Genomic DNA, 57,671 nt, shown 5'->3' with positions numbered 1-57,671 from the left:
CGGGTCGCCGAGGGACGCGATGCGGTCGATGTCCGCCTGCGTGAGGGGAAGGGGAGTGCGGTCGGCGAGGCGGTCCCATTCCTCGCGGGTGTAGTTCGCGTAGGGGCCGGTTGCGTGATCCGGGCGCGTGGTCATAGTCGGATTGTGCCGCATGCGGGCGCTCCTTCGCAGCGCAGGAATACGCGAAGAGGGAAGATCCAGTCCGGCGGGTTCGCCCGAGGGCGTTCGGTGTGCTGGAATGAACGGCATGTGCGGAATCGTTGGACACATCGGATGCCGGGCCTCGCAGCGTTCGCGCGAGGTCGTCATGGGCGGCCTCGCCCGTCTCGAGTACCGCGGGTACGACTCGGCGGGCGTGGCGCTCGTCGGCGACGAGGGCGTGGCGGTCGTCAAGGCCGTCGGCAAACTCGTCAATCTCGGGGACGCCCTCGACGAGGCGAAGCCGGAGGACGCCTTCGCGGGCATCGGGCACACCCGTTGGGCGACGCACGGCCGTCCGACGACGCAGAACGCCCACCCGCATACGAGCGAGGACGGCCGTTTCGCCCTCGTCCACAACGGGATCATCGAGAACGCCGACGCCCTGCGCGCCGAACTGCGCGCGGCCGACGTGGCTTTCGCCTCCGACACCGACACCGAAGTCGTCGTCCACCTGGTCCAGCGCGCCTACGACTCGGCCGACCTCCTCGAATGGGAGGGCGAGGCCCCCGGTCTCGAGGGCGGGGCCGCCCGTGCGGCACGGCGCCTCGTCGCCGCACTGCGCTCGGTGACCGCGCGCCTCCAGGGCACCTACACGCTCCTCGTCGTCAGCTCCGAGGCTCCGGGCGCGATCGTCGCCGCCCGCCGCTCCTCCCCGCTGGTCGTGGGCCTGGGCGAGGAGGAGAACTTCCTCGGCTCGGACGTCCTCGCCTTCGTCGAGCACACCTCGCGCGCGGTCGAGATCGACCAGGACCAGGCGGTCCTGGTCACCGGCAGGGGCGTCGTCGTCATCGGGCACGACGGCGCGCCCGTCCCGCTCAAGGAGTACGAGGTCGACTTCGCCTCCGATCGGGCGACGAAGGACGGCTGGCCGACCTTCATGGAGAAGGAGATCCACGAGCAGCCGCGCGGCGTCGCCGACACCCTCGCCGACCGCACGGACGCGCTCGGACGGCTCGCCCTCGACGAGGTCCGCATCCCCGAGTCCCTTCTGCGCAGCATCGACAAGATCATCATCGTCGGCTGCGGAACGGCCTCCTACGCGGGCCAGGTTGCGCGCTACGCGATCGAGCACTGGTGCCGCATTCCCGTCGAGGTCGAGCTCTCCAGCGAATTCCGCTACCGCGACCCGGTCGTCACCGAGAAGACCCTCGTCGTCGCGATCTCCCAGTCGGGTGAGACGATGGACACGATCCAGGCGATCCGCCACGCCCGGGAGCAGGGGGCGAAGGTCGTCGCCGTCGTCAACACTCCCGGTTCGACGATCTCGCGCGAGTCCGACGCGGTCCTGCTCACCCATGCCGGCCCCGAGATCGCGGTCGCGTCCACGAAGGCCTTCACCTCCCAGGTCACGGCCTGCTTCATCCTCGGCCTTTACCTCGCGCAGGTCCGCGGAAACAAGTACTCCGACGAGATCGCCGACTACATGGACAAGCTCGCCGAAGCGCCGGCGAAGATCCAGCAGGTCCTCGACCAGGGCGAGACGGTCCGCCAGTTCGCCCGGACGATGGTGGATGCGAGCTCGGTGATCTACCTCGGACGGCACGTCGGATTCCCGGTCGCCCTCGAGGGCGCGCTCAAGCTCAAGGAGATCTGCTACATCCACGCAGAGGGCTTCGCGGCCGGCGAACTCAAGCACGGGCCGATCGCCCTCGTCGACGAGGGCCAGCCGGTGATCATCATCGTGCCGACCCCGCGCCGCCCCGAGCTGCACAACAAGGTCCTCGCGAACATCCAGGAGGTCCGCGCCCGCGGTGCGCGCACGATCGTGGTCGCCGAGGACGGGGATCATTCGGTCGACGAGTTCGCGGAGGTCGTCTTCCGCGTCCCGCCGATCCCGACCCTGTACGCGCCGCTCCTCGCGGTCATCCCCTTGCAGATCTTCGCCTGCGAGCTGGCGAGCGCGAAGGGCCTGGACGTGGACCAGCCGCGCAACCTCGCCAAGTCCGTGACGGTCGAGTAGCGGTCCCGGACCTCCGCCCGGCGCTTCCCCGCGCCTGTCCTCCCCGCGCCGAGGGCATCGCTCGCGCTGCGCCGAGGGCGGTGCGCTCCCGGCGGGGCGACGGGCGGATGCCCGCCCGGGGCGGGGAACGGACTACCCTTGCGCCGTGGCCGACTTCCTCCTCGCACTCAGCCCCTCGTTGATCCTCGGGACGATGAGCGTCCTCCTCATCGTCCTCGGGGGCGATGACAGGCAGCGCATCCTCGGCCTCATGACGGGCGGCTTCCTCACCTCGCTCATCGCGACCCCCTTCCTCGGCGCCTCGTGGACGCCCCAGTCCTTCGTGATCGCATACGCCTCCGGCCTCCTGCTCGGCTGGGGCCTGGTCGACCAGACCGTGTGCCTGAGGGTCCTCGGGGTCTCGCGGACCATGCCCACCTCGACGGGCCTTCAGCTCGTCGCCATGTCCCTGGGCGGCGTGATCCTCTTCGGCGAATGGCGCCACGGCGCCTCCTCGCTGTTCGGAGCGGGCGCGATCTTGGCCCTCGCACTCGGGGTGTGGCTCGCCTCTCGGCATGAGAAGTCGGAGTCGACCGATGGGCTCGATTGGCCGCGCGGCATCCGCCTCCTGGCGACCTCGACGATCGGCCTGGTCGCTTACCTGCTGCTCGTCCAGTGGTTCGGGATCGACGGGCGCACGGCGCTCCTGCCGCAGGCGCTCGGCTACATGACAGTCGCGCTCATCCTCACCTCGCCGCGCTTCACCCCGTGGGTCGGCCCGGCGGATACCCGGTGGTCCACGCGCACGCTGCGTCAGATGATCACGGGCATGATGTGGGGAGGCGCGGTCTTGATCCTCATGATCAGCGCGGACCGCGTCGGGGTCGCCACCGGCTTCACGCTGTCCCAGCTCGGCATCCTCATCTCCACCCCGGCCGGCATCCTCGTGCTCGGGGAGTCCCGTACGCGCAAGGAGATGCGGTGGACGGTCATGGGGGTGTCGCTCGTCATCTGCGGCGCGGTGCTCGCCGGCTTCGCCAAGAGCCTCGACCTGCCCTGAGATCGCGCGGCCCGGCCGAAGGCGGAGGCCGTGCCCCGACGGGCTCGCGATGACGCCCGCCGACGGGCTCGCGCTGCCGCCCCGGCGGGAGGGCCGGGAGGAAGAAACCCCGAGAAGGTGGAATGATCGCAGCATGATCCCCGCATTCACCCGCGCTGAGGTCCGCCGGGCAGAGGCCCGTCAGGTCCGCGCCGCCCACGCCGAAGGCGACCCGGATCGCCTCATGCGCTCGGCCGCCCGGGCGGTGGCCGAAGAGGTGAAGGACGTGCTCGCCGATCACCGCCCGGCATTCCCGGACGGGAAGACGGAGCCGAGGGTGTGCGCGCTCGTCGGCGGAGGGGACAACGGCGGAGACGCCCTGTACGCGGCGTCCTTCCTCGCTCAGCAGGGCGTGTCATGCACGGCCGTCTGCTTGAGCCCCCGCGTTCACGAGCGCGCCCGCACGGCCGCCGAGGAACAGGGCGTCGCGTGCCTGCCCGCTCATGCGCTCGCCGAGGGCGAGCCGCTTCGCTCCTCCCCGGGCCTCGTCGAGGCGCTCAGCTGCCCGATCTGGATCGACGGGATCTGCGGGACGGGCCTCGTGGGCGGCATTCGCGAGCCCCTCGCCTCACGACTGCGCGAGTTGGAGGGCATCCGCTCCGAGCGCGGCGCGCGCGTCGTGGCGATCGACGCGCCCTCGGCATCCTCGGGCGACGACGGCGGGATCGAAGGGCCCCTTCTGAAAGCCGAACGCACCGTCACGATGGGGGCGATGAAATCCCTTCTCGCACTGCCGCCCGCTTCCCGCGCCGCCGGTCGGGTGCGCGTGCACGAGCTCGGACTCGACATGGGGCCCAGCACGGTGGCCCTCCTCGAGGAGTCGGACGCGGCGGCGCTCATCCGCGTGCCCGGCCCCGAGGATCACAAGTACACGCGCGGAGTCGCAGGCCTCGTCGCCGGCTCGCAGACCTACCCGGGGGCTGGCCTCCTGGCGACCCTGGGCGCCCAGGGCGCGGGGCCGGGCATGATCCGCCTGGATGCGCCGACCCGGGTTGCTGACCTGGTGCTCGCGGCCGCCCCGGGCGTCGTCACGCGGGGCGGGCGGATCCAAGCGGGCCTCGTCGGGCCCGGAATGGATGACGAGACCCGGCAGGCTGCCCGTGAACTCGCCGGATTCGCCGCGTCCTCGGGGCTGCCGCTCATCATCGACGCGGGCGGCCTGGACCTCGTGCCGGAACTGCGCGACAAGGGGATCGGCGAGTTCACAGTCCTCACCCCGCATGCCGGCGAAGCCGCCGCCCTGCTCGGAGCGCTCGGCCGGACGACGCCCCGATGGTGGGTCGAGGACCATCCCGCCGAAGCCGCCCGCATCCTCGCACGGGAGGCCGGTGCCCGCGTCCTCCTCAAAGGGGCTGAGTCATTGCTCGCCACCCCGGATTCCCGGATCCTCGTCACGCCCCGGGGGTCGGCCTGGACCGGGGTCGCCGGAGCCGGGGACGTCCTCGCCGGATTCCTCGCGGGGCTCGCAGCGGGCTGGAAGGCCGATCAGGAGCGCGGCCTGCCCACCCGGGACTTCAACGCCCTCATCGCAGCGGGAGTCATGATCCATGCGCTCGCCGGGGCCGCAGCCGCAGGCAGCCGCGGCCCCCTCGGCGGCCCGATCGGCGCCCTCGACATCGCGCGCGCCCTGCCCCCGGTGCTCGGCCGACTGCTGGCCGTACCAGCGGGCGGAGCTGACCCGGTGGGATACTGAGACCCGTGATGCTCGAAACCACGCCGGACTCGCCCTACCCGGGCCGGGCGATCGTCGACCTCGGCGCGATCGGAGAGAACCTGGAGGTCCTGCGCGGCTTCGCCCCCGGCGCCGCGCAGATGGCGGTCGTCAAGGCCGACGCTTACGGGCACGGCATCCTCCCCGTCGCAACGGCCGCGCTGCGGGCGGGCGCCGCCTGGCTGGGCGTCGCTCAGCTCGCCGAGGCGCGCGCACTGCGCGAGGGCCTGGACGCCGCGGGCATCGACCGGAGCGCCGCCCCGATCCTCGCCTGGATCGCACCGAGCGGCGCCGACTGGGCGGGCGCACTCGAAGCCTGCATCGACCTGTCGGTCTCGTGGACCTGGGTCCTCGCCGAGATCTGCGCCGCGGCCCGCGACACCGGGATCCGCGCCCGGATCCACGTCAAGATCGACACGGGGATGTCGCGCGCGGGCTCCACCCGGGCCGACCTCCCCGCCCTCGCCGCCGCGGTCCGCATGGCCGAAGAGGAAGGACTGGTCGAGGTCGTCGGGGCGTGGAGCCACCTGTCGCGCGGGGACGACCTGAGCGAGGAGGGGCGCGCCTCCACCGCCGCGCACGTGGAGATCTTCGAGCGCGGGCTCAAGACCCTGGCCGATGCGGGCGTCGAACCGCGGATCCGCCACCTGTCGGCGACCTCCGGCATCCTGTGGCACCCGGAGGCCCACTACGACATGGTGCGCGCCGGCATCGGCATGTACGGACTGAGCCCGGATCCGCTCACCGCCAGCGGCGCTTCGCTCGGCCTGCGCCCCGCGATGACGCTCCAAGCGCCCCTCACCTCGGTCAAGGTCGTCGAAGGCGGGGCCCCCGCCTCCTACGGGGGCACCTGGCGGGCCCCGGGCAGGCGCTGGCTCGGCCTGGTCCCCCTGGGCTACGCCGATGGGATCCTGCGCGCCGGGTCGAACGGGGCGCCGGTCCTCGTCGAAGGGCCCGAGGCGATCACCACCCGGGTCGTCGGCCGGATCTGCATGGACCAGTTCATCGTCGACCTCGGTCCCGCCGAGGACGCGCCGGGAGCGCCGAGCGCACGATCGGGGCCTGCCCCCGCGAAGGTCGGCGACACCGCGATCCTCTTCGGCGACCCGGCGAAGGGCGCGCCGAGCGCCGACGACTGGGCGCAGGCCGCCGGAACGATCAATTACGAAATCGTGACGCGCCTGGGGGACAGGGTCCCCCGCGTTCATCTGAGCGACAGGCGCGTCGCCGAACGCGCTGAAGCCGTTGAGGATTCGGCCGCGTGCGAGAACAGCGAGTGCGCCGCCCCGGCTGAAGGGGCCCGATCGCGCGCACCGGAGAAGGAGGCCCGATGAACGCCGTGCTTTCGGCGACTACCCGCTCACCCGAGCAGACGCGAGCCCTGGGCAGGGCCCTCGGGGAGGTCCTGCGGGCCGGGGACCTCATCATGCTCTCGGGGGGACTGGGAGCGGGGAAGACGACCCTCACCCAGGGGATCGGCGAGGGGATGGGGGTGCGGGGGCGCGTCGCATCCCCGACCTTCATCGTCGCCCGCGTGCACCCGAGCCTGGTCGGCGGCCCCGACCTCATCCACGCCGACGCCTACAGGATCTCCGACCTGGAGGATCTGGAGACCCTCGACCTGGATTCCAGCCTCGCCGATTCGGTCACGGTCGTCGAGTGGGGCGAGGGGAAGACAGAGGTGATGTCGTCCGAGCGCCTCGAGATCGCGGTCGTGCGCGGAACCGGCGGGACGGCCGGGCGCGCCGAGGGCGCCATCGACCTCGAAACGATGGACGACGGTGAGCGCCGCGTCGAATTGCGCCCGCACGGGACCCGCTGGGACGGGGTCCTCGATCGGGTTCTCGTGCGCGCCCGGGGGATCATCGCCGAGGGCGAGGCGCAGGCGCTCGACGAAGGCGCGGAGGCGGACGGGACCGGGGCCGAATCAGCCGCCCCCGTCGACGACGAGTAGGATCTTCGCCGTGACTGACCTGTGCATCGACACCTCCGCCTCCACGCGCGTCGCCCTCGTTGACGACGGCGAGGTCATCGCCCGTGCGCATGACGACTCGACACGTCATCACGCCGAGTCCCTCACCCCTCTGGTCCGCGAGGTCCTGCGCAGCGCCGGGCGGCCCGAGGAGGCCGCCCGTGCGGGGCTCGCCCGCGTCCTGGTCGGCACGGGGCCGGCCCCCTTCACTGGTCTACGCGCGGGCCTGGTCACCGCTCGTGTGATCGCGCGCGCCGCGGGGGTCCCCGTGTACGGAGTCCCCAGCCTGGAGATCGTCGCGCGCGCCGCCCTCGACCTGCTCGCCCCGGACGCCTGCGTCGTGGCGATCTCGGATGCGAGGCGCAAGGAGCTGTACTGGGGCCGATTCCTCGCCGAGGGCCCCGACGACGTGCGCTGCGAAGGGCGCCTCGAAGTGGGGGCCGCTCATTCGCTGCTCAATGCGCTGCGCGGCGCCTCGGATCTCGTGGTCGCCGCCGGGGCCGTGCCCGCGCATTCGGCTGAAGCGCTCGCGGGCGCCGAGTCCGGTCCCCTCGTCGAACTCGCCCCGGCGGTGCTCTCCCGGATCGTGAGCGCGCGGCTTCAGCGCGGCCAGGGCGATTCGCTCGGCACCGAGCCGCTCTACCTGCGCCGGCCCGAGATCCACGGACAACCGATGGAGCGCATGTGACGCTCGCGCCGCGCGTCTCGTGGCGGCGCGCGGGAGCCGGTGATGAGGCGCTTCTCGGAGCCCTCGAGAATGAGATCTTCCCGGAGGACCCGTGGACGCCGGCGATGATCGCCGAGGAGCTCGCCTCCCCTTTCTCGACCTACCTCCTCGCCCTCGGCGACGAGGGCGAATGCCTCGCTTACGGGGGAGTCAAGGTCGTCGGGGACGCGGCGGACATCATGACGATCGGGGTCGCCGAGGCCGCCAGGGGAAGGGGGCTCGGGCGCTTCCTTCTGGACGAGCTCATCGGCGCGGCGCGCGGGGGCGGGGCGGAGGCGGTGTTCCTCGAGGTCCGGCGCTCGAACCTCGCCGCACGCGCCCTTTACGCCTCCGCGGGCTTCACTAAGATCGGCGTGATCCGCCGCTACTTCCGCAACCCCGTTGAAGATGCGGTCGACATGCGGCTCGACCTTCGCGGGCCCGCCTGAGGAGCGTCGGCCCGCCCTCGATTCCGAAATCTGCAAGGTGCGGCTTGGCAAAACCGGGAATCGGGGAGGACCGCCCGCCGGGCGCCACCGGGCCGAACGCCGGGAAGTGACGCGGGTCTCAAAGGGCTGAAACCGCGAAATCGTGCGGAAAAAGCCGAATTCCCCCCGGTGCGCGGGAGTTCGTGGCCCTGAGTCCCAGAGGCGCCGATGCGCCGTCCCATATCCTCAGAACCATGGCCACAACTAATGTCGCATCGAAGAGGCGTCGTGCGTGGACCACCAGCGTGTTCGTGAAGCAGCTGATGGCCATCTCGGGCTTCGTCTTCGTCTTCTTCCTGCTGTTCCACTCCTACGGAAACCTCAAGATGTTCCTCGGTCAGGAGGCGTACGACCACTACGCCGAATGGCTCAAGAACGAGGCGTTCGTCCCGATCTTCCCCCACGGCGGCTTCATCTGGGTCTTCCGCGCCGCGATGATCCTCATGCTCGTCATCCACCTGTTCGCAGCGTCCTACACCTGGACCCGCTCGCGCAGGGCCCGCACGAGCCGCTACGTCGTGAAGAAGTCGGTCACCGACTCCTACGCCGCGCGCACCATGCGCCTGTCCGGCGTCCTCATCTTCCTCATCTTCGTCTTCCACATCCTCCACTTCACGACCGGTACCGTGAAGACCGGATTCACCGCGGACGCGACCCCTTACGAGCGCATGGTGGCCTCCTTCCAGTCGCCGCTCCTCGTCGCCGTCTACGCCCTCTTCGTCGCGCTCGCCTGCATCCACGTCTCCCACGGCTTCTGGTCGATGTTCCAGACCCTCGGGTGGGTGCGCCCCGCGACGCGCAAGTTCATGCTCGTCCTGTCCGGAATCGTCGGCGCGATCATCTTCGTCATGTTCATGGCGCCCCCGATCGCCATCGCCGCCGGAATCATCTCCTGAGGAAGGTCGAATACATCATGACTGACACCCTCATCAAGGGCCTGTACCGCGAAGGCGAGAAGATCGCCGACACCAAGGCGCCCCTCGACGTCCCGATCTCCGAGTGCTGGGAGTCCCGCAAGTTCTCCGCGGCCCTCGTCAACCCCGCCAACCGCCGCAAGCTCCGCGTCATCATCGTGGGCACCGGCCTCGCGGGCGGCGCCGCCGCCGCTTCGCTCGGCGAGATGGGCTACAACGTCGACGTGTTCTTCTACCAGGACTCGGCCCGCCGAGCCCACTCGATCGCCGCCCAGGGCGGCATCAACGCGGCGAAGAACTACCGCAACGACAACGACTCCGTCTACCGCCTCTTCTACGACACGGTCAAGGGCGGCGATTACCGCGCCCGCGAGACGAACGTCTACCGCCTGGCCGAGGTCTCGGCCTCGATCATCGACCAGTGCGTCGCGCAGGGCGTCCCCTTCGCCCGCGAGTACGGCGGCCTCCTCGACAACCGCTCCTTCGGCGGCGTCCAGGTCTCGCGCACCTTCTACGCCCGCGGCCAGACCGGTCAGCAGCTCCTCATCGGCGCCTACCAGGCGCTCGAGCGTCAGGTCGCGGCCGGCACCGTCACCGAGCACTCGCGTCACGAGATGGTCGAGATCATCGTCTCCGAGGGGCGTGCGCGCGGCATCGTCGCCCGTGACATGTCCACCGGCGCCCTCGAGACCTACGTCGCCGACGCGGTCGTCCTCGCGACCGGCGGCTACGGCAACGTCTTCTTCCTCTCGACGAACGCCATGGGCTGCAACGCGACCGCCATTTGGCGCGCGTACCGCAAGGGCGCCTACTTCGGCAACCCCTGCTTCACGCAGATCCACCCGACCTGCATCCCGCAGCACGGCGACCAGCAGTCCAAGCTCACCCTCATGTCGGAGTCGCTCCGCAACGACGGCCGCATCTGGGTGCCGAAGAAGGCCGAGGACTGCGAGAAGGATCCCCGCCAGATCCCCGAAGAGGATCGCGACTACTACCTCGAGCGCATCTACCCGTCCTTCGGCAACCTCGTGCCCCGCGATATCGCGAGCCGCCAGGCGAAGAACATGTGCGACGAGGGCCGCGGCGTCGGCCCGAAGATCGACGGCGTCGCCCGCGGCGTCTACCTCGACTTCGCCGATGCGATCGAGCGCATGGGCGTGGCCGCGGTCTCCGCGAAGTACGGCAACCTCTTCGACATGTACGAGCGCATCACGGGCGACAACCCCTACGAGGTGCCGATGCGCATCTACCCGGCCGTCCACTACACCATGGGCGGGCTGTGGGTCGACTACGACCTCGAGTCGAACCTGCCGGGCCTGTACGTCGCGGGCGAGGCGAACTTCTCCGATCACGGTGCGAACCGCCTCGGCGCCTCGGCCCTCATGCAGGGCCTGTCCGACGGCTACTTCGTCCTGCCGAACACGATCAACGACTACCTGTCGAAGTGCTTCAACTTGCCCAAGCTCGACGCGTCCTCCCCGGATGTCGCCCAGGCGCTCGCCGACGCGCAGTCCCGCATCGACACCCTCATGTCGATCAACGGCTCCCGCTCGGTGGACTCCTTCCACAAGGAGCTCGGCCACATCATGTGGGAGTACTGCGGCATGGAGCGCACCGAGGAGGGCCTGAAGAAGGCGATCGGCCTCATCCGCGAGCTCCGCAAGGACTACTGGAAGAACGTCCGGGTCCCGGGCAAGTCGATCGGCGAGCTCAACCAGTCCCTCGAGAAGGCCGGACGAGTCGCCGACTTCATGGAGCTCGGCGAACTCATGTGCATCGACGCCCTCCACCGCGAGGAGTCCTGCGGCGGCCACTTCCGCGCCGAGTCGCAGACCCCCGAAGGCGAGGCCCTCCGCCACGACGATCAGTTCCTGTACGTCGCGGCCTGGGAGTGGGGCGGCGAGGATCAGCCGCCGATCCTGCACAAGGAAGACCTCATCTACAACAACATCGAGCTGAAGCAGCGGAGCTACAAGTGAACCTGACACTGAAGATCTGGCGCCAGAACGGTCCCGAGGACCGCGGCGCGATGCACGAGTACCAGGTGAAGGGGATCTCCGAGGAGTCCTCCTTCCTGGAGATGCTCGACGTTCTCAACGAGGAGCTGTTCGCCCGCGGCGAGGAGCCTATCGCCTTCGACTCCGACTGCCGTGAGGGCATCTGCGGTCAGTGCGGCATCGTCATCAACGGCATCGCCCACGGGCCCGAGGTCACCACGACCTGCCAGCTCCACATGCGCACCTTCCACGACGGCGACGTCATCACGATCGAGCCGTGGCGCGCGGACGCCTTCCCGGTCATCAAGGACCTCGTCGTCAACAGGGGCGCCCTCGATCGGATCATCCAGGCCGGCGGCTACATCTCGGTGAACACCGGTGCGGCCCCCGACGCCCACGCGACTCCGGTCCCGAAGCAGGATGCCGATCGCGCCTTCGAGGCGGCCGCCTGCATCGGCTGCGGCGCCTGCGTGGCGGCGTGCCCGAACGCTTCGGCGATGCTCTTCACCTCGGCGAAGGTCACGCATCTCCAGCTCCTGCCCCAGGGCAAGCCGGAGAACTACAAGCGCGTCGTCAACATGCTCAACCAGATGGACGAAGAGGGCTTCGGCTCCTGCACGAACATCGGCGAGTGCGCGGCGGTCTGCCCCAAGCAGATCCCGCTCGACGTCATCGCGACGCTCAACCGCCAGCTCGGCAAGGCCGCCCTCAAGGGCGTCTGATCCGGCATTCGGCCATCTCGGGGCCCGGTCGCGAAGGCGGCCGGGCCCCGGGCCGTCTTCGGTGTGTCCGAGAACCCCGAAAGGCACCCAAGAGGGGACGCGCTGAGCGCCGATCCCCTTCTTGGGCATTTCCGGGGTGCATGGACTTCGGCCGCGCATAGACGGCTGTAGGGGCTTTCTCCCGGGCGTGTGCGCCGAATGGCGCGGGGAGTGCAGGGGCGACCCGTAGAATCGAAGATGATCTCGCAAGGAGGCGGACGCATGACGGAATACGACATGAAGGGGCCGGATACCCGGACGCGGCGCTACTGGGTGTCGGCGACCGTGGGCATCGGAGCGATGCTCGTCTTCGCCCTCCTTTCGCTCTTCCTCCTCGGGGGCGTGATGTTCGGCTCCGGCTCCTTCAGGCAGGTCGCCGATCGGGCCTTCCCCTGGTCGCTCCTCGCCCTGTTCGTCGCGGGAGTCGCGATGCTCATCGCGAATCGGCGCGGGTCGGAGACGGATGAGGAGCGGGCTCTCGAAGGAGTGGCTGAAGAAGAGGCGGCTGCAGAGAGAGCGGCTGCAGAAGGGCCGGAGCGTTCCTGAAGGCCATCGGCGTCGATCCGCTCGGCGTCTTCCGCTGTGCTCGGCGCCTTTCGGCGGACCACTGCCGGGCTCGCTTCCCCCTTGTGAAGCGCCCCACTCGGCTTCCCCGAGCAGGCCTTGGGGGAGTGCCCTGAAAAGTCCCCAGGTTGTTTGAAATTCTCTCGTCTCGTCCCTTTCGGGTGAATAGCCTCAATGTTTGAAATACGGCGATCCCGTATCCCGGCGCGTCCTTCCTGCCGCGCTTCACCCGAACTAAAGAGGCAAGTACTCGTATGCGCACTACCTCCGCCCTCCTCGTGGGCTCGTGGTCCTCGAAGAAGATCCTTCTCCCGACTGCGACCATCGGCATCGCCGCTGCCGCCCTCGTCCTTCCGGGCGCTGCGGCTCTGGCGGCCCCCGTCGAAAATGAGACCGAGCCTCCGGTGAGCGAGACTCCGCTCGCCGTCGCCGAGGACGCCCTTCCGGGCGCCGAGGCGCTGACGGATGACCCGGTCGATGCTGATGTGAACGCGAATCCGTCTGCCGAGGTGTTGCCGGATGCCGCAGGTGCATCGACGGCCGAGGGCGAGAGCGATGCGCCTGCCGCTCCGGAGGCCCCTGGCCCTGCATCGGCCGGGCCCCTTCCCTCGGCACCGCAGACCGGGGTGCGCACCCTCGTCCGCGCAGACCTGGAGAAGGAGCGCCGTGCGCTGAACGAACAGATTGATCAGGTCAAAAAGCAACTTGAGGCTGCGGAGAGGGACCTCGAGATCTGGAAGCAGAAGCTGAAAGAGAACGATAAGGACGCCCTGGACGAGGGAAATCAGCAGACCCTCAGATTGGCCGTCGAAAGTGCGCGTGAGGATCAGCTCGAGCTGGTCGAGGAACTGCGCAGGATCAATCTGTGGATCGAGGACTTCGATGAAGGGATGGGGATCGAGGATCGCTCCGCGGTGCCGGTTGCGCCGGTCGCTCCCGAACCCGAAGCTCCGGCGATGCCCGAGTCCGAACATCCTTCGACTCCGCTGACCCCGTCCCTTCCGGCTCCGGCAGAACCTGAGACTCCCAAGGTGGAGGTTCCTGCGATGCCTTTGACGCCTTCCGTTCCGGTTCCGTCAGTGCCTGAGGCTCCCGAGGCAGAGGTTCCTGCGATTCCTCTGATTCCGAGCATTCCTGGATCCGGATCGCCCGCCAAGCCCGAGTCGCCGGTCGTGCCTGAGGGGCCGTCGAAGCCGGAGTCTCCTGTGAAGCCTGAGAAGCCGGTTGCGCCTGAGCCGCCTGTGAAGCCCGAGTCGCCTGCTGACCCCGGCTCGAAGGCTCCGGAAGCTGAGAAGCCCAAGGCGCCCGCCGACAAAGGCTCTGCCGATCAGGGTCCCTCCGATAAGGAGACTGATCAGCGGAAGCCGACTGGAGAGGATGGCGCGAAGTCGGCCGGAGAGGAGCGGGCCTTGCCTCCCATGAATCCTCAGACTCCCCTTTCGACGGACAAGGCGCAGCTCGCCCCCGCCGCCTCGAAGCCCTCCACCCTCGCCCAGTCCCCGCAGCGCGGCGGCCTCGCGGTGACGGGAACGAACGTCGATGCGCTGCTGATGCTGATCGGCGCTTCGGCCCTGGCCGGCGGGGGAGCACTGGTCGCTCGACGCACGGCGCGCCGCTGATTCCCGCTTCCCGCGTGGGCGTGGGCCCGCCCTCGGCTTGGATGATTCCGGGTTGAGGGCGGGCCCTTCGCACATGATGCGGGAGGGGGAGACGGGGCGCCTCTGCGAGCAGATGCTGGCCGCCAAGGTGGGCTCGCTCGCGTCCTCGCGGTCCCGGAGGGGGATGGGGGTTTGGCCTGATTCTTCCCCCATTTATTCAAAATTGAAAGCAAATCGTCTCTTCCGATCATTACCCTCGATCGTGCCAAGACGCGGGAGGAGTCGTTTTTCGAGCTCCCGCACGGAACCACTCACCGAAGGAATGACACCCCCGAATGCGAGCTCAGCACATCGCCCCCGAACAGCCCCGCAGCGGAAAGAGGCGCGCCGTTCCGGCGGCCGCCCTGACGCTCCTCGCGGCAACGGTCGCACTGCCTCAGGGGGCTGCGCTCGCTGCAGACGCTGACGCCGCGGCTCAGCGCGAGGCGCCGGCCGCCGTCGCCGCCAGCCCCGAGCAGCAGGCGAAGACCGAACTCGACTCGGCGACGACGGAGGCCTCCAAGGCCGAGGAAGAAGCGGCCCGTGCCCGGCAGGCCGCCGAAGCCCGTGAAGCCGAGTCCGATGCCGCCTCGACGAAGGCCCAGGAGGCGAACGCCCGCCTTGAAGAAGCGCGAACCCGTGCGAAGGAAGCCGCGACGGCGGTGGAGCAGGCCAACGATCAGCTCACCCGGATCGAGAAGACGGTGAAAGAGGCTGAGGCGCAGGGTGAAGCCCTTCGTGAGAAGGCTCAGAGCCTCAAGGACGAGTCGGCGAAGCTGGAGAAGACCATTGCGAGCGACTCGGCTGCTGTGAAGAAGCTCGAAGAAGCGGCGGCTCTCAAGGACGGTGCCGTCACCGCTGCGGAGGGCGAGGCTGCGAAGGCCGAGAAGGAGAGCGAAGAGGCCGCGGCGAAGGTCGGGGCGGCGAAAGAGCCCCAGTCGAAGCTCGAGGAGGCCCGTCGCAAGCTCGAGGGCGCGAAGGTGATCGCTACGGCCGCTTACAGCGCTGAACTCGAAAAGGCGAAGGCGGAGATCCCGGCGCTCAAGAAGACCAAGGAAACCGACGAAGCGGCTCTCAAGGCGCTGATGGAATCGAACGAAGACACCGAGTCGCTGGCGGCTTCACTGAGTGAAGAACTCTCGTCGATTGAGACCATCAAGAAACGGGTCGCTGACTTCAAGTCTCAGAAGGACGGCTCTCGAGCTGCGGAAGAAGCGAAGCAAGCAGCGCAGAAGGCTCTTGATGAGTGCGAGGTTGCCACTCCGGGACAATGCGATGCACGGACCAAAGAGCGCGATCTCGCGAAAGCGGTCGCCGATATTCTCGCGGAAGTCGGGGACGGTGACCCGTTCAAGAAGTTTGATGCGCAAGAAAAGCACCTCAAGAAGGCACTCGCCGATTACCAGGAGAAGCTGAATCAGCTCGAAGCGGCGAAGAAGAAATCCCGGGAATCCACCGAGAAGCTGACTGCGGCCATGGCGGTGCAGAAGCGGGCCCAGGAGGCACTGGCTGACCTCGACAAGGATCCGCGTGTCGCCGATGCTTTGCAGGCGCTTCAACAGGCGAAGGAGAAGAAGGCCGAGGCCGACAAGGTGATCCCGGAGCTCGAGAAGGCCGTGACCCGGGCGCAAGAAGCCGCTCGCGCTGCGGCGATTCGTGCTGAGGAGGCTCGCGCTGCGGCCGCTTCGGCGCGGAAGGCCCTTGAGTCCAAGCGTGCGGAGGTCGCCGAGGCGACCCGGAAGCTCGAGGCCGCCAAGCAGGCCCTCGCACGCATCGGCGATGGTGATCTGACGGGGCTGAAGGCTCGCGCACAGGAAGCGTCGAAGCGCCTCGATCAGGCGCTCGCGGCGAGCGCCGAGGCGCAGAAGACCTACACGGAGGCGGAGAAGGCCGCTGATGAGGCGAGAATCATGGCCGATACCGCCCGCAAGGCGGCCGATGAGGCGCAGGCGAAGTCCCGTGACGCCCAGCGGATGCTGAGTGCGGCCAATGACCGGGTGAAGGCGGCGCGTGAAGCGTGCGAGGCGTCGCGGTGCCTCGAGATCGCGCCGAAGGCGCCTCAGGCCCCGCGTGAGGGTGACCCGAGTGCGAAGCCCTCGGGGGCCGGCATGGGGGCGTCTTCGCGGTCCGGGGGTGCCGAGGGCAGGGCTGCGTCCTCGATCGCGTCGAAGGGGCAGACCCGCGGCGCGAACGCGTCTTCTCTCGCGGTGACCGGGGTGGACTTCTCGGGGCTTCTCGCTCTTCTCGGGGCGAGCGCGCTTGCCGGCGGTGCGACTCTCGTGGCTGCTCGCAGGCGTCGATGAGCGTCTGAAGACTGAAGTTCTCAACACGGCGGGTCCGCGCTGGGCGGGGTGGAGTCCTCTGCCCTCACAGTGCGGGCCCGCACTCGTTTTCCCGCCTCGCCGCGGAGGCGATCGTCGAGGTCGTCCGGCGCGAGGGCGTGCTCGGGGATGCGGGTCTTCCGGGTGAAATGCCCGTACTGCACGTTCGCCGGGCGCTCGAGTGGTCTGGGGCACGTCGGATCCCGGAGGGGGCATGGGGGTTTGGCCTGATTCGCCCCGGATTGATTCAAATTTGAAAGCAAGCGGTCTTCTTCGGCCGCTAACCTCGTGTGTGCCAAGGCGGGGGCACGCCTTACCGAGCTCCCGTAGAAACCACTTATCGAAGGAATGACACCCCCGAATGCGAGCTCAGCACATCGCCCCCGAAAAGTCCCGTAATGGAAAGAGCCGTGCTGTTCCGGCGGCCGCCCTGACAGTCCTTGCGGCAACGGTCGTTCTGCCTCAGGGGGCGGCCTTCGCTGCGGACGCTGACGCTGCGCCTTCGGGGGAGGCTTCTGCCGCCGTCGCTTTGAGCCCCGAGCAGCAGGCGAAGAACGAACTCGACGCCGCCCGACAGGAAGAGGAGGCGACGAGCGCTCGCGCGACCTCGGCCGAGGCGGAGGCGCAGGCGCGGGCTCAGGCCTCCGATGAGGCCGCACGCCAGGCCGCCGAGGCCGAGCAGGCCCTCCGTCAAGCTGAAGCCGCCGCTACGGAGGCCGCCGCGAGGACCAAGGCTGCGGAACAGGCCCTGACGGAGGCGGAGAAGCGGGCCGAGGCCACCGCTCCGCTCACCGAGGAGGAGCGCCAGAAGCTCACCAAGGAGATCTCGGACATCGAGTCGAATCTTAAGGAGGAGGAGAAGAAGCAGGCCCTCCTCACCTCCTACGACGGAGTCGCCCAGGAGAAGAAGAAGGAAGCCGACGCCGCTCTCGTGAAGGCCGATGAGGCCGCTGCCCTGGGGAAGAAGGCCGTCGAGGCCGCAGCGAAGGCGAAGGAGGGCGCCGATAAAGCGGTGACCTCGAAAGAAGACGAGGTGGCCTCAGCTGAGAAGGCAAGCCGGAGTGTCGAGGAACGCCATCTCGATGACCTGAAAAAGGCAGTGGCGGACCTGAAGGACAAGAAGGAGAAGACGGCTGCAGAGCTTGCGAAGCTCCGCCAGGACGTGACGAACTCTCGCGCGAACATCGAACTTCGAGCGCAAGAACTCGAGAGCAAAGGACGCGTTCTGGAAAGGATTCCTGAGACTTACAAAAGTCTTGAAGAACTTCGTTCTCAGTTGGAAGAGAGCCTGAAGCTTGCGACAGCTCAATTGGATAAGTGCCAGCAAAGCGGGAGAGAATGCCTCGACGATCGTGCGGAAGTTGGTATCGCAGGAAGCGCGTTGATCGCAGCGCGAGACGGTAAGGAGCTTGGCGCTGTTCGGCAAAAGCTCCTCGCGGAGATTGAAGCTTTGCGAGAAGAAGTGGATCGCGCCTCCCAGCAGCTCTCTGAGCAAGAGAAGAGCCTCCAGGTTCTCGAGGCGGAGGCGAAAGAGACGGAGGCTCAGCTCGTCGATGCTCTCAATAAGGAGAAAATGGGTGAGGAAAGGCTGAAGACGCTCGAAGATATCGTTGCCCGAGATCCTCGTGTTATCCAGGCCAAGGCGACCCTCGAGAAGGCCAAGGCCGCCGCTGAGCAGGCGAAGACCGAGGTCGAGCGCCTTGAAAAGGAGTCGGCGGAGAAGAACAAGACCGCGGCCGGCGCCCGGAACCGCGCTGCTGAGGCGGCGAAGAATGCGGAGCAGGCGCGCGCCGAACTCCTTCAGAAGACGGATGACATCCAGCGCCTCAGGGAGGGACTGAAGAATGCCCGCCTCGCTTTGAATGCCGACTCTCCCGAAGCCGTGGAAGCCGCAAAGGCTGCGAAGGAACGGGCTTCGAAGGCTCTCGATGAGGCCATTGCGGCCGGTGAGAAGGCCCGGGCCGACTATGACGCGGCCGCGAAGAAGGCTGAGCAGACGAGGGTCGCCTCGGAAGCCGCCAGGAAGGCCGCCGATGAGGCCGCAGAAGCGGCGAGCGATGCCCGCAAGGCCCGCGATGCCGCCAAGGAGCGCGTGACCAAGGCGAAGGCCGCCTGCGATGCCACCCAGTGCCTCCTTCCGAAGGTCCCCGAGGTGAAGCCCGCCGACCCCAAGGCTCCGGCTGATCCGAAGAAGCCGGAGGCCCCTTCGGCTCCGGCTGACCCCAAGGCCCCTGCTATGCCCGATGCGCCGGCTGATCCGAAGAAGCCGGAGGCCCCTTCGGCTCCGGCTGACCCCAAGGCCCCTGCTATGCCCGATGCGCCGGCTGATCCGAAGAAGCCGGAGGCCCCTTCGACTCCCGCCGAGCCCAAGGCCCCGCTTGCGCCCGAGGCCCCCGCCGCGCCCGCGGGCTCTGCGACCCCGGCGGCGACCCCGGCCCCCACGGCCGCCCAGAAGACCCCCGCGGCCTCGGCCAAGACGAACACCCCGGGCCTCGCAGTCACCGGCACCGACGCTCAGGCCCTCCTCGCCCTCGCCGGTGCGGCGATGCTCCTCGGAGGGAGCGCGGCCGCCATCGCCCGAACCAGGAAGCGCGCCTGAGCTCCCGGCGCGAAGACGAGGAATCCACTCACACAGCGCGCGGCGCCCCTTCGGACCGATCGAAGGGGCGCCGCGCGCCTGCGCTTACACTGGACGCTGTGACTGAACCACTTGTCCTCGGCATCGAATCGACATGCGATGAAACCGGAGTCGCCCTCGTGCGCGGCTGCGAGCTCCTCGTTGACCGAACCGCGACCTCGATGGACCAGTACGCGAGGTACGGGGGGATCATTCCCGAGATCGCCTCGCGCGCCCACCTGGAGACCTTCCTGCCGACCCTGGACTCCGCCCTCGACGAGGTCGGCGTCGGCTTCGACGAAATCGACGCGATCGCGGTCGCCGCGGGTCCCGGGCTCGTCGGCTCCCTGACCGTCGGGATCTGCGCGGCGAAGGCCCTGGCCTCCTCCCTCGGCAAGCCCCTCTACGGCGTCAATCACGTCATCGGGCACCTCGCGGTCGACAAGCTCGCCGACGGACCGCTCCCCGAGCGCTTCATCGGGCTGGTCGTCTCGGGCGGCCATTCGAACATCCTCCTCGTGGAGAACATCGCGACCGATGTGCGCGAACTCGGCGGCACGCTCGATGACGCCGCAGGTGAAGCCTTCGACAAGGTGGGGCGCCTGCTCGACCTGCCCTATCCCGGAGGCCCGCATGTCGACCGCCTCTCACAGGCGGGCGACCTCAGCGCGATCCGCTTCCCGCGCGGCCTGGCCGCGGGCAAGGACAAGGAGCGCCACAAGTACGACTTCTCCTTCTCCGGATTGAAGACCGCTGTGGCGCGCTATCTGGAGGGCGCGCGGGCCTCAGGCGAGAAGATCTCCCCCGAGGACGTCTGCGCCGGTTTCTCCGAAGCGGTCAACGATTCCCTCACCTCCAAGGCCGTGCGCGCCGCCCTCGACAACGGGTGCGGCACGATCGTCGTCGGCGGGGGCTTCTCCGCGAACTCGCGCCTGCGGGCCCTGCTCGCCGAACGCGCCGATGCGGCCGGGATCGAGGTCCGCTTGCCCCCCCTGCGATTCTGCACGGACAACGGGGCCCAGATCGCGGCGATGGGCACCGAACTCCTCGCCGCAGGCGTCGCCCCCTCCGACTGGGACTTCTCGCCGGACTCGGGCATGCCCCTCACGCAGACCTCGATGCTGCCGCGCTGAGGCCCATCCCCCCCCGGCGGCGCGCCCGCTCCGCAGGAGCGATCGGCGGGCCGCCCGAGGATCAGGCGGGCCTTCGCGCGATGATCGCCCGATGCCTGCCCGCGACCCGAGTCGCGATGACGACCGCCTCCCGATCGCCGTCGAGCCTCAGCGACGTGCGCAGCGCAGCGGGGTCGATGTCCGCGCCGCGCTTCTTCACTTCGACCCGTCCGACGCCCAGAGCCCTGAGGGCCGCGCTGATCGCCTTCGCCTTCAAGGGCACGAGGTCGACGACTTCGAACCAGGTGATGAAGGGCGAATCCGTCGGCGCCTCGGCGCTCAGGTACGCGATCGCCTCGGAGATGAGACGGGCTCCGCTGAGCTCGGCCAGGCGAGCGACGAGACCGGCCCGGATCACCGCGTCATCCGGTTCGCCCAGGTAGCGTCCCAGTGCTCCGATCGCTGCGGGGCGCACGGGCGCGCAGGCGGGACGGGCGCCCTCCTCGTCGAGGCGCTCCGCCCTCGACCCCGAGATGACGAGAGCCGAGCGCCCCGGCCCCTCGAGGGCCAGCGGGCCCGTCCAGATCGCCGCCTCGACGAGGGACCCGTTCACGGAGGTCCACTCGACGCGCGCGTCCTCGGGCAGGGCCGCGTGCGCGATGCCGGGGGCGACTTTGACTCCGAGGCTCGGGATCGTCGCGCGCCACGAGAGCACCTGGGACAGGGGAGGGGACCAGGACTCCGGATCGTGAATGCGGGCCCCTCCCCGCGCGGCCCCCGAGCGGCGCGCGGGGTCGGCGAAGAGGGCGTCGACCCCCTGGGCCGCGAGTTCAGTCATGCTGAGTGCAGTGACATCGCCCTGGCGGACCTGCGCCCGGGGGTAGGCCATGAGATTCTCGGCGGCGAGGGCGGCCGTTTCAGCATCGAGGTCGACGGCGAGGACGCCGAGGCCGGCTTCGGCGAGCGCCCTCGAATCCGAGCCGATGCCGCAGCCGAGGTCCGCGACGCGGCTGGCCCCCGCTTCACGGAATCGCCTCGCGTGCTCTCGTGCGACCTCCAGGCGGGTCGCCTGCTCGAGCCCGTCACGGGTGAAGAGCATGCGGGCGGCGACGTCGCCGAGTTTGGCGCGGGCGCGGGCGCGCAGGGCGATCTGAGCGGCGACCGCGGTTGCGAGTGCGGGGTCGACGCCTCGGGCGCGCAGCCTCTCGCCGAGGGCGAGGGGGCGTGCGGCCGCATCCTCCTCATATGCGGCCGAATCGCGCAGGAGACGGCGGCCTTCGGGCGAGCGCAGGAGTTCGGAGGCGGTGGGCACGTGCAGATTGTCGCATGCGCATCGAGCGTTCGGGCGGACGGGGAGGGGGAGGCGCACAGGCTTTGGCACTCGGCTTGCCCGAGTGCCAAAGCGCGCCTATGCTCGGTGGTGAAGCGCGGCCGATGCCGCGATCGGGTTCCTCACCCGACCCCCGCGACGGCGGGCGAGGAACGAGTTCGTTCTTCATCTAGGAAAGGGAGCGACAGTGTCGATCTCCATCAAGCCCCTCGAGGACCGCATCGTCATCCGCCAGCTCGAAGCTGAGCGTACCACCGCCTCGGGTCTCATCATCCCGGACAACGCCAAGGAGAAGCCGCAGGAGGGTGAAGTCGTCGCCGTGGGCCCCGGCCGCATCGACGACAACGGGAACCGCGTCCCGCTCGACATCAAGGTCGGCGACACGGTCATCTACTCGCGCTACGGCGGCACCGAGGTCAAGTACGCGGGCGAGGAGTACCAGATCTTCTCCGCTCGCGACGTCCTCGCGATCGTCGAGCGCTGATCGCTTCGGCGTCTTCGCCTGAGCAGTCCTAAGGGGCGGCGTCTTCGGACGCCGCCCCTTCTCGTTCTCGTCTTCGTCTTCCCGTTTTCAACGGCTCGGATTCACTCAGTGCCCGATTCCCGGCCCGTATCGGCGGCGCTGCCCGCATCGGCGGACGGGAGCGCATCAGTGGAGTGACCCGCATCGGCGGCGCGGCGCGGCCAGGCGAACCAGAGGGCTCCCGCCACTGCGGCGAGCGCGAAGAGGAGCGCCCACGCGGGGACGGACGAGGCGAGGCGCAGCACGGACTCCTCCCACGATGCGAGGCGCGACGCGGGGACCACACCGCCGAGCGGGTTGGACGCCCCGGACCAGCCGAGTGCGATGCCCAGGGCGATGAGTAGCAGACCGGAGACGAGGTTCGTCCACGTGGACTCCCGCCCGAATACGCGCAACGGCCTGGGGCGCAGCCACGCGCGCTCCGACAGGCGTCCCGCCCGCCAGACGAGTGCGAGGAGGCCGAGGGGGACCGCCATTCCGGTCGCATACAGGACCATGAGGAGGGCGCCCTGCCACGGCGAAGCCCCGAACCCCGCCGTGACGAGGATCGCGCCGAGGATGGGGCCCGCGCAGCCGATTCCCGCGAGGCCGTAACCGGCCCCGAGCAGGAGGATCGCCCCCGGGCTCGTGAAATCCCGGGAAGCGCGGCCCGGACGCGCTCCGGGTCGCGCCCGGCGCCGGGGTCGCGGCAGCTCGATCGCCGCCGCCTCGAGGACGCCGAGAAGGATGACGAGGAGCGCGGTCAGGCGCGCGAAGAGGCCGAGGCGCTCGGCGAGGAAAGCCCCGCTCGCTCCGAATGCCGCGCCCAGGGGGACGAGCGCGAGAAGGAGGCCCGCCCAGAAGAGGCCCGTTCGGGCCAGGAGCGCCCGTTTCGATTGGAAGGCGTAGGAGAAGAACGCGGGGAGCACCATCACCGAGCAGGGCGCGAGAATGGTGAGCATCCCGCCGACGAGGGCCGCCAGCGGACTGATCCCGCTCACTTCGCCGCTTCCGCCTGGGCGAGCACCGTTGCGCGGATGACCTCGAGCTCGCGGTATCCCGAGACGAAGGCGTCGCCGATGAACATGAAGGGGGTCCCCTGGACGCCGATCGAGTACGCCTTGGTCTTCGCCTCCTCGACGGCGGCCTTCGTCTCCTCGGCGTTCATCGTCGCCGTGAAGGCGTCGAGATCCGGGACGGCCGCGGCGCGAGCGAATTCGAGGAGGTTCTCCTGGGTGTATTCGGGGTGCTCGCCCTCGCCCGCCGCGGCGTAGACGGCGTCATGGAACTCCCAGAATCGGCCTTGAGCCGCTGCGGCGCGTCCCGCCTGAGCGGCAAGCGGCGAGGTCTGGGTGATCTGGGCGAGGTCGCGCCACTCGATGCGGAGGGTGCCGTCGTTGATGAGGTCGGCGAGCCCGGGTTCGACCTCCTTGGCGAAGAGCGTGCAGTAGGGGCACGCGAAGTCCGAGTAGAGCACCATGACGACGGGGGCGTCGGCCTTCCCGAAGGCCTGGGGGTCGTCCGGATCGCGCCTGGCCTGGGCGCGGATGATCTCGAGTTGGGTCGGATCGGTCGATGAGGGGATCGCGAGGCCGTCCGGGGCCGCGGGAGTGCGGCCCGCGGCGGCCGTCCCAGCGGTTCTGGCGCTTCCAGCGGCGGAGGCGCCGAGGGCGGACTGCGCCTCGTCGAGCCGGGCGTTCAACCTCTGGCGGTCGACGATGAGGACGCCGAGGGCGAGGACGAGCGCCGCGATCACGAGGAGGAGGATCGCGATGAGGGGGGAGCGTGAACGGCGCGCGGGGATCGGGGTTTCGGACACGGGGGTTTCTCCATGACAGGGGACTCTTCCCCGCCAGTCTGACATGGAAAGGGCGGGGGCGCTCCAGCAGCGCCCCCGCCCGGGGGAGTCGAGGGGGTTCAGGAGGCCCTGCGGGTCCTGGAGGCCGAGCGGATCTCTTCGCGGCGCTCCTCCTCGGTCATGCCGCCCCAGATCCCGTAGGGCTCCTGCGCCGCCAGGGCGTATTCGCGGCACTGGTCGATGACGGGGCACTCGGCGCAGATGGCCTTCGCGTTCGCAGCCCTGCGACGGCGGGTCGAACCGCGTTCGCCCTCGGGGTGGAAGAAGAGCTCGGTGTCGAGGTCGCGGCAGGCCCCGTCGTACTGCCAGTCCCAGGCCTCCATCATCGGGCCGGGGAGTCGGGAGACGTCGGTCATAGGGCACCTCGCATTCGGCAGACGCTGCCGGGGACTCTCCCCGTGCGACCTCGTTCAGCCTAGGTTATTGCGCGCAAGTTGTTCAAGAGTCGTTCACATATTCCAAGGAGATTCTCAGACTCAAGGCTCAACCTGGGAGAAGGCTGAAATTATGGGTGGAAATCCTGGGAATCGAACCTGAATAAGAGATGAACAAGAAGATTCACCGCCTCGAAGAGCCATGCCCGCGTTCAAGTGGCGAAGCCGCCTGCAAGGCGCAACAATCACACAGTGAAGGACACCGGGAGGGAGTCTCCCGGTTCCGCCGCGATATCACCGGAGCCGAGACCGACACGCACGAGGAGGGGAGCGATGCCGAGGACGCATCTTCAAGCGGCATCATCCGCCGTCGAAGCGCCCCTGACCGTCACCGCGGTGTCGATGCGATTGGGGATCTCCCCCTCGACCCTGCGCACCTGGGAGCGCCGCTACGGCCTGGGCCCGGGGGAGCGGCGCGCAGGATCCCACCGCCGCTATCTGCCCGCCGACATCGCCCGCCTGGCCAAGATGGTGGATCTCGTCCACGCGGGAGTCTCCCCATCGGACGCCGCGGCCACCGTCCTCTCCCTCGCCGACTCCCTTCCCCCCGAGGAGGAGCCCCCGGCGCCCCATTCCATCCAGGACCTCGTCGAGGTCTCCTGCCGCTGCCGCTCCGCCCAGCTGAGGAGGGTCCTCGAAGCCGCGGTATCGACCGAGGGCCTCGTTCACACCTGGAGCAGACTGGTCGCCCCCGCCCTCGATCGTCTTCGCGCCGTCCAGGACGGCGAACTGCCGGGCTGCGCGCCCTCGACCGTGCTGCGCACCGCCTTCCTCGACCTCCTCGCAGCGGTCGCGGACTCGACCCCGCCCCACGAGGGCCCCGAAGACTCCGTCGTGATCCTCACGGATCTCGCCCACGAGGTCGGCGCGCACGTCGTCGGAGTCGCCCTGCGCTGGTACGGGATCGATGCGCGCGTGCTCGCGAGCGAATCGATCGAGGGCGAGGCGGGCTCCGAGCGCTTCAAGCGCTTCCAGGACGCCCACCCCGTCACCCTCGCCATCGTCATGGGCACGGGCACCAGCTGCGAGCGCTTCATCTCCTTCCTCGCCCAGGACTGCGATCTCGACGTCCTCCTGGTCGGGGCCGATGCCCCCCTCGTCGTCGACGGTCGCGTCCTGCGGGTGAGGACCCCGGCCGCCTGCGTCGAAGAGACCCTGGCCGTCCTCGCGCCCGGTGCGGACATCGCATCCTTCGACGCCTGAGCCGTGGACGCATTCGAGCCGCCCACCCCGACTGCTCCCCGGTGCTACCGTAAAGTCAGCAGGAAGCCCTGAGCCTTCCGCCCCCATCGCACGCGACGACGCATTTCGGGAGCCGACATGAGGACACCCTGGAGGGAAGAGGCCCTACTCGACGCCTTCGCCGAGGACTTCGACGCCCTCGTCGGATTCGCCTCCGCCTCGCGCTGCCCCGGCGGATTCGGCACCCTCGACGCCGAGGGCGTGATCGAAGCCGAGGCCCCCATCGAACTGTGGATCACCTGCCGCATGACCTACGTCTTCACCCTCGCCTCGATGCGGGGGATCGAAGGAGCGGCCGAACTCGCGCGCCACGGCCTCGAAGCCCTCGCGGGGCCCTTCCACGACGACGAGCACGGCGGCTGGTACTCGGCCCTCGTCCCCTCGGGGGACGCGCCGGTCGAAGGCGCGCGCAAAGAGGCCTACGCCCACGCCTTCGTCATCCTCGCTGCGGCCGCAGCGACCTGCGCGGGATTCGAGGGCGCGCGGGCCCTCCTCGACGAAGCCCTCAAGGACCAGGACCTCCACTGGTGGGAGCCCTCCTTCGGCCGCGTGAGGAACTCCTGGAACCCGGACTTCAGCGAGTGCGAAGCCTACCGGGGCCTCAACGCGAACATGCATACGGTCGAGGCCTATCTCGCCGCATGGGATGCGACCGGTGAAAGGATCTGGCTCGACCGGGCCCGCGAGATGTGCCGCTTCGTCGCCGACCTCGGCGCGCGCTTCGGATGGCGCCTCCCCGAGCACTTCGGACCCGGATGGGTCGTGAAGCCGGAGATGTTCGCCGACAACCCGGCCGACCCCTTCCGCCCCTACGGGGCCACGCCGGGGCACGGCTTCGAATGGGCGCGCCTCATCCTGCACACCCGGGCCGCCCTCGTCGCCATCGGCGATGCGCCCGGCGCATGGATGATCGACGTCGCCCGCGAACTCGTCAATCGCGCCGACTCCGACGGCTGGACGGACGAGGGTGTCGGCGGCATCGTTTACACGACCGACTTCGACGGGCGGCCCGTCGTTGAGACCCGCATGCACTGGGTGGTCTGCGAAGCGGTGAACGCCGCCTGCGCCCTGGGCGTCGTGGATGAGGAACGGGGCGACGAGGAGCAGACCGGGATCCAATCCGAGCGCTTCGCCCGCTTCGTCGCCTGGGCGGATCAGTACCTCCACGAGGCCCCGGGCCGCTGGATTCACGAGCTCGGCGGCGACGGCGCGCCTTCGACGACGGTCTGGGCCGGAAAGGCCGATGCCTACCACCTCGCCCAGATGCTCCTCCTCCCCCGAATCGCCCTCGCCCCCGGCTTCGCGGCCGCCCTCGCGAACGCCTGAGGCCCGTGCGGGCCCGCGGCCCCCGCCCTCGGCCGCGAGACGTGGGACGGGCGGACGGGCGGACGGGCGGCTCCGACGTGACGCTCCCCACTCAAGGGCGCCCGAAGCCGCTCCCCGGTTTCCCGGTGCGGGCGGCGGGCGCCTAGACTCGGCTCATGGGCGACTTTTCTGCGAATGATCCCTTCGGCCTGACAGGCCTCACCTACGACGACGTCCTTCTTCTGCCCGAGCTCACCGATGTCGTGCCCTCCACGGTCGACACGACCTCGCGCCTGACGAAGAAGATCTCCCTCCGCGTCCCCCTCCTTTCGGCGGCGATGGACACGGTCACCGAATCCCGAATGGCGATCGCCATGGCCCGTCAGGGCGGCATCGGCATCCTCCACCGCAACCTCTCCATCGAGGACCAGGCCCAGCAGGTCCGCCTCGTGAAGCGCTCCGAATCGGGGATGGTCGAAGACCCGGTGACCGTCGGTCCCGGTGCGACGATCGAGCAGCTCGATGAGCTGTGCGGCCACTACCGCGTGTCCGGACTGCCCGTGGTCGGGGAGGACGGCGCTCTCCTCGGCATCATCACGAACCGCGACCTGCGCTTCGTCCCCCAGGCCGAATGGTCCGCCCTGACGGTCCGCGACTGCATGACCCCCCGCGAACGCCTCGTCACCGGGCACGTCGGCATCTCCCGCGAGGACGCCAAGGCCCTCCTCGCCGAGCACCGCATCGAGAAGCTCCCGATCGTCGACGACGACGACCGACTCACCGGCCTCATCACCGTCAAGGACTTCGTCAAGACGGAGCAGTACCCGAACGCCACGAAGGATGAGCGCGGACGCCTCGTCGTCGGCGCGGCGGTCGGCTACTGGGGCGATACCTGGGAGCGCGCGACCGCCCTGGCGGAAGCGGGCGTTGACGTCCTCGTGGTCGACACCGCGAATGGCGGGGCGAAGCTCGCCCTCGACATGATCCGGCGCATCAAGTCCGATCCGATCTTCGCCGGCGTCGAGGTCATCGGCGGGAACGTCGCGACGACCGAGGGCGCTCAGGCCCTCATCGATGCGGGCGCGGACGCGGTCAAGGTCGGCGTCGGACCGGGCTCGATCTGCACGACGCGCGTCGTCGCCGGCGTCGGCGTCCCCCAGATCACCGCGATCGCCCTGGCCGCGAAGGCGTGCGGGCCCGCGGGCGTCCCGCTCATCGCCGACGGCGGCCTCCAGTACTCCGGCGACATCGGCAAGGCCCTGGTCGCCGGCGCGGACACGGTCATGCTCGGCTCCCTGCTCGCGGGCTGCGAGGAGTCCCCGGGCGAGGTCGTCTTCACGAACGGCAAGCAGTTCAAGCGCTACCGCGGCATGGGCTCGCTCGGCGCGATGAGCTCGCGCGGCCGCAAGTCCTACTCGAAGGACCGCTACTTCCAGGCGGACGTGTCCTCGGACGACAAGATCGTCCCCGAGGGCATCGAGGGGCAGGTCCCGTACACGGGTTCGCTCGCCTCGGTCGTCTACCAGCTCGTCGGCGGTCTGCACCAGACGATGTTCTACCTGGGCGCCTCCTCGATCGCCGCGCTCAAGGCGAACGGGCGCTTCGTCCGGATCACCTCGGCGGGCCTTCGCGAGTCGCATCCGCACGATGTGCAGATGACGAGCGAAGCGCCGAACTACCACTCCTCGGGCGCGAAGGGCTGAGACCCTGAGCGCATGGCCCCGCCGCCCGCGGTTTCGACCACGGCAGCGGGGCTATTAGTATGGTCAGTGATGACGGTCACCCTCGCGTGAACATCGTCCCGTTCCACTGCCGACCACGGGAAGGCGAATCCCATGCTCATGCTCATCGACTACGCCAACGTTCAGGCGATTCAAGAGACGCTGACCTACCTTCCGGTGGATGGGGTGACGACGAACCCGACCATCCTGTACCGCGAGGGCAAGGAGCCGCTCGAACTGCTCCATCAGATCCAAGAGGTGCTTCCCGAGGGCGCCCAGCTCCATGTTCAGCTCGTATCGGAACGCGCGGCCGGCATGGTCGAAGAAGCGAAGGCCCTCCGTTCGGAGATCCCCGGGAACCTCTTCGTGAAGCTCCCCGTGACCCGTGAGGGCTTCGCGGCGATCCCGCGGATCGTCGCCGAGGGGATCCAGGTCACGGCGACGGGCATCCACTCCTCGATGCAGGGGTTCATGGCGGCGAAGGCGGGCGCGCGTTACGTGGCCCCTTACGTCAACCGCATGGACAACTTCGGCATCGACGGCGTCCGCGTCGCCACGGAGATCCACCGGACCCTGAAGTCCTACGGCATGGAGACCGACGTGCTCGCGGCCTCCTTCAAGAACTCCGAGCAGGTCCTCGAACTCGTCCGTCAGGGCGTGGGCGCGATCACCGCGGCCCCCGAAGTCCTCGCGGCCCTCATCAAGAACCCGGCGACGGACGCCGCGATCGCCGAGCAGAACCGCCATTTCGAGATCCTCGTCGGGGAGCGCCGCACCTGGAAGGACATCATCGAGACGCGCTGAGGCCCCTGGCGGGACTGCGGAGCGCCCCGCCCATGCGGCGGACTACCGGGAGGGCGCGTCGGCCGAGAGCATCGGCCAGGACGGGTCGATGGAGGACTCGCGCCCCTGCTTGCGCAGGTACTCCGTGAGGCCTTCGGCCCACTCGCGGTGCCACCGGGCCTGCGCGGCCTGGAGCTCGTGCGCGTCGAGGCCCTGCAGGTCCGTGTGCTTGGCGGCCATGGCGGCGAGCACGTCGAGGGTCATCGCCACGTCGACCTCGGCGGTGTGCGCATCGGGCGAGGCTTCGACCCCGTAGGCGGGGGCGACGAGGGTGAGGGTCTTCTTCCCCTTGCGGTAGCGCTCGAAGTGGCGGTCGAGGACGAGGGGGTCGATGATCGGCCCCGCCTCGCGGCCGAGCCGCTGGGCGAAGGTCCCCAGCCCGTGCCGGGCGAGCTCGGCGTCGACCAGCGTGAGGTCGTAGGAGGCGTTGAAGGCGACGACCGGATAGCCCCTGCGCCAGTGCTCGACGAGGGTCGCGGCGATCTCATCGAGGGCCTCTTCGACGGGGCGCCCCTCGGTGCGGGCCTTCTCGGTCGAGATGCCGTGGACGGCGGTCGCCGTCGCGGGGATCTCGACTCCCGGGTCCGCGAGCCAGGTGTGGACCCGGTCCGGTCGACCGCTGTCGATACCGCCCATCCTCAGGACCAGGGCGCAGGTGACGAGGCGATCCTTGGAGGGATCGACGCCCGTCGTCTCCGTGTCGAATCCCAACCAGGGCATGCGCAACCAATTCGCCGTCTCGTTCATGCTCCTAGTGTGCGCCATGGGAGGGGCGTTTCCGTCCGCCCTCGTCCCCGGGTCCCCGATGCGGCCCTCTCCTGGCGCGTCCGCGTCGAATCCCGCTCTTCGGCCCGCCCGTGCCGATAGGATCGGCGCGTGAGCAGTGAAGTCGAGATCGGACGGGGCAAACGGGGACGACGGGCGTACACGCTCGATGACATCGCGCTGGTCCCGTCCAGGCGCACCCGTGATCCTGAGGACGTGAACGTCGGCTGGCAGATCGACGCCTACCACGTGGACATCCCGATCATGGCGGCGCCGATGGACTCGGTGATGAGTCCGGACACGGCGATCGCCTTCGGCCGCCTCGGCGGCATCGGCGTCCTCGACCTCAACGGCCTGTGGACTCGTTACGAGGAGCCCGAACCGCTCCTCGAGGAGATCTCGCGCCTGGGCGAGGACGAGTCGATCGCCCGTCTCCAGCAGGTCTACTCCGAGCCGATCAAGCCCTCGCTCATCACCGCCCGGCTCAAGCAGTTGCGCGAGGCGGGCGTCGTCGTCGCGGGCAAGCTGTCGCCGCAGCTCACGCAGCGCTATTGGCGTTACGTCGTCGATGCGGGCGTGGATCTCTTCGTGATCCGCGGCTCGACGGTCTCCGCCGAGCACGTGTCGAGCCGCGCCGAGCCCTTGAATCTCAAGCGCTTCATCTGCGAGCTGGACGTCCCGGTGATCGTGGGGGGAGTGTGCACGGACACCGCCGCCCTCCATCTCATGCGCACGGGGGCGGCCGGGGTCCTCGTCGGTTTCGGCGGGGGAGCGGCCCACTCGACGAGGCGCTCGCTCGGGGTTCACGCGCCGATGGCGACGGCGATCGCGGATGTCGCCGCGGCTCGGCGCGACTACATGGACGAGTCCGGCGGCCGCTACGTCCACGTCATCGCCGATGGCGGGATCGGCCGTTCGGGGGACCTGACGAAGGCGATCGCCTGCGGCGCCGACGCGGTCATGCTCGGAGCCGCCCTGGCCCGTGCGAGCGAGGCGCCGGGGCGGGGGTGGCACTGGGGTTCGGAGGCCACGCATCCGGACATGCCGCGCGGGCAGAGGGTACACGTCGGCACCTCGGGAAGCCTCGAGCAGATCCTCTACGGCCCTTCGACGAGGGCGGACGGCTCTTTGAACTTCGTCGGCGCCCTGCGGCGCGCGATGGCGACCACGGGTTACTCGGAGGTGAAGGACCTGCAGAAGGTGGATGTGGTCGTCGGCCCGTACCATCCTTCGGGCGGCTGAGGCTTCCGATCCTCGCGGGCCCGTTGGGGCACGGAGGGGCCGGTCGTGCTGCGGGGCGCGGCTCGTCGGCTCCGCGGAGTACGGGTGCGCGTGCGATGCTCCGCCTTCCGGGGTGCGGCGCGGTGGCGAGAATATGCCAATCTGCGTCGTTGCGCCGAAAAGCTGCGGGATGCCTCCCGGGTAATCTTCTCAAACCCTCCTTTAAGCGCTACATTTGTCAATCCCAACCTTATCGATGTGTAAAGAAGCCTGTCTCAGGGTCGGGAGGACCGCAATGCAGCGGGGCAGTGAAAAGGAGAGGAACAAACAAGTGCGCGCACCAATACGAAGAGGGGCGGTGAGTGCGGTAGCCGCTATCGCCCTCGCGACCATGCCCTTGACCGCTCACGCCGTCGACGCTCCGGACGGACTCGCCTCCGGATCGCCCGAGGCCCCCGTCGCCTTGGCGGATGAAGCCGCGAACACCCCGGAGACCGCAGCGGCCCCCGGGGACGAGGGCGCTGCAAGCACCGCGGAAGCGGGCGCCGCCCCCGCGGGGACTGACGCCGATGCCCCTGCGGCCGCGAACGGAGCCGGCGCTGAAGCGACCCGATCCGATGAGAAGGCTGAAGAGCCGACGGCCGCCGACGGCGCGAACACCGCTGAGGCCCCGCAGTCCGCCCCTGCGCAGATGCGGGCTCCCGCCGGCGGCACCACCGCCTCCGGTCAGCCCCTCACCCCCATCACCGAGATCCAGAAGACCGGGAAGGGCGATGATTCCGCCCTCTCGGGCAAGAAGGTCTCCGCGCGCGGAATCGTCACCGCCGTCTACGCCCACGGCGAGGACGGCCTCAGTACGACCCTGAGCGGCTTCACCATCCAGACCCCGGGCAGCGGCGGCGCCTGGGATCCGAACCGCGCGGCCTCGGACGCCCTCTTCGTCTACGTCGGCAATAAGGGCTTCACCATGCCCGCGCCGAACCAGTGCGTCGATGTCACGGGCACCGTCGGGGAGTATCCCAAGACCGACAAGAAGACGCCCGCGGAGACCCTCAGCCTCACGCAGCTCGTCCCGACCGAGATCAACACCGTCAAGGACTGCCAGCCGGTCACGCCGACGCCCCTGAGCCAGGTCCCCACAGTCGCTCAGATGGAGGCCCTCGAGTCGATGCTCGTCAAGCCCGAAGGAGCCTGGACGATCACCGACAACTACAACGCCGGCACCTACGGCACCCTCATGCTCACCCCCGGGACCGAACCCCTGAGGGCCGCCACCGACGTCGTCGCGCCGGGCGAGGAGGCCAAGGCCTACGAGGCCGCCAATGCGGCCAAGCAGATCGCCCTCGACGACGGTACGAACACCAACCTCGCGCCGCGCGACAAGAACAAGGCGAGCGAGCTCCCCTTCGCCTACCTCGCGGACGGCGCCTCCGCCCGTGTCGGGTACCGCGTCGACTTCGCCAAGCCCGTGATCCTCGACTCGAGGAACAAGGCCTTCGTCTTCCAGCCGACGAGCATGGTCGCCGCCCACCCCGATCGATCGCCCGTCACCATCACCGGTGAGCGCCCGAGCGCCCCCGCAGTCGCCGGCGACATCCACGTCGCGACCTTCAACGTCCTCAACTACTTCTCCGACCTCGGCGAGGACGAGGCACGATGCAAGGGCTACCCGGACCGTGAGAACAAGTACGTCACCGCGAAGAACTGCAAGGTCCGCGGCGCCTACTCCAAGGAGGCCTTCTCCAACCAGCAGGCCAAGATCGTCCTCGCCATCAACGCGCTCGACGCCGACGTCGTCGCCCTCGAGGAGATCGAGAACTCGCATGCGGTCCTCGGCAAGGACCGCGATGAGGCGCTGAAGAATCTCGTCGACGCCCTCAATTCCGCAGCCGGTGAAGGCACATGGTCCCTCGTGCCCAGCCCGAAGACCGTGCCCGCCGATGAGGACGTCATCCGCATCGCCTACATCTACAGGCCCGCCACGGTCAAGACCGTCGGCGAGTCCGAGATCCTCGACGACCCGGCCTTCACGAAGCTCGCCCGTCAGCCCCTCGCCCAGCGATTCGCGCCGGTCGAGAAGGACGGGAAGAAGGGGACGGAATTCGTCGTCATCGCGAACCACTTCAAGTCCAAGGGCTCGGTGCCCAAGGGGATGGAAGAGGGCAACACCGACAACGGCGACGGCCAGGGCAATGCCAACGCCGTCCGCGTCGCCCAGGCCACGGCTCTCGCGAAGTTCGCGGAGAAGTTCTCTGATGCGCCGACCCTGCTCGTCGGCGACTTCAACTCCTACTCGCAGGAGGACCCGCTGAAGGTCCTCACCGCTGCCGGGTGGACGCGCGAATCGGGATCGACGCACGCCTCCTACGTCTACGGCGGACGCTCCGGATCCCTCGATCACGTCTTCGCCAACGCCGCGGCCCACCCCCTCATCGCCGAAGTCGGCTCCTGGGCCCTCAACGCCCAAGAGCCCGTCGCCTTCGAGTACTCGCGCGCCAACTACAACGCGACGCTCACCTTCGAGAAGGACACCCCCTTCCGCTCCTCGGACCACAATCCGGAGATCGTCGGGCTCAAGGTGTACGAGGACGCGCCGCAGCCGCCCGCCGGCCCCGTCACCCTCGACCTCTACAACCTCACCGACGTCCACGGCCACATCGAGCAGGTGAAGAAGAAGGAGAAGATCATCGAGGCGGGCCTTCCCGCGATGAAGTGCTACCTCGAGGACGCGAGGGCGAAGAACCCGAACTCGTCCTTCACCCTCCTGGGCGACAACATCGGGGCTTCGCCCTACACCTCGGGCTCCCTCAAGGACAACCCGACGATCGCCGCCCTCAACACCCTCAAGCCCCTCGCCTCGACGATCGGGAACCATGAACTCGACATGGGCCAGGCCGTCTTCAAGCAGCGCGTAGACGGTTCCAACCCCTCGGAATACGTTCAGGTCGGCTTCCCCTACCTCGGCGCGAACGTCGAGGGCATGGGGACCTGGGGAGAGCAGAAGCACCCCTACCTCGGCGAGTACAAGGTCTGGGAATCCCCCTCGGGCGTCAAGGTCGCCTTCATCGGCGCCATCGCCGAGGACGTCCCCTACAAGCTCGCCCCGGGCACCACTGAGGGCCTGGTCTTCACCGATCCCATCGCGAAGATCGACGCGCTCGCCGCGAAGATCAAGGAATCCGGCGAGGCCCAGATCGTCGTCGCCATGCTCGACGACGATGTGAAGAACAACTACCCGAAGGTCGGTGCGAACGTCGACGCCATCATGGGCGGCGACACCCACGTCCCCTACGAGTTTGACAAGGTCGACTCCGCCGAGAAGCTCGATTCGAAGAACCCGCTCCTGGCGGGCATCGCCTCGGGCTCCTACACCGACAACCTCGGGCTCGTGAGGATCTCCTACGACCCGGTCGAGAAGAAGGTCCTGTCGGCCGACTCCATCCTCATCCCGGCGGCGAAGGTTGCCGAATGCGGTGAGGCCGAGGACACCAAGGCCGTCGTCGACAAGGCCGTCGCCGACTCGAAGGAGGCGGGCAAGAGGGTCGTCGGCACCGGTTACACCGAGACCTTCAAGCGCGGCGTCTTCACCGCTCCCGGGGGCAAGACCGATCCGGGATCGAACCGCGGCGTCGAATCGAGCCTCGGCGACCTCGTGGCCGACGCGATGCGCGAGACGATCACCACGACGGACGGCAAGCCGGTCGACTTCGGCATCATCAACGCCGGAGGCCTGCGCGCCGACCTCGTTCCGAACGAGGACGGCACGATCACCTACGCCCAGTCCTACGCCGTCATGCCCTTCTCGAACGAGCTCGGCTACGTGACCCTGAGCGGTGCCCAGGTCAAGCAGATGCTCGAGGAGCAGTGGAAGACGAACCTCAACTCGCAGAACTCGCGTCCGATGCTCAAGCTCGGAATCTCCGAGAACGTGCGCTACACCTACGATCCGAGCGCCGAGTTCGGCAAGAGGATTACCTCGGTGACCATCGACGGCGCGCCCCTCGATCCGGGGAGGAATTACACCATCGGATCGGTGACCTTCCTCCTCGCGGGCGGCGACTCCTTCGACGCCCTCAAGGCGAACGGCCCCGCGGTCAACACCGGTCACCTGGACCGCGACAAGTTCAACGAGTACCTCGGGAAGCACTCGGGCCTCAAGCCCCGCGCCCTGAAGTCCTCGATCGGCGCGACCCTGCCCTCCGAACCCGTCAAGGACGGGGCGACGGTCAAGGTCGAGCTCCGCGGCCTGTCCTTCACCGAAGGGCCCTCCGTCACCCAGAAGGTGAAGGCGCGCCTCGGAGGGGAGTTCTCCGAAGCGGAGGTCGACAACTCCCTCCTCGAAGAGCACGCCTCCGATGAGGCCTCGGTCATCACCACCGACGGCGCGGGCCGCGCCAGCGTCGAGGTCGTCGCCAAGGGCGTGTGCACCTCCGGCGAGCCCGGTGAGATCGTCGACGCCCCGCTGATCGTCGAGACCGACTTCGGTCGCGTGATCGACGAGACGGCCGGACTGAGCGCGAAGGTGATCTGCGAGGGGAAGCCCGCCGGGCCGACCGTCAGCGTGGATCGTCCCGAAGCGGCTCAGGGCGAGAGCATCGAGATCCTCGGCGAGGGCTTCGTCCCCGGCCACTGGGTCCGTGCCGAGCTCCACTCCGACCCGATCGTCATCGGAAAGGCCAAGGCGGACGAGAAGGGCGTCGCGCGCTTCACGCATCGCCTCTCGGCCTCGACTCCCGCCGGGGATCACACGATCGTCCTCGTCGATGAAGATAACGGTGCGGTTGCAAAAACCGCTCTGAAGGTTCTGGCGAAGACGGATGCGGGGACGACGCAGCCCGGAGGGGGCAACCCCGGAGGCGCGAACGCCGAGGCGACGAAACCCGCTTCCGCATCTGCGGGTTCGAAGGGCTCTTCACTTGCGAAAACGGGCCTCGTCGGGGGAACCCTGCTCTTCGCGGTGCCGCTGCTCCTCGTCTCAGGGCTCGTTCTGAGAAGCCGCAAGTCGGCCTGACCACTCCGTCGGGGGCCGGAATCATCCGGCCCCCGACGCCGCAGGGCGCCGCAACGCGGTTTGGTGAACCGCGGCGGTGCTGCTAACGTACCCAACCCCGCTATCGAACGATGGCGGGAACTCGACGGCGAGACACCGCTTCGGCGGGGCCATCGGCCCCGCCTCCCGGGCCTCATTCCCGAGGGCTCGCCGCCGCCGAACGGAGGAGAACTCATGCCCTGGTGGGAGATCATCGGCTGGACGGGATCGGCGCTCGTCGTCATCTCGCTCATCGTCCCTTCGATCAGGCGTTTCAGAACGCTCAATCTCACCGGATCGCTCATCGCGACCGTGTACAACGTCGTCTTCGGCATCTGGCCCTACGCGGCGATGAACGCCGTCATCGCGATCATCGACGCCTATTGGCTCTACCGTCTGAGCAGCGGGGGGCGTGAATACCGCTTCGTGCCGGCCGAGGCGGATTCGCCCCTCGTCTGCGACTTCCTCGAGGTCCACGCCGCGGGCATCGAGGAGGCCTTCCCGGGCTTCTCCCGTTCGGATCTCAGCACCGCCGGCGCTCATCTCATGATGTGCGCAGATGAGATCGCGGGCGTGTTCGTCCACGTGAACAACGGCGACGAGGGCCGGGTCCTGCTCGACTACGTCACCGACCGCCACCGTGATCTCACTCCCGGGCGCGCCCTCTATTCCGACGAGGGCGTTCGTCGGGCCGTGCCCGCCGCGCTGCGTCTTGCGCGCAGTGCGACGAGCGATCCGGCCTATTTCGAGCGGATGGGGTTCATCGCCGAGGGCGACGATCTCCTCTTGAGTCTGCACGATTGACCAGGGGACTTGACAGGTCCCGTTCCACCCTCGAAAATTTTGTCACACGTCAATTCGGAGTTTTACAAACGTTCCATACGGGATGTCGACGCTCCGCCAGGACGGCGCCGAAGAAGGCTCAAGCAATAGCGCTGTTCAACGACGAACAACCCAACTGGAGGAAACCCATGAAAACCCTCTCGAAGTACCTGGCAGTCGCGGGAGTCGCCGCGCTCGCCCTGGCCGGCTGCACGTCCGGCGCCAAGCCCGCCGCCGAATCCGGCGCCACCGCCAGCGAAGGCTCCTCTTTCAAGGCCTGCGCCGTCTCCGACGCCGGCGGCTGGGACGACAAGTCCTTCAACGAATCCGCCTACAACGGCCTGACCGTCGCCAAGGAGAAGCTCGGCATCTCGGTCAATACCGCCGAATCCTCCTCCGACGCGGACTTCGTCCCGAACGTCGAGGCCATGGTCGACGACGGCTGCAACCTCATCATCGGCGTCGGCTTCAAGATCGAGAAGGCGCTCCACGCCTCCGCCGATCAGAACGCGGACCTCCACTACGCCCTCGTCGACTCCTCCTTCTCGGACGCGGACTTCAACACCGTCGTCCTCGAGAACGGCCGTCCGCTCCTCTTCAACACCGCCGAGGCCGCCTACCTCGCTGGCTACGTGGCCGCGGGCATGACCCAGACCGGCAAGGTCGCCACCTTCGGCGGCATCCAGATCCCCTCGGTCACCATCTTCATGGACGGCTTCGCCGACGGCGTCGCCGCCTACAACGCCGCCAAGGGCACGAACGTCCAGCTCCTCGGCTGGGACAAGGCCGCCCAGAACGGCTCCTTCACCCAGTCCTTCGACGACCAGGCCCTCGGCAAGCAGCAGGCCCAGCAGTTCATCGACCAGGGCGCCGACATCATCATGCCGGTCGCCGGCCCCGTCGGCCTCGGCGCCGCCGCAGCCGCCAAGGAGCACGGCTCGACCTACATCATCGGCGTCGACTCCGACTGGTTCCTCACCAGCCCCGACTACTCCTCGATCATCCTCACCTCGGTGATGAAGGAGATCGGTGCCTCCGTCGAGCAGGCGATCACCGACTCCGTCGAGGGCAAGTTCACCTCCGACCCCTACGTCGGCACCCTTGAGAACGGCGGCGTCTCCATCGCCCCCTTCCACGACTTCGACTCCAAGGTCCCCCAGGAGCTCAAGGACGACATCGTGAAGCTCACCGACCAGATCAAGAGCGGCGAGCTCAAGGTCGAGTCGGAGAACTCCCCGAAGTAATCGGCCTCGAGGGCGCGGCGGGGCACCCCGCCGCGCCCTCGTCGTCTCAAAAACCCGCTCACCGACACTCGAAGAAGAGCCAAAGGCAGGTTCCCAGTGAAACTGGAACTCAGGGGGATTACGAAGCGCTTCGGGCCCCTGGTCGCGAACGACCACATCGACCTCACCATCGAGGAAGGACGGATCCACGCCCTCCTCGGAGAGAACGGCGCCGGAAAATCGACGCTCATGAACGTCCTCTACGGACTCCACCAGCCCGACGAGGGGCAGATCCTCATCGACGGCCAGCCCGTCGTCTTCAAGGGGCCCGGCGACGCGGTCGCCGCCGGGATCGGCATGGTGCACCAGCACTTCATGCTCATCCCCGTCTTCACCGTCGCCGAATCGATCGCCCTCGGCGATGAGCCGGTCGGCAAGGCCGGGCTCATCGATCTGGCGAAGGCCCGCGCCCTCGTGAACGAGGTCTCCGCCCGCTTCGGATTCGACCTCGACCCCGACGCGAAGATCGAAGACCTCCCCGTCGGAGCCCAGCAGCGCGTGGAGATCGTCAAAGCCCTCTCCCGCGAGGCGAAGGTCCTCATCCTCGATGAGCCGACTGCCGTCCTCACCCCGCAGGAGACCGACGAGCTCATGGCCATCATGCGCCAGCTCGCCGACTCGGGAACCTCCATCGTCTTCATCACCCACAAGCTCCGCGAGGTCCGCGCCGTCTCCGACGACATCACCGTCATCCGCCGCGGCGCCGTCGTCGGCACCGCCTCGCCCGACGAGTCCGAGAACGAACTCGCCAACAAGATGGTCGGCCGCGCGATCATGCTCAAAGTCGAGAAGGAGGAGGCCAAGCCGGCAGGCGGGGGCCTTAGCTTCGACAAGGTCTCGCTCCTGGGCTCCTCCGGCAACACGATCCTCGACCACGTCAGCCTCGACGTCGAACGGGGCGAGGTCGTCGCCGTCGCCGGCGTTCAGGGCAACGGCCAGACCGAGCTCGCCGAAGCCATCCTCGGCCTCGTCAACCCCGACTCGGGCTCGATCACCCTCGAAGGCGTCGACATCACCCACGCCGGGCCGCGCAAGTCGCTCGACGCGGGCATCGGCTTCATCCCCGAGGACCGCTCCACCGACGGCATCATCGCTGGCTTCTCCATCTCGGAGAACCTCATCCTCGATCAGTTCGACAAGGCGCCCTTCGCGGCCGGCCCGGCCCTCAGGCTCGGCGTCATCGAGAAGAACGCGAAGGCCCTCGAGGAGGAGTACGACATCCGCCTCACCTCCATCGAGGACCCGATCTCCTCCCTCTCGGGCGGCAACCAGCAGAAGGTCGTCGTCGCCCGCGAGCTCTCGAAGGACCTCAACCTCCTCGTCGCGAACCAGCCGACCCGCGGCGTCGACGTCGGCTCCATCGAGTTCATCCACAAGCAGATCGTCTCCGTGCGCGACCAGGGGACGCCCGTTCTGCTCATCTCCTCCGAGCTCGACGAGGTCGTGGCGCTCGCCGATCGCATCGCGGTCATGTACCGCGGGCGGATCATGGGCGTCGTCGCCCCCGATACCCCGCGTGAGGTCCTCGGCCTCATGATGGCAGGCGTGCTCCTCGAAGAGGCCCTCGCCTCCCAGTCCGATTCCACCCAGGAGGAGGCACGATGACGAAGAAACCCCAATCCAAGGGCGGCCTCGTCGCCCGGCACATCCTCGGATCGAAATGGTTCGTCTCGATCCTCGCAGTCCTCATCGCCTTCGCGGTCGGCGCGATCCTCATCGTCATGGCCGGCGCCTCGGTGACCGACGCCTACTACGCGATGTTCCGCGGCGCGATCTTCGACCCGGAGGCCAAGAGCTTCGTCCGACAGATCAAGCCGATCACGAACACGCTGCTCTACGCGACCCCGCTCATCATCGGCGGCCTCGGCCTCGCCTTCGGCTTCCGCGCGGGACTGTTCAACATCGGCGGCAAGGGCCAGGTCATCTTCGGCGCGCTCGCCGCCGTCTGGGTCGGCTTCAACCTCCACCTGCCGCCGGTCCTGCACACCGTCGTCGCCCTCCTCGCCGCGGTCGTCGCGGGAGCGCTGTACGCGGGGATCGCGGGCTTCCTCAAGGCCCGCACCGGAGCCAATGAGGTCATCGTCACGATCATGCTCAACTCGATCGCGGCCCTCACCCTCGGCTACGTGCTCGCGAAGAAGTCCTGGCAGGTCCCCGGCTCGAACCAGCCGCAGACCCCCGATGTCGCCGACACGGCGGCCTTCCTCCCGATCCTCCCCTCGCCCTTCAAGCTCCACGCGGGCATCATCGTCGCCCTCCTGGCCGTCGTCGTGTTCTGGTGGATCCTGGACCGCTCGACCCTCGGCTTCCAGGTGCGCGCCGTCGGCGCCAACCCCGCGGCCGCCCGCACCGCCGGCATCTCCGTCGAGAAGATCACCACGATCACGATGATGATCTCCGGCGCCTTCATGGGCCTCGTCGGCGCGAACGAAGCCCTCGGAACCGTCGGGTACGTCTCGCGCGACGTCGCGGGATCGCTCGGCTTCGATGCGATCACCGTCGCCCTGCTCGGACGCAACAAGCCCCTCGGAACCATGTTCGCCGGCCTCCTCTTCGGCGCGTTCAAGGCCGGCGGCTACACCATGCAGCCCAAGGGCGTTCCGATCGACATGATCCTCATCCTCCAGTCGGTCATCGTCCTGCTCATCGCCGCCCCCGCCCTCGTGCGCTGGCTCTTCCGCCTGCCCAAGGAGCCCGAGAAGTCGCTGCGCGCCGAGCTCGCCGCCCTCGGCATCGACGATGAGGCCCCCGCCCTCGTCACCCCGGCGACCCCGAAGGTGGCCGAGACCGCCGTCGACGCCACGGCCGCCGATGCGGAAGGAGAATCGCGATGACCACCACCCGAACTCAGGCCGACGTCATGGACGACGTCCAGGTGAAGCGCTCCTGGAAGCTGCCGATCGTCTACACCCTCGCGGCGCTCCTGCTCGCCTTCTTCTCCTTCACGGCGAAGGGCGAGGTCACGATCCGCCTCAACGACAAGTCGCAGGCTTTCGAGATCCCCGATATCGTCCTCGGCGGCGCGGGTATCCTCTGGGTGCTGCTCGCCCTCGTCGCGCTCGTCGCCGTCTGGTCGATCGTCACAACCTCGATGCGGGCCAAGAGCCCGCGCTGGGTCCAGACCCTTGCGATGCTCCTCGCGGGCATCGCCACGACCCTCGCCTTCCTCATCTACGCCGGCACCGGATCCTCCGGCGTCGTCACCCTCACCTCGACCCTCGTGTCGACGGTGGCGATCTCGACGCCGCTCATCTTTGGCGCCCTCTCGGGCGTCGTGTCCGAGCACGTCGGCGTCGTCAACATCGCGATCGAGGGCGACCTGCTCGTCGGCGCATTCGCGGGCGTCATGGCGGCCTCCTTCTTCCAGACCCCCTACGCGGGCCTCGTCGCGGCCCCCCTCGCAGGGGCGCTGCTCGGCAGCCTGCTCGCCGTGTTCTCCGTCCGCTACGGAGTGGATCAGATCATCGTCGGCGTCGTGCTCAACGTGCTCGCCCTGGGCCTGACCACCTTCTTCTACGGGACGCTCATGAAGGTCTCGCCCGAGACCCTCAACACGAACAGGTTCTCCCTGGCTTCGCTGAAGATCCCCTTCCTCGCGGAGATCCCGATCATCGGCCCGATGCTGTTCAACCAGACGGTGCTCGTGTACCTCATGTACGCGACCGTCGTCTTCCTCGCGGTCTTCCTCTACCGCTCGCGCTGGGGCCTGCGCCTGCGCGCCTGCGGCGAGCACCCGAAGGCCGCCGACACCGTCGGCATCAACGTCAACCGCACGCGTTCGCGCAACACGATCCTCGCCTCGGCCTTCGCGGGCCTCGGCGGCGCGTTCTTCACGATCGGCTCCGGCCTGGCCTTCACGGACAACATCTCCGCGGGCAACGGCTACATCGCCCTCGCGGCGATGATCCTCGGCAAGTGGCATCCGATCGGCGCCATGTCGGCGGCCGTCATGTTCGGCTTCGCCCAGGCCGTCGCGAGGATGCTGCCGAACGTGGCGCCCGCGATCCCCTCCGACCTCGTGTCGATGATCCCCTACGTCGTGACGATCATCGCGGTCGCCGGGTTCGTCGGGAAGTCGAAGGCCCCCGCGGCTGAGAACATCCCCTACGTGAAGTGAAGGACGCATCATGGTGGACACTGTCGATGAGGCGATCTGGGACCGCCTGCGCGCCGCGGCGATCGAGGCGATGAAGCGGGCCTACTGCCCCTACTCCGGGTACCCCGTGGGCGCGGCGGGCCTCGCCGAGGACGGGAGCATCGTCGTCGGCTCGAACGTCGAGAACGCCGCCTACGGCTGCGGGCACTGCGCGGAGACCTCGATGGTTTCCGAGCTCATCCGCACGGGCGCGGGCCGCCTCCTCGCAGTCGCCTGCGTGAACGGGAACTCCGAATCGGTGGTCCCCTGCGGCCGCTGCCGACAGGTGATCTTCGAGCACGGCGGTCCGAGCTGCCTCGTCCTCATGCCGACCGGCGTCATGCCGATGAGCGAGGTCCTCCCCCAGGGATTCGGCCCCAGCGACCTCGATGAGGTCGCCACCTCCACCCCGCGCAAGGATTGAGGGCCCGGTCGGCTCCTAAGACGCCGGAGCCGACCGCCCTCGTCTCCTCGTACAGCTTCGGGCGCTCCTAGCAGCGCCCGCAGGAAGGAAAGAAAGATGGAAGCTTTCGACGTCGTCGACGTCATCCGTACCAAGCGGGACGGTGGCGTTCTCAGCGGCGAGCAGATCGACTGGACGATCGACGCCTACACCCGCGGGGCCGTCAAGGACGAGCAGATGGCCGCCCTCGCGATGGCGGTCTTCCTGCGCGGGATGACCCGCGAGGAGATCGCGCGCTGGACGAGGGCCATGATCGCCTCCGGCGAGCGCATGGACTTCGGCCGCATCGCGCGCCCCACCGCCGACAAGCACTCGACCGGGGGAGTGGGGGACAAGATCACCCTGCCGCTCGCGCCCCTCGTCGCCGTGTTCGACGTGGCCGTCCCGCAGCTGTCCGGCCGCGGCCTCGGGCACACGGGCGGAACCCTGGACAAGCTCGAGTCGATCCCGGGCTGGCGGGCCGCCATGACGAATGAGGAGATCTACCGCGAGCTCGGCGAGGGCTGCGGCGCGGTGATCTGCGCCGCTGGAGCGGGTCTGGCGCCCGCGGACAAGAAGCTCTACGCGCTACGCGATATCACCTCGACGGTCGACTGCATCCCGCTGATCGCCTCGTCGATCATGTCGAAGAAGATCGCCGAGGGCACGGGCTCGCTGGTCCTCGACGTGAAGGTCGGCTCGGGGGCCTTCATGAAGGACCTCGAGCAGGCGCGTGAACTCGCCCGGACCATGGTCGATCTCGGCACGGACGCGGGCGTGAAGACCTTCGCCTACCTCACCGACATGTCGACCCCGCTCGGCCTCAAGGTCGGCAACGCCCTCGAGGTGGAGGAGTCCGTCGAGGTCCTCGCCGGCGGCGGCCCCGCGGATGTCGTCGAGCTCACCTGCGCGCTCGCGCGCAAGATGCTCGAGATGTCGGGCAAGTCCGATGTCGATGTCGAGGTGGCCCTCAAGGACGGCCGCGCGATGGACCGCTGGCGCGAGATGATCCGCGCTCAGGGCGGCGATCCGGAGGCGGAGCTGCCGACCTCGGTCCACGCGCACACCGTGGTCGCCGAGGCGGACGGCGTCCTCGAGGCCCTCGACGCGCTCGCCGTCGGCGTCGCCTCCTGGCGCCTGGGCGCCGGACGCGCCGTGAAGGAGGACCCGGTCCAGGCGGGCGCGGGCATCGAGATCCATGCGAAGCCCGGTGCGACCGTGAAGAAGGGCCAGCCCCTGCTCACCCTCCACACCGATGACGAGTGGCGCATCGCCCGTGCTCTGGAATCGCTCGAGGGCGGCGTCGTGATCGGCTCGGCCGCCCCCGAGGCCCGTTCGGTGATCCTCGGAGAGGTCCAGTAGGGCGCGGTGCGGTCGGCGCGCGCTCGCGCCGGCCGCGCGCACCCCTGCGGATGCCCGCGGCCGCGCGCGTCGGGGCGCGGATCACGACACGGAAGGAGGAGGAGTGGATAAGAGGGACGAACAGGCGATCGACGCCGTCCGGCTCTATTTCGAGCGTGGCCTGAGCCAGGCCGAAGTCGCGGCCAAGATGGGCATTTCGCGTCCGACCGTCGCCAAGCTCCTGCTGCGCGGGAAAGAGGCCGGGTTCGTCACCGTGGAGATCCATGATCCTCGAGAGACCTCGTCGGTGCTGGGCGAGCAGCTCGCCCAGCGATTCGGCTTGGTCGAAGCGCGGGTCGTCCATGATTCCGGTGCGTCCGAGCGCGAGATCCTCGACGATCTCGGGCGCGTCGGCGCGGGCCTCGTCGAGTCCCTCGTCGAGGACGGCATGAGCGTCGGCGTCTCCTGGGGGCGGACGATGAACGCGATCGCGTCGCGTCTGCACCGCACGCTGAGGCGCGATGTCGAGATCGTGCAGCTCAAGGGCGGGACCTCGCATTCCTCGGAGGCGACCAATGATTTCGAGGTCATGAGGGCCTTCTGCGAGGCCTTCAATGCGATTCCGCGCTACTTGCCCCTGCCGGTGATCTTCGAGGACGTGCGCACCTTGGAGATCGTGCGCTCGGACCCGCATATCGCCGCGATCCTCGAGGCGGGCAGGCAGACGGACCTCGTGGTCTTCACGGTCGGGGACGTCGCCGCCGAGAGCCTGGCGATCAGCCATTCCCACCTCAAGGGATCCGAGGCGACTGAGCTGCTCGCGAAGGCGGTGGGGGATGCGTGTTCGCGCTTCTTCACCGCCGAGGGCGAGATCGCGGTGCCGGGAATCGATGAGAGGACCGCGGGCATTTCCTTGAAGGATCTCGCCTCGCGTCCGATCCGCGTGCTCGTCGCGGGCGGTCCGAAGAAGGCTGCGGCTCTTGCTACGGCCCTGCGGATGGGCTTGGCGACGCATGTCGTGGTCGATCAGGATCTCGCGAGGGTGCTTCTCGCCGAATCCGCTCGCGCCTGAGCCTCGCCCTCGTAGTGAACAAATGTAAAAGTCAAACTTGACACTTTGGAATACCTCTGATTAGTCTGATCGGACCCCGGCGCAAGGACGCCCGGCGAATGGTTTCGCCGTCACGGGTCCACGAAGGAGAAGAAATGAAGGCAACGCCGCATATCGACCCCCAGGCCCCGATCGCTGAGACGATCCTGCTGCCCGGCGACCCGCTCCGCGCGAAGTTCATCGCCGAGACCTACCTCGAGGACGCGGTCCAGTTCAACTCCGTGCGCAACATGCTCGGATTCACCGGCACCTACCAGGGCACCCCGGTCTCCGTCATGGGCTCGGGCATGGGCATCCCCTCGATCTCCCTCTACTCCTGGGAGCTCATCCACGTCTTCGGATGCAAGAAGCTCATCCGCATCGGCTCCTGCGGCGCGATGCAGCCGGGGGTCAACCTCTACGACGTCGTCATCGGACAGGCCGCCTGCTCCAACTCGGCGTTCATGGACCAGTACGACCTGCCGGGCACCTACGCGCCGATCGCCTCCTACCGCCTGATCGAGGCCGTGCGCCGCCGCGCCGAGGAGAACGGCGTCACCACCCACGTCGGCAACATCTTGTCCTCGGACACCTTCTACAACGCCGACGAGACCTTCAACGAACGCTGGCAGAGGATGGGGATCCTCGCCGTCGAAATGGAATCCGCGGGCCTGTACGCCACCGCCGCGCACGCCGGCGTCGAAGCGCTCGGCATGTTCACAGTCTCGGACTCGCTCGTCACGGGCGAAGCCACAACCGCAAAGGAACGCGAGACCGCGTTCACCCAGATGATGGAACTCGCGCTGCCCCTGGCGCAGATCTGAGGAAGGCACCACCATGAAGAAGACCGAAGTCGCCCAGATGATCGACCACACCCTCCTCAAGCCGGAGGCGACCGCCGCCGATGTCGCGGCTCTCGTCGCCCAGGGCGCCGAGCTCGGCACCTACTCGGTGTGCGTCTCGCCCTCCATGCTGCCCCTCGAGACCCCCGAGGGCCTCATGGTCGCCTGCGTCGCGGGCTTCCCCTCGGGCGCCGTCAAGCCCGAGATCAAGGCCGCCGAAGCCGCGCGCGCCGTTGAGGACGGCGCCGACGAAGTCGACATGGTCATCAACATCGCCCTCGTGAAAGAAGGCCGCGAGGCCGAGCTCGAAGCCGAGATCCGCGCCGTGCGCGACGCTGTCCCCGCGCCGCGCGTCCTCAAGGTCATCATCGAGTCCGCGGCCCTGACCGACGAGGAGATCGTCATGGCCTGCCGCGCCTCCGAGAACGCGGGGGCCGACTTCGTGAAGACCTCCACCGGCTTCCACCCCGCCGGTGGCGCCTCGGTGCACGCCGTCAAGCTCATGCGCGAAACGGTCGGCGACCGCCTCGGCGTCAAGGCCTCGGGCGGGATCCGCGATGCCGCGACCGCGCTCGCCATGATCGAGGCCGGAGCCTCGCGCCTCGGCGTATCGGCGACGGTCGCGATCCTCGAGGGCATCGAGGAGTGAGGCGATGAACGATCAGCTTCTCGCGACGGCCCGCGAATGGGCCGCCCATGACCCGGACGGCCAGACCTCCTCGGCGCTCCTCGCTTCCGTCGAGGCCGCTTCGGCGGGCGACGAGAGCGCCCTGGCCGAACTGCGGGCCGCCATGAACGGGCCCCTCGAGTTCGGCACCGCGGGTCTGCGCGGCGAGATCGGTCCGGGTGAATCCCGGATGAACCTCGCCGTCGTCATCCGCGCGACCGCGGGCCTCGCCGCCTACCTCAAGACTCAAACCGAGCGCGAACCCCGCGTCGTCATCGGCTGCGACGCCCGGCACGGCTCCGTCGACTTCGCCCGTGCGGCCGCGCGCGTCGTGTCGGCGGCGGGCTGCCGGGCCCTGGCCCTCCCCCTCTCGCACCCGACTCCGCTCACCTCCTTCGCGGTGCGCGCCCTCGACGCCGACGCGGGCATCATGATCACCGCTTCGCACAACCCCGCCAAGGACAACGGCTACAAGGTCTACCTCGGCGGAAGCGTCGTCACCGACGCCGGCCAGGGCGCCCAGATCGTGCCCCCGCACGACGCGGGCATCGCCGCCGCCATCGCGGCGGCCGCCCCGGCCGACGAGGTCCCCCAGGATGAGGAGCGCATCGAGCAGGTCGATCCGCGCGACGACTACGTCGCAGCCGCCGCGGCCCTGGCCACCGGCGAGCACCGGGGAGACCTCAAGATCACCCTGACCGCGATGCACGGCGTCGGCGGAGCGCTCACCGAGCGCGTCCTCAAGGAGGCGGGCTTCACCCGGGTGTCGCTCGTCGCCGAGCAGGCGGCGCCCGACCCCGACTTCCCGACCGTCTCCTTCCCGAACCCGGAGGAGCCCGGCGCCCTCGATCTGGCGATGGCGCATGCGCGCGAGCACGGCTCGGACCTCATCATCGCCGTCGACCCCGACGCCGATCGCTGCGCCCTCGCCATCCCGGACGAGGCCTCGGCGAGCGGATGGCGTCAGCTCACCGGCGACGAGACCGGTTCGATCCTCGGCGAGTTCCTGGCCGGGAGGGCCCCGAAGGGCGGGGTCTTCGCCAACTCGATCGTGTCGAGCCGCCAGCTCGAGCGGATCGCCGCGGCGCACGGCCTCGACTACCGCCACACCCTCACGGGATTCAAGTGGATCGCCCGCACCCCGGGCATCGTCTTCGGCTACGAGGAGGCCATCGGCTTCTGCCCCGATCCCGAGCACGCGCGCGACAAGGACGGCATCTCGACCTCGGTCGTCGCCGCCTCCCTGTTCGCCGAGCTCAAGGCGCAGGGCCGCACCGGCCAGGACGAGCTCGAGCGCATGGCACGCGCCTACGGCTGCTACGTGACGATGCCGCTCACCTTCCGCGTCGAGAACCTCGGTCTCATCGCCGAGGGCATGGATCGTCTGCGCGAGAATCCGCCGGCGCAGCTCGCGGGCTCGCCGGTCGTCTCCGTCGTCGACATGTCCCAGGGCTGGGACGGTCTGCCGGGCACGAACGCGATCATGGTCACCACTGAGGCGGACGACCGCGTCATCGCCCGGCCGTCCGGCACCGAGCCGAAGCTCAAGTGCTACCTCGAGGTCATCCTCCCCGTCGAGGACGGCGCTCCGGTTCCCTGGTCACAGGCGCGCGAACGCCTGGAGACGATCAAGGCCGAGTTCGGAGCCGCGATCGGCATCTGAAAGTTCCACCGTGGGCCCGGCCTGTGATGGGCACGGGCGGGCCCACGGTCCTCCGCCGCAGACGCCCCTCTTTTCCCGCCGAGGTCATCACCTTTTGGCGTCGAGGGGATGCGGGGAGGCCCCGGCGCCCGGTTCAGCACGTGCTCACGCTGAACCGGGCGCCGTTTCCTCTTCAGACGGGCGCTCCGCCCTCGCGAGCGAGACGCGGGGGGAGAGAGACAAAAGAATGCGCGTCCGAAGCGCAGTGAGAGGGCGAGGGATGAGACGCCGGCTTGCCGAGGACGTGAGGGGCCGAGACGCCGAGGGCTGAACCGTGTCGGCTCGCCGGGGCGCGCCGAGACGCCGAGGGCCTCCCACGGCGCGAAGAACGCGGCCCTGCGAGCGGAAACGCTCGCAGGGCCGCGCAACGCCCTCGCAGCCGAAGCCCCAGGGCCCCGGCTGTGAAAGGCTCACAATCCGGCGCGCTTGCCGAGCGTGAGAGTAACCTCCTGGGTGCCCGCGAAGAAGTCGTTGCCCTTGTCATCGACCACGATGAAGGCCGGGAAGTCCTCGATCTCGATCTTCCACACGGCCTCCATGCCGAGCTCGGGGTACTCGAGGAGCTCGACCTTCTTGATGCAGTTCGCCGCGAGCTCGGCGGCCGGGCCGCCGATCGAACCGAGGTAGAAGCCGCCGTGCTTCGCGCACGCGTCCGTCACCTGCTGGGACCGGTTGCCTTTGGCGACCATGATCATCGAACCGCCGAGCGCCTGGAACTGATCGACGTAGGAATCCATGCGTCCGGCCGTCGTCGGGCCGAAGGAGCCCGAGGGCATGCCCTCGGGGGTCTTGGCCGGGCCCGCGTAGTAGACCGGGTGGTCGAGCATGTACTGCGGCATGGGCTCGCCGGCCTCGATGCGCTCGCGGATCTTCGCATGCGCGATATCACGGGCGACGATCATCGTGCCGTTGAGGGACAGGCGGGTCTTCACCGGGTACTTCGTCAGCTCGGCCAGGACCTCCTTCATCGGACGGTCGAGGTCGATGCGTACGGCGCCCGTGTCCTCGCCCAGCTCGGCAGGGTCGGTCGCCGGCAGGAAGCGGCCCGGATCGGTGTCGAGCTTCTCGAGGAAGACGCCCTCGGGCGTGATCTTCGCCTTCGCCTGGCGGTCGGCCGAGCAGGAGACGGCGATCGCGACGGGCAGGGAGGCGCCGTGGCGGGGGAGACGGATGACGCGCACGTCGTGGCAGAAGTACTTGCCGCCGAACTGGGCGCCGATCCCCATCTGACGCGTGAGCTCGAGGACCTGCTCCTCCATCTCGGTGTCGCGGAAGCCGTGGGCGAGTTCGGAGCCGCGGGTCGGCATCTCGTCGAGGTAGTGCGCCGAGGCGTACTTCGCGGTCTTGAGGGCGAACTCGGCGGAGGTGCCGCCGATGACGATCGCGAGGTGGTAGGGCGGGCAGGCCGCGGTCCCGAGGGAGCGGATCTTCTCCTCGAGGAACTGCATCATGTGCTCGGGGTCGAGGATCGCCTTCGTCATCTGATAGAGGTACGACTTGTTCGCCGAGCCGCCGCCCTTGGCCATGAAGAGGAAGTGGTAGTCGGTCTCGTGGCCCTCGTGGGTGTCCGCGTAGAGCTCGATCTGCGCGGGGAGGTTGCAGCCGGTGTTCTTCTCCTCGTACATCGTGATCGGGGCGTTCTGCGAGTACCGCAGGTTGAGCTCCGTGTAGGCCTCGTACACGCCCTTGGCGAGGGGGCGCTCATCGGGGCCGGCGGTGAGGACGCGCTGGCCGCGCTCGCCCTTGATGATCGCCGTGCCCGTGTCCTGGCACATGGGCAGGACGCCGGCCGAGGCGACGTCGGCGTTCTTGAGCAGGTCGAGGGCCACGAACTTGTCGTTCGCCGAGGCCTCGGGATCGTTGAGGATCTTCGCGACCTGTTCGAGGTGCGCGGTGCGCAGGTAGAAGGAGATGTCGTGGTAGGCGGTCTTCGCCAGGAGCTCGAGGGCCTCGGGCGCGACCTTGAGGAAGGTCTGACCGTCGGGCCCTTCGACGGTCTCGACGCCCTCGGTGGTGATGAGTCGGTATTCGGTGGGGTCTTCGCCCAGCGGCAGCAGGTCTTCGTAGAAGAACTCGGTCACGTGTGGCTCCTTCGCGCCTCGTGTCGGTATCCCATTCGGGGTAAGCCTAGGGCCTCGGGCTCGGGTGTTTCGGGGACCGGGGTCCCGTCGGGCGCCGAGGGCGGAGGGCGAGCCGCACGAATGGGACGGGAGCGCTCTCAGCTAAGCTGGAGGCCTCAGTGCGACCTAGGAGCAGCCGTGTCCTCCACCCCCTCTTCAAGCGACCTCGAGCTCCGCCTCCGCCGGGCCCGGGCATCGGTGTTCGCCCTGTTCCTCACGAACGGCGCGCTCTTCGCCAACATCATTCCGAGGTATCCGCAGATCAAAGACATCTTCGGCCTGTCGGAGCCGGTGTACGGGCTCACCGTCGCCCTCTTCCCCCTGGGCGCCCTGGTGTTCGGGGGTTTCGCCGCGAAGGCGATTCGGAGGTTCTCCTCGGCGCGGACCGCGGTCGCGGGGACGATGGGCATCGGTGCGATGCTCGCAGTCGCGGGGCTCCTCGCGATGCGCCGGGAGTCGATGGGCGAGGACGCCGGGAGCGCGGGGTTCCTCCTGCATCTCGGCTTCGCCTGCTTCTTCTTCCTGGCGGGCGGCTTCGACGCGGTCACCGATGTGGGGCAGAACGCGCACGGCCTGCGCATCCAGCGCCTCATGGGGCGGCCCGTCATCAATTCCTTCCATGCGGGTTGGTCGATCGGCGCGATGCTCGGCGGCCTCATGGGCATCGGGGCGACCGTCCTCGACCTTCCTCTCGGCGTCCACCTCTTCGGCTCGGCCCTCGTCTTCGTCGTGGTCGGCCTCGTCGCCCTCCGCTTCGCGCTGCCGGGAGCCGACCCGCGCGCCGGTCAGACCGATCCGATCCTCCTTGTCGCCAATGCGGGCGGAGGGGCCGAAGACGCGCTGGGAGCCTCGCCCTCGGAGATGCGCGTGCACGCGATCACCGCGCCGGCCTCCTTCGTGGTCGGGGCGCTGACTGTCCTCGCGATCGCCGGCATGCTCATGGAGGACGCGACTTCGACGTGGTCGGCGCTCTACATGCGCGACTACCTCGGGGTGAAGGCCTCCCTCGCGGGAGCCGCCTTCGTCGTCATGCTCGCCAGCCAGGCGGTCGGCCGCCTCACGGCCGACCGCCTGATGGAGCGCCTCGGCAACCGGAACACGGTGCTCCTCGGCGGCGCCCTGGTGACGCTCGGCATGGGCGTCGGCGTCCTCGCCGCCTCGGTCCCCGCGACCCTCGTCGGCATGGCCTTCACCGGTTACGGGTGCGCCGCGATCGTCCCGATCGCCTACAACGCCGCTGACGACGTGCCCGGTCTCGCGCCCGGGACGGGGCTGACGATCGTCACATGGCTCTCGCGCTTCGCATTCCTGGGCGCGCCGCCCCTGGTGGGATTGATCGTCGAAGCGACGAGCCTGCGCGCCTCCATGATCGTCGTCCCCGTCGCCGGATTCCTCGCCCTCCTCGTCGCCTTCCTCATCGCGCCGGAGCGCGCGGAAGCGGGAGGCGGTGCTTCATGATCGGGATCGTCAACGTCCTGGTCGGCATCGCCATGCTCGTCGGCATCATCGGTGCGATCGTCCAGGTCGTGCCCTCCGGGGCGGTGATCGGCGTCGCGCTGATCGTCTGGGCGATCGTCGAGGGCGGGACGGCGGCCTGGACGGTCACGGGGATCGCCCTCCTCGTCCTGATCGGCGCGAGCGTCTTGAAGTACCTGGTGCCGGGCAAGCGGCTCATGGAGTCGGGGACTGCGAATTCGACGCTTCTGCTCGCCCTCCTCGTCGGAGTGGTCGGCTGGTTCGTCGTTCCCGTCCTCGGTCTCGCACTCGGCGCGATCGGGACCGTGTACCTCATGGAGCGCCGGCGCCTCGGCGCTCATGCGGCAGCGCTCGGGGCCACGGCGGGCGTGATGAAGACGCTCGGCCTGGCGATCCTCATCGAACTCGTCGCCGCCCTCGTTGCGACGAGCCTGTGGATCGTGGGGCTCGTGCTCGTCTGAAGACCCCGTCTCGAAGATCCCGTGTCGAAGACATCACGCGGAGGCGGAGGCCGGCTGGGCCCCGCCCCGGATGAAGACCCGTCCCATCAGGGACATCCCTGATGGGACGGGCGCCCGCCTCCTATAAGATCGCGGTGATGTCTACCTCGTTCACCGGTTCTCATTCCATCCGCTACCCCGCGCCCGATCTCGCCCGCGGCTTCATGCTGCTCCTCATCGCCGTGGCGAACGTGCCCTTCTGGACGGCCCTGTTCCCCGCATCCGGCGAGGGGGGAGCCGCGGATCAGTGGTGGGTCCTCATCCGACAGCTCTTCGTCGACCATCGGGCCTACCCGCTCTTCTCACTCCTCTTCGGTTTCGGCCTCATGACGATGATTCGGCGCCGCCGCGACGCCCACGTGGCCGCCCGGACCCGCGAACTCGACGAGTCGGCTCCGGGGCTGAGCCCCGAGGCGAGGGACAGCTGGATCGCGGGCTTCGAGAAGGAGGCGCTCGAGTCGGGCCGTGCCCTCGTCCGACGCAGGGGCTGGTGGATGCTGCTCTTCGGCGCCGTTCACGCCCTGTTCTTCATGGGCGACATCATCGGCACCTACGCCCTGGTCGCGGTGCTCTGCGCAGGTCTCATCGCGGGCAGGAGGTGGCGCCTCATGATCGTCATCGGGATCGTCCAGCAGGTGCTCGCCTTCGCGATGCTCCTGTTCAGCGAATTCGCGGCGGAGTCTTTCGCGAACACCGGAATGTACACGGCGAATCAGGCGGACAATACGACGATCTCCGGTCTCGTCGGATGGTTCTACCCGCTGATCGGCCTCGTCGCGTGGGTCCCCTCCACGCTCTTCACGCTTGTCCTCTCGCAGGTCCTGCCCGCTGTGTTCATCGGCGCGGCCCTGGCGACGACGGACCTCGTGTCCTCACCGGAGCGCCATCGGGACCTCCTTCTGACCGCGGGGATCCTCGGGCTGGCGCTCGGCGCCCTCATGGGCGCTCCCCACGCCTTGGCCGAAGCGGGTTTCCTCGAGTCCGCTCCCACGGGGACGGCCGCCCTGCACGAGTTCGGCGGCATCGCGGGCGCGATCGGGTGGCTCGCCCTCCTCGTCCTCATCGCGGGTCCGCCCCGCGAGCGGCTCGGCGCCGCCCGCACCCTCCTCGCAGCCGTCGGCAAACGATCCATGAGCGCCTACGTGCTTCAGACCTTCGTCTTCATCGCGGTCTTCGGCGTCCTCGGCCTCAGCGGTGTCGAGGGCGTGAACCCGCTGCTCGGCATGGGGATCGCCGTCGCCGTGTGGGTCGTGATTGCCCTGGCCTGCTGGGTCATGGAAGCCCGCGGGCGCGCTCGCGGCCCGCTCGAGGTGCTCCTGCGCGCGGCCGTCGCAGCGTCGGCCGCCCGGCAGATCCTGCCCGGGGTCCCCGTCGCGCCCTCGGCGCAGGCGCCGATGGCGCAGGCGAGCGGGGGAATCGAAGAGGAGCCCCCGGCGGACCGGGAGACGCAGGACTGAGAGCCCGCCCTGCGGTGCAGCGCCGGGCCCGACTCGGGCTCCGCCGGACTCGACCCAGGCTCTGCCGGGCCCGACCGGGCTCCGCCGGACTCGCCCCAGACTCTCCGGGCCCTACTCCCTCCGCCTCACCGTGTTGACGGCCGCCGCCGAGGCGACGAACCAGAGGGCGAGGACGACGACGATCCCCGAGACGACGAGGACCGTGAGGAATCCGCGCCCCTCCTCACCCATGAGGACCCCCGCGATGAAAGAGCCGATCGCGTGGAAGCCCGAGACGAGCGCGGCCATCGCGAGGACCGGCCAAGCGGCGAGGTGCCCGATCGTCCAGGCCTCCTCGTCCTTCTCGAGCTCGCGGTGGTGCAGGCCGAGCGCGGAGCCCTTGGGAAGGGCCCCGGCGCGCGCCTTCACCGCGACGAGGGCGTAAAGGCCGGCGAGGGCCGCGAATCCGATCGGGCCGATGACGGCGAGGACGTTCACAGGGAGGCCCCCTTCGGGGTGAGAGCAGCCGATGCCCGCATCGACGGGGAGCCGGCCCCGCCCTCGTCACCCGGGGAATCCGAGGACTCAGGACCGGCCGGGATCCCCGAACCGGGCACTCCCGCGACCGCGGACTCGAGCTCCGCGACCCAGCGCGCCCCCGAGGCGTCCGAGGGCATGCGCCAGTCGCCGCGCGGAGACAGCGAACCGCCCGCCATGACCTTGGGACCATTGGGCAGGGCAGAGCGCTTGAACTGCTGGGAGAAGAAGCGCCGGAGGAACAGGGCCTCCCACTTCACGATCTCCTCCAAGGTGTAGGCGACGCGCTCGGTCTCGGGGAAACCCGCGGGCCATTCGCCGCGAGCGGCGTCCGACCAGGCCTTCTGCGCGAGGAAGGCGATCTTCGAGGGGCGGGCTCCGCGGCGCAGCACGTAATAGAGCGTGAAGTCCTGAAGGTTGTAGGGGCCGATCTTGTCCTGCGTCGACTGCATCTTCTCACCCGGCTTGACCGGGACGAGCTCGGGGGAGATCTCCTGATCCAGGATGCGGGTGAGGACCTCGCCGGTGCGCGCCGAGAACTGGCCGGAGGCGACGACCCAGCGGATGAGGTGCTGGATCATCGTCTTCGGCACGCCGGTGTTCACCGCGTAATGGCTCATCTGGTCGCCGACGCCGTAGGTGCACCAGCCCAGCGCCAGTTCCGACAGATCGCCGGTGCCCAGGACGATGCCGCCGCGATGGTTCGCGATCCGGAAGAGGTAATCGGTCCGCAGGCCCGCCTGGACGTTCTCGAAGGTCACGTCGTAGGCGTCGGCCCCCTCGGAGTAGGGGTGCTTGAGGTCGGCGAGGAGCTGGCGGGCGGCGGGCGTGATGTCGATCGTCTCGCAGGGGACGCCGAGCGACTCGCACAGCTCGAGGGCGTTCGACTTCGTGCCCTCCGAAGTCGCGAATCCCGGCATCGTGTAGGCGAGGATGTCCTCGCGCGGGCGCCCCAGGAGGTCCATCGCGCGCGCGGCGACGATGAGCGCATGCGTCGAATCGAGGCCGCCGGACACCCCGATGACGACCTTCGGGTTCCCGATCGCGCGCAGCCGCTGGACGAGGCCCGAGACCTGGATGCTGTAGGCCTCGTAGCAGTCCTGGGCCAGGCGCGCCGGGTCGTCGGGGACGAAGGGGAAGCGGTCGACCGGGCGGGCGAGGCCGAGGTCGCTGCGCGGGGGATCCAGCCGGGTCTCGATCTGCGACACCCTGGACAGGGGGCCGAAGGGCGCGTCCGCCCGCCCGGCGTTCACGTAGTCGGCGTTGTCAGCGAAGGAGTTCTGGCGGGTGCGCTCGGTGACGAGGCGGTCGAGGTCGACGTCGGCGATCGTGAGGGTGCGGCCCCCGGGGATGAAGCGTTCGCCCTCGGCGAGCAGATCGCCGCACTCGTAGATCATCGTCTGGCCGTCCCAGGCCAGATCGGTCGTGGATTCGCCCTCGCCCGCCGCGCAGTAGAGGTAGGCGGCGTTGAGGCGCGCGGAGGCGGAGCGGACGAGGAGGCGGCGGTCCTCGGCGCGGCCGACGGTGATGGGCGAGGCCGAGGGGTTGCAGATGACGGTCGCGCCCGCGAGGGTCGCGAAGGAGCCGGGGGTCGCCGGAACCCACATGTCCTCGCAGACCTCGACTGCGATCTTGAGGCCCGGGACGTCCGCGACCCCGATGACCGCGGAGGAGAAGGGGACGTATTCGGGGGAGAACTTCTCGTAGGGGTTCTCGACGGCGCTCCACTTCGAGACGTCGATGAGGATCGGCGTCGACGCGCCCGGGGTGACGAAGTGGCGCTTCTCGTAGAACTCCCGGTAGTTCGGCAGGTGGAGCTTGGGGACGACGGCGAGGATGCGCCCCCGGTGGATCACGATCGCGCAGTTGTAGAGCGAGCCCTCGGCACGCACGGGGGCTCCGACGATGAGGATCGGGAGGAGGTCGAGCGAGGCCTGCGCGACCGAGTGGATCGCGGCTTCGACCTCGTCGAGGAGGACGTCTTGGAGGAGGAGGTCGTCGATCGCGTAGCCCGACAGGCACAGCTCGGGCAGGAGGAGGACGGCCGCGCCCTTGTCGGAGGCCTCGCGGGCGATCGAGACGACTTCTTCGGCGTTGCGGGCCGGGTCGGCCGGGTGGACGGGGATCGTCGCGGCTGCCAGGCGCGCGAAGCCCTGGTCGTAGAGCGAATGGAAGTTCACGGGTTCCTCCTCGGGGTTGAGGACATTATCGCTGAAAGCCTCATGGGAGGGCTTCATGGTCAAGGCCGCCTGATCGAAGTTCTTCCCCCGAAGGCGCCCACGAGGGCTCCGGCTGAGCCTCTAACGCCCTCTTGGGCGCTTTTGGGGGGCGTGCGGGTTTTCGAGGGCGGGGCCGTGCGCTCGGATGCCGGGGGGTGGTGAGGCGGTGCAGATGGGCCGAGGGCCGCCCCTCGGTTCAGCTGATCGCGCTGCTCATGCGATTTCAGCGCGCCGCAGTCTGAGCTCCCTCTCGGCCGCATGCAGGGGGGAGCCCTCGAAGGGCAGGACTGTCAGATCGATGCCGGAGACGACTTTCAGGACGTGGCGGTTGGCCGCCCGGGCGGCTCTGAGCGGTAGCCCGATCGAATCGGCGAATTCATCCCAATGGCGCAGGCGGAGGCCCTTCGTCCGACCGGCGATGGGGAGGGCCATCGTCGTGTCTCCGTAGAGGGCGGTGCTCGGGACATCGTAGATGGGGGCCACTGTCCACCGGCCTGAGGCGCCTTGGAGAATACTGACATTCTTGGCGTGGAGATCGCCGTTGCCCGTCAGCCATGCGTAGAGGAACTGGATGTAGAGGTTGCGCGTTGCCAGAAGAGGCGCGTGCGTCTGAGCGGCGAGGGCGAGTACGACATCCTCGCTGTTCACCGAGTATTTTTGAGCGGGCCAGATTCCGAGTACCTGTCCGGCGTCTTCGAGGGCGAAGCGGGTCAAACGGCCGGAGGCGTCGATGCCCCGGTCGAATCGGTGCACCACGAGTCCGCGGATGC

Annotated in this window: 46 protein-coding genes (2 of these 46 running past the window's edge); 36 read left to right on the top strand and 10 right to left on the bottom strand. The window is 68.9% G+C overall.

What is annotated here, in order from left to right; translation table 11 throughout:
- A protein-coding gene (gene coaA, locus HD592_RS09540) for a type I pantothenate kinase (protein WP_154476284.1) crosses the window boundary here: on the bottom strand, positions 1 to 135 show its start. The gene continues 819 nt to the left of window position 1, outside the view; the window shows 135 of its 954 coding nt (coding positions 1-135); the start codon lies at positions 133 to 135; the stop codon falls past the left edge of the window.
- Between the two features lie 112 nt (positions 136 to 247).
- On the opposite strand from coaA, the gene glmS reads away from it, so the two are divergent.
- The 15 genes from glmS to tsaD all read left to right on the top strand — a co-directional run bounded on the left by glmS (position 248) and on the right by tsaD (position 20,060).
- A complete protein-coding gene (gene glmS, locus HD592_RS09535) occupies positions 248 to 2,161 on the top strand; it encodes a glutamine--fructose-6-phosphate transaminase (isomerizing) (RefSeq protein ID WP_184453678.1) in 1,914 nt (637 codons plus the stop codon).
- Between the two features lie 145 nt (positions 2,162 to 2,306).
- The gene (locus tag HD592_RS09530; RefSeq protein WP_184453676.1) at positions 2,307 to 3,200 is read left to right on the top strand and encodes a GRP family sugar transporter; all 894 of its coding nucleotides are present in this window, start codon (positions 2,307 to 2,309) and stop codon (positions 3,198 to 3,200) included.
- 133 nt (positions 3,201 to 3,333) lie between these two features.
- Positions 3,334 to 4,932: a bifunctional ADP-dependent NAD(P)H-hydrate dehydratase/NAD(P)H-hydrate epimerase gene (locus HD592_RS09525; RefSeq protein ID WP_184453675.1), complete on the top strand. Its 1,599-nt coding sequence runs from the start codon at positions 3,334 to 3,336 to the stop codon at positions 4,930 to 4,932.
- A gap of 8 nt (positions 4,933 to 4,940) precedes the next feature.
- Positions 4,941 to 6,284, top strand: a complete 1,344-nt coding sequence (gene alr / locus HD592_RS09520; protein ID WP_184454624.1) for an alanine racemase — start codon at positions 4,941 to 4,943, stop codon at positions 6,282 to 6,284.
- Positions 6,281 to 6,904 (top strand): tRNA (adenosine(37)-N6)-threonylcarbamoyltransferase complex ATPase subunit type 1 TsaE, encoded by a 624-nt coding sequence (gene tsaE, locus HD592_RS09515; RefSeq protein ID WP_184453673.1) that lies wholly within the window; start codon positions 6,281 to 6,283, stop codon positions 6,902 to 6,904. Before alr ends, tsaE begins: the two co-directional genes overlap by 4 nt.
- Positions 6,905 to 6,914: 10 nt before the next feature.
- Positions 6,915 to 7,610 carry a tRNA (adenosine(37)-N6)-threonylcarbamoyltransferase complex dimerization subunit type 1 TsaB gene (tsaB, locus tag HD592_RS09510; RefSeq protein WP_184453671.1) on the top strand — a complete coding sequence of 232 codons (696 nt, stop codon included), beginning with the start codon at positions 6,915 to 6,917 and terminating at the stop codon, positions 7,608 to 7,610.
- Complete coding sequence (gene rimI / locus HD592_RS09505) at positions 7,607 to 8,077, top strand: ribosomal protein S18-alanine N-acetyltransferase (RefSeq protein WP_184453669.1); 471 nt, start codon at positions 7,607 to 7,609, stop codon at positions 8,075 to 8,077. The genes tsaB and rimI overlap by 4 nt, the downstream gene beginning before the upstream one ends.
- 233 nt (positions 8,078 to 8,310) lie before the next feature.
- The gene (locus HD592_RS09500; protein WP_184453667.1) at positions 8,311 to 9,012 is read left to right on the top strand and encodes a succinate dehydrogenase cytochrome b subunit; all 702 of its coding nucleotides are present in this window, start codon (positions 8,311 to 8,313) and stop codon (positions 9,010 to 9,012) included.
- A 17-nt stretch (positions 9,013 to 9,029) separates the two neighbouring features.
- A complete protein-coding gene (locus HD592_RS09495; protein WP_184453666.1) occupies positions 9,030 to 11,009 on the top strand; it encodes a fumarate reductase/succinate dehydrogenase flavoprotein subunit in 1,980 nt (659 codons plus the stop codon).
- Complete coding sequence (locus HD592_RS09490) at positions 11,006 to 11,749, top strand: succinate dehydrogenase/fumarate reductase iron-sulfur subunit (protein WP_184453664.1); 744 nt, start codon at positions 11,006 to 11,008, stop codon at positions 11,747 to 11,749. Before HD592_RS09495 ends, HD592_RS09490 begins: the two co-directional genes overlap by 4 nt.
- 261 nt (positions 11,750 to 12,010) lie before the next feature.
- Positions 12,011 to 12,334: a hypothetical protein gene (locus HD592_RS09485; protein WP_246430012.1), complete on the top strand. Its 324-nt coding sequence runs from the start codon at positions 12,011 to 12,013 to the stop codon at positions 12,332 to 12,334.
- A 272-nt stretch (positions 12,335 to 12,606) separates the two neighbouring features.
- Entirely contained in the window at positions 12,607 to 13,971 is a 1,365-nt protein-coding gene (locus HD592_RS09480) for a hypothetical protein (RefSeq protein WP_184453662.1), read from the top strand.
- Between the two features lie 314 nt (positions 13,972 to 14,285).
- The gene (locus HD592_RS09475) at positions 14,286 to 16,292 is read left to right on the top strand and encodes an LPXTG cell wall anchor domain-containing protein (RefSeq protein ID WP_184453661.1); all 2,007 of its coding nucleotides are present in this window, start codon (positions 14,286 to 14,288) and stop codon (positions 16,290 to 16,292) included.
- Between the two features lie 379 nt (positions 16,293 to 16,671).
- The gene (locus HD592_RS11955) at positions 16,672 to 18,909 is read left to right on the top strand and encodes a coiled-coil domain-containing protein (RefSeq protein ID WP_221437874.1); all 2,238 of its coding nucleotides are present in this window, start codon (positions 16,672 to 16,674) and stop codon (positions 18,907 to 18,909) included.
- A gap of 98 nt (positions 18,910 to 19,007) precedes the next feature.
- Positions 19,008 to 20,060: a tRNA (adenosine(37)-N6)-threonylcarbamoyltransferase complex transferase subunit TsaD gene (gene tsaD, locus HD592_RS09465; protein ID WP_184453659.1), complete on the top strand. Its 1,053-nt coding sequence runs from the start codon at positions 19,008 to 19,010 to the stop codon at positions 20,058 to 20,060.
- 61 nt (positions 20,061 to 20,121) lie between these two features.
- On the opposite strand, the gene HD592_RS09460 is transcribed toward tsaD, so the two are convergent.
- Positions 20,122 to 21,351, bottom strand: coding sequence for a THUMP-like domain-containing protein (locus tag HD592_RS09460; RefSeq protein ID WP_184453657.1), 1,230 nt, complete (start codon positions 21,349 to 21,351; stop codon positions 20,122 to 20,124).
- A gap of 205 nt (positions 21,352 to 21,556) precedes the next feature.
- On the opposite strand from HD592_RS09460, the gene groES reads away from it, so the two are divergent.
- The gene (gene groES, locus HD592_RS09455; RefSeq protein WP_184453654.1) at positions 21,557 to 21,853 is read left to right on the top strand and encodes a co-chaperone GroES; all 297 of its coding nucleotides are present in this window, start codon (positions 21,557 to 21,559) and stop codon (positions 21,851 to 21,853) included.
- 101 nt (positions 21,854 to 21,954) lie between these two features.
- On the opposite strand, the gene HD592_RS09450 is transcribed toward groES, so the two are convergent.
- The 3 genes from HD592_RS09450 to HD592_RS09440 all read right to left on the bottom strand — a co-directional run bounded on the left by HD592_RS09450 (position 21,955) and on the right by HD592_RS09440 (position 24,085).
- Positions 21,955 to 22,872: a cytochrome c biogenesis CcdA family protein gene (locus HD592_RS09450; RefSeq protein ID WP_184453652.1), complete on the bottom strand. Its 918-nt coding sequence runs from the start codon at positions 22,870 to 22,872 to the stop codon at positions 21,955 to 21,957.
- Positions 22,869 to 23,690 (bottom strand): DsbA family protein, encoded by an 822-nt coding sequence (locus HD592_RS09445; protein WP_320658425.1) that lies wholly within the window; start codon positions 23,688 to 23,690, stop codon positions 22,869 to 22,871. The genes HD592_RS09450 and HD592_RS09445 overlap by 4 nt, the downstream gene beginning before the upstream one ends.
- Before the next feature lie 98 nt (positions 23,691 to 23,788).
- Positions 23,789 to 24,085: a WhiB family transcriptional regulator gene (locus HD592_RS09440; RefSeq protein ID WP_184453649.1), complete on the bottom strand. Its 297-nt coding sequence runs from the start codon at positions 24,083 to 24,085 to the stop codon at positions 23,789 to 23,791.
- 351 nt (positions 24,086 to 24,436) lie between these two features.
- Between HD592_RS09440 and HD592_RS09435 the strand changes: the two genes are divergently transcribed.
- From HD592_RS09435 to HD592_RS09420, 4 genes are all read left to right on the top strand, one after another.
- A complete protein-coding gene (locus HD592_RS09435) occupies positions 24,437 to 25,366 on the top strand; it encodes a MerR family transcriptional regulator (RefSeq protein ID WP_184453647.1) in 930 nt (309 codons plus the stop codon).
- A 117-nt stretch (positions 25,367 to 25,483) separates the two neighbouring features.
- Positions 25,484 to 26,731, top strand: coding sequence for an AGE family epimerase/isomerase (locus HD592_RS09430; RefSeq protein ID WP_184453646.1), 1,248 nt, complete (start codon positions 25,484 to 25,486; stop codon positions 26,729 to 26,731).
- A 155-nt stretch (positions 26,732 to 26,886) separates the two neighbouring features.
- A complete protein-coding gene (gene guaB, locus HD592_RS09425; RefSeq protein WP_184453644.1) occupies positions 26,887 to 28,413 on the top strand; it encodes an IMP dehydrogenase in 1,527 nt (508 codons plus the stop codon).
- A gap of 132 nt (positions 28,414 to 28,545) precedes the next feature.
- A complete protein-coding gene (locus tag HD592_RS09420; protein ID WP_184453642.1) occupies positions 28,546 to 29,235 on the top strand; it encodes a transaldolase family protein in 690 nt (229 codons plus the stop codon).
- 42 nt (positions 29,236 to 29,277) lie between these two features.
- On the opposite strand, the gene HD592_RS09415 is transcribed toward HD592_RS09420, so the two are convergent.
- The gene (locus HD592_RS09415) at positions 29,278 to 30,021 is read right to left on the bottom strand and encodes an exonuclease domain-containing protein (RefSeq protein ID WP_246430011.1); all 744 of its coding nucleotides are present in this window, start codon (positions 30,019 to 30,021) and stop codon (positions 29,278 to 29,280) included.
- 129 nt (positions 30,022 to 30,150) lie between these two features.
- Between HD592_RS09415 and HD592_RS09410 the strand changes: the two genes are divergently transcribed.
- The 13 genes from HD592_RS09410 (at position 30,151) to HD592_RS09350 (ending at position 48,574) form a co-directional block, all read left to right on the top strand.
- Positions 30,151 to 31,281 carry a GuaB3 family IMP dehydrogenase-related protein gene (locus HD592_RS09410; RefSeq protein WP_184453638.1) on the top strand — a complete coding sequence of 377 codons (1,131 nt, stop codon included), beginning with the start codon at positions 30,151 to 30,153 and terminating at the stop codon, positions 31,279 to 31,281.
- Between the two features lie 370 nt (positions 31,282 to 31,651).
- Complete coding sequence (locus tag HD592_RS09405) at positions 31,652 to 36,271, top strand: ExeM/NucH family extracellular endonuclease (RefSeq protein WP_184454620.1); 4,620 nt, start codon at positions 31,652 to 31,654, stop codon at positions 36,269 to 36,271.
- 213 nt (positions 36,272 to 36,484) lie between these two features.
- Positions 36,485 to 37,093 (top strand): hypothetical protein, encoded by a 609-nt coding sequence (locus HD592_RS09400; protein ID WP_184453636.1) that lies wholly within the window; start codon positions 36,485 to 36,487, stop codon positions 37,091 to 37,093.
- Between the two features lie 167 nt (positions 37,094 to 37,260).
- Entirely contained in the window at positions 37,261 to 38,355 is a 1,095-nt protein-coding gene (locus HD592_RS09395; protein ID WP_184453634.1) for a BMP family lipoprotein, read from the top strand.
- 96 nt (positions 38,356 to 38,451) lie between these two features.
- Positions 38,452 to 39,999, top strand: a complete 1,548-nt coding sequence (locus HD592_RS09390) for an ATP-binding cassette domain-containing protein (protein WP_184453632.1) — start codon at positions 38,452 to 38,454, stop codon at positions 39,997 to 39,999.
- The gene (locus HD592_RS09385) at positions 39,996 to 41,228 is read left to right on the top strand and encodes an ABC transporter permease (RefSeq protein WP_184453630.1); all 1,233 of its coding nucleotides are present in this window, start codon (positions 39,996 to 39,998) and stop codon (positions 41,226 to 41,228) included. Before HD592_RS09390 ends, HD592_RS09385 begins: the two co-directional genes overlap by 4 nt.
- On the top strand, positions 41,225 to 42,511 hold the full coding sequence (locus HD592_RS09380) for an ABC transporter permease (protein ID WP_184453628.1): 1,287 nt from the start codon (positions 41,225 to 41,227) through the stop codon (positions 42,509 to 42,511). The genes HD592_RS09385 and HD592_RS09380 overlap by 4 nt, the downstream gene beginning before the upstream one ends.
- Before the next feature lie 10 nt (positions 42,512 to 42,521).
- Positions 42,522 to 42,953, top strand: coding sequence for a cytidine deaminase (locus HD592_RS09375; protein WP_184453626.1), 432 nt, complete (start codon positions 42,522 to 42,524; stop codon positions 42,951 to 42,953).
- Between the two features lie 96 nt (positions 42,954 to 43,049).
- Positions 43,050 to 44,333: a thymidine phosphorylase gene (locus HD592_RS09370; RefSeq protein ID WP_184453624.1), complete on the top strand. Its 1,284-nt coding sequence runs from the start codon at positions 43,050 to 43,052 to the stop codon at positions 44,331 to 44,333.
- A gap of 103 nt (positions 44,334 to 44,436) precedes the next feature.
- Complete coding sequence (locus HD592_RS09365; RefSeq protein ID WP_184453622.1) at positions 44,437 to 45,384, top strand: sugar-binding transcriptional regulator; 948 nt, start codon at positions 44,437 to 44,439, stop codon at positions 45,382 to 45,384.
- A 134-nt stretch (positions 45,385 to 45,518) separates the two neighbouring features.
- Complete coding sequence (gene deoD / locus HD592_RS09360; RefSeq protein ID WP_154476335.1) at positions 45,519 to 46,226, top strand: purine-nucleoside phosphorylase; 708 nt, start codon at positions 45,519 to 45,521, stop codon at positions 46,224 to 46,226.
- 13 nt (positions 46,227 to 46,239) lie between these two features.
- Positions 46,240 to 46,893, top strand: a complete 654-nt coding sequence (gene deoC, locus HD592_RS09355) for a deoxyribose-phosphate aldolase (protein WP_184453620.1) — start codon at positions 46,240 to 46,242, stop codon at positions 46,891 to 46,893.
- Positions 46,894 to 46,897: 4 nt separating this feature from the next.
- The gene (locus HD592_RS09350) at positions 46,898 to 48,574 is read left to right on the top strand and encodes a phospho-sugar mutase (RefSeq protein ID WP_184453618.1); all 1,677 of its coding nucleotides are present in this window, start codon (positions 46,898 to 46,900) and stop codon (positions 48,572 to 48,574) included.
- A gap of 449 nt (positions 48,575 to 49,023) precedes the next feature.
- On the opposite strand, the gene HD592_RS09345 is transcribed toward HD592_RS09350, so the two are convergent.
- Positions 49,024 to 50,694, bottom strand: coding sequence for a fumarate hydratase (locus tag HD592_RS09345; RefSeq protein WP_184453616.1), 1,671 nt, complete (start codon positions 50,692 to 50,694; stop codon positions 49,024 to 49,026).
- A gap of 177 nt (positions 50,695 to 50,871) precedes the next feature.
- On the opposite strand from HD592_RS09345, the gene HD592_RS12500 reads away from it, so the two are divergent.
- From HD592_RS12500 to HD592_RS09330, 3 genes are all read left to right on the top strand, one after another.
- Positions 50,872 to 52,191: an MFS transporter gene (locus HD592_RS12500; protein WP_221437873.1), complete on the top strand. Its 1,320-nt coding sequence runs from the start codon at positions 50,872 to 50,874 to the stop codon at positions 52,189 to 52,191.
- Complete coding sequence (locus tag HD592_RS09335; RefSeq protein ID WP_184453612.1) at positions 52,188 to 52,670, top strand: DUF456 domain-containing protein; 483 nt, start codon at positions 52,188 to 52,190, stop codon at positions 52,668 to 52,670. Before HD592_RS12500 ends, HD592_RS09335 begins: the two co-directional genes overlap by 4 nt.
- 137 nt (positions 52,671 to 52,807) lie before the next feature.
- Positions 52,808 to 54,166, top strand: a complete 1,359-nt coding sequence (locus HD592_RS09330; RefSeq protein WP_184453609.1) for a DUF418 domain-containing protein — start codon at positions 52,808 to 52,810, stop codon at positions 54,164 to 54,166.
- Between the two features lie 111 nt (positions 54,167 to 54,277).
- Here HD592_RS09330 and HD592_RS09325 read toward each other — a convergent pair whose 3' ends face one another.
- The 3 genes from HD592_RS09325 to HD592_RS09315 all read right to left on the bottom strand — a co-directional run.
- Positions 54,278 to 54,643 carry a hypothetical protein gene (locus HD592_RS09325; protein WP_184453607.1) on the bottom strand — a complete coding sequence of 122 codons (366 nt, stop codon included), beginning with the start codon at positions 54,641 to 54,643 and terminating at the stop codon, positions 54,278 to 54,280.
- Entirely contained in the window at positions 54,640 to 56,862 is a 2,223-nt protein-coding gene (locus HD592_RS09320; RefSeq protein ID WP_184454618.1) for an NAD(+) synthase, read from the bottom strand. The genes HD592_RS09325 and HD592_RS09320 overlap by 4 nt, the downstream gene beginning before the upstream one ends.
- Before the next feature lie 252 nt (positions 56,863 to 57,114).
- Positions 57,115 to 57,671: the 3' end of a type II toxin-antitoxin system HipA family toxin gene (locus tag HD592_RS09315; protein ID WP_184453605.1), read on the bottom strand. The gene runs 619 nt beyond the window's last position; only the last 557 of its 1,176 coding nucleotides appear in the window; its start codon lies beyond the right edge, outside the window; it ends in the stop codon at positions 57,115 to 57,117.

Source organism: Schaalia hyovaginalis (assembly GCF_014208035.1).
Taxonomy (GTDB): Bacteria; Actinomycetota; Actinomycetes; order Actinomycetales; family Actinomycetaceae; genus Pauljensenia; species Pauljensenia hyovaginalis.
The sequence above is the reverse complement of the archived record's forward strand: the minus strand, read 5'-3'. Positions and strand labels throughout refer to the sequence as shown.

What these genes read in the sequence shown, in the direction of transcription:
- glmS (WP_184453678.1), top strand. Translation starts at nt 248, where the DNA reads ATGTGCGGAATCGTTGGACACATCGGATGCCGGGCCTCGCAGCGTTCG.
- HD592_RS09525 (WP_184453675.1), top strand. Translation starts at nt 3,334, where the DNA reads ATGATCCCCGCATTCACCCGCGCTGAGGTCCGCCGGGCAGAGGCCCGT.
- alr (WP_184454624.1), top strand. Translation starts at nt 4,941, where the DNA reads ATGCTCGAAACCACGCCGGACTCGCCCTACCCGGGCCGGGCGATCGTC.
- tsaE (WP_184453673.1), top strand. Translation starts at nt 6,281, where the DNA reads ATGAACGCCGTGCTTTCGGCGACTACCCGCTCACCCGAGCAGACGCGA.
- HD592_RS09500 (WP_184453667.1), top strand. Translation starts at nt 8,311, where the DNA reads ATGGCCACAACTAATGTCGCATCGAAGAGGCGTCGTGCGTGGACCACC.
- HD592_RS09495 (WP_184453666.1), top strand. Translation starts at nt 9,030, where the DNA reads ATGACTGACACCCTCATCAAGGGCCTGTACCGCGAAGGCGAGAAGATC.
- HD592_RS09485 (WP_246430012.1), top strand. Translation starts at nt 12,011, where the DNA reads ATGACGGAATACGACATGAAGGGGCCGGATACCCGGACGCGGCGCTAC.
- HD592_RS09480 (WP_184453662.1), top strand. Translation starts at nt 12,607, where the DNA reads ATGCGCACTACCTCCGCCCTCCTCGTGGGCTCGTGGTCCTCGAAGAAG.
- HD592_RS09475 (WP_184453661.1), top strand. Translation starts at nt 14,286, where the DNA reads ATGCGAGCTCAGCACATCGCCCCCGAACAGCCCCGCAGCGGAAAGAGG.
- HD592_RS11955 (WP_221437874.1), top strand. Translation starts at nt 16,672, where the DNA reads ATGCGAGCTCAGCACATCGCCCCCGAAAAGTCCCGTAATGGAAAGAGC.
- HD592_RS09440 (WP_184453649.1), bottom strand. Translation starts at nt 24,085, where the DNA reads ATGACCGACGTCTCCCGACTCCCCGGCCCGATGATGGAGGCCTGGGAC.
- HD592_RS09435 (WP_184453647.1), top strand. Translation starts at nt 24,437, where the DNA reads ATGCCGAGGACGCATCTTCAAGCGGCATCATCCGCCGTCGAAGCGCCC.
- HD592_RS09430 (WP_184453646.1), top strand. Translation starts at nt 25,484, where the DNA reads ATGAGGACACCCTGGAGGGAAGAGGCCCTACTCGACGCCTTCGCCGAG.
- guaB (WP_184453644.1), top strand. Translation starts at nt 26,887, where the DNA reads ATGGGCGACTTTTCTGCGAATGATCCCTTCGGCCTGACAGGCCTCACC.
- HD592_RS09420 (WP_184453642.1), top strand. Translation starts at nt 28,546, where the DNA reads ATGCTCATGCTCATCGACTACGCCAACGTTCAGGCGATTCAAGAGACG.
- HD592_RS09415 (WP_246430011.1), bottom strand. Translation starts at nt 30,021, where the DNA reads ATGAACGAGACGGCGAATTGGTTGCGCATGCCCTGGTTGGGATTCGAC.
- HD592_RS09405 (WP_184454620.1), top strand. Translation starts at nt 31,652, where the DNA reads ATGCCCTTGACCGCTCACGCCGTCGACGCTCCGGACGGACTCGCCTCC.
- HD592_RS09400 (WP_184453636.1), top strand. Translation starts at nt 36,485, where the DNA reads ATGCCCTGGTGGGAGATCATCGGCTGGACGGGATCGGCGCTCGTCGTC.
- HD592_RS09395 (WP_184453634.1), top strand. Translation starts at nt 37,261, where the DNA reads ATGAAAACCCTCTCGAAGTACCTGGCAGTCGCGGGAGTCGCCGCGCTC.
- HD592_RS09385 (WP_184453630.1), top strand. Translation starts at nt 39,996, where the DNA reads ATGACGAAGAAACCCCAATCCAAGGGCGGCCTCGTCGCCCGGCACATC.
- HD592_RS09380 (WP_184453628.1), top strand. Translation starts at nt 41,225, where the DNA reads ATGACCACCACCCGAACTCAGGCCGACGTCATGGACGACGTCCAGGTG.
- HD592_RS09375 (WP_184453626.1), top strand. Translation starts at nt 42,522, where the DNA reads ATGGTGGACACTGTCGATGAGGCGATCTGGGACCGCCTGCGCGCCGCG.
- HD592_RS09370 (WP_184453624.1), top strand. Translation starts at nt 43,050, where the DNA reads ATGGAAGCTTTCGACGTCGTCGACGTCATCCGTACCAAGCGGGACGGT.
- deoD (WP_154476335.1), top strand. Translation starts at nt 45,519, where the DNA reads ATGAAGGCAACGCCGCATATCGACCCCCAGGCCCCGATCGCTGAGACG.
- deoC (WP_184453620.1), top strand. Translation starts at nt 46,240, where the DNA reads ATGAAGAAGACCGAAGTCGCCCAGATGATCGACCACACCCTCCTCAAG.
- HD592_RS09350 (WP_184453618.1), top strand. Translation starts at nt 46,898, where the DNA reads ATGAACGATCAGCTTCTCGCGACGGCCCGCGAATGGGCCGCCCATGAC.
- HD592_RS09335 (WP_184453612.1), top strand. Translation starts at nt 52,188, where the DNA reads ATGATCGGGATCGTCAACGTCCTGGTCGGCATCGCCATGCTCGTCGGC.
- HD592_RS09330 (WP_184453609.1), top strand. Translation starts at nt 52,808, where the DNA reads ATGTCTACCTCGTTCACCGGTTCTCATTCCATCCGCTACCCCGCGCCC.